The 53,842-nt window shown below is 71.7% G+C and carries 60 protein-coding genes, 1 tRNA gene and 1 pseudogene (2 of these 62 running past the window's edge); 20 read left to right on the top strand and 42 right to left on the bottom strand.

Features of this window, described 5'->3' with window-relative positions; genetic code table 11:
• From ACZ56V_RS13160 to ACZ56V_RS12965, 40 genes are all read right to left on the bottom strand, one after another.
• Positions 1-422 carry the start of an N-acetylmuramoyl-L-alanine amidase gene (locus ACZ56V_RS13160; protein WP_468941944.1) on the bottom strand. 463 nt of this gene lie to the left of the window's left edge, so only the first 422 of its 885 coding nucleotides appear in the window; the start codon lies at positions 420-422; its stop codon lies off the left edge, out of view.
• Positions 423-486: 64 nt separating this feature from the next.
• Positions 487-738, bottom strand: a complete 252-nt coding sequence (locus ACZ56V_RS13155; RefSeq protein ID WP_468941942.1) for a hypothetical protein — start codon at positions 736-738, stop codon at positions 487-489.
• Positions 739-749: 11 nt separating this feature from the next.
• Positions 750-1,262 (bottom strand): hypothetical protein, encoded by a 513-nt coding sequence (locus ACZ56V_RS13150; RefSeq protein ID WP_468941940.1) that lies wholly within the window; start codon positions 1,260-1,262, stop codon positions 750-752.
• A 7-nt stretch (positions 1,263-1,269) separates the two neighbouring features.
• Positions 1,270-4,512 carry a carbohydrate binding domain-containing protein gene (locus ACZ56V_RS13145; protein WP_468941937.1) on the bottom strand — a complete coding sequence of 1,081 codons (3,243 nt, stop codon included), beginning with the start codon at positions 4,510-4,512 and terminating at the stop codon, positions 1,270-1,272.
• A gap of 2 nt (positions 4,513-4,514) precedes the next feature.
• A complete protein-coding gene (locus ACZ56V_RS13140) occupies positions 4,515-6,791 on the bottom strand; it encodes a phage tail tape measure protein (protein ID WP_468941935.1) in 2,277 nt (758 codons plus the stop codon).
• A 24-nt stretch (positions 6,792-6,815) separates the two neighbouring features.
• Positions 6,816-6,962 carry a hypothetical protein gene (locus tag ACZ56V_RS13135; protein ID WP_468941932.1) on the bottom strand — a complete coding sequence of 49 codons (147 nt, stop codon included), beginning with the start codon at positions 6,960-6,962 and terminating at the stop codon, positions 6,816-6,818.
• The gene (locus ACZ56V_RS13130) at positions 6,959-7,348 is read right to left on the bottom strand and encodes a hypothetical protein (protein ID WP_468941929.1); all 390 of its coding nucleotides are present in this window, start codon (positions 7,346-7,348) and stop codon (positions 6,959-6,961) included. Before ACZ56V_RS13130 ends, ACZ56V_RS13135 begins: the two co-directional genes overlap by 4 nt.
• A gap of 20 nt (positions 7,349-7,368) precedes the next feature.
• Positions 7,369-7,875, bottom strand: a complete 507-nt coding sequence (locus ACZ56V_RS13125) for a hypothetical protein (protein ID WP_468941926.1) — start codon at positions 7,873-7,875, stop codon at positions 7,369-7,371.
• A gap of 10 nt (positions 7,876-7,885) precedes the next feature.
• On the bottom strand, positions 7,886-8,296 hold the full coding sequence (locus ACZ56V_RS13120; RefSeq protein ID WP_468941924.1) for a phage tail protein: 411 nt from the start codon (positions 8,294-8,296) through the stop codon (positions 7,886-7,888).
• A gap of 71 nt (positions 8,297-8,367) precedes the next feature.
• Positions 8,368-9,105, bottom strand: a complete 738-nt coding sequence (locus tag ACZ56V_RS13115; RefSeq protein ID WP_468941921.1) for a hypothetical protein — start codon at positions 9,103-9,105, stop codon at positions 8,368-8,370.
• A complete protein-coding gene (locus ACZ56V_RS13110; RefSeq protein WP_468941918.1) occupies positions 9,098-9,295 on the bottom strand; it encodes a hypothetical protein in 198 nt (65 codons plus the stop codon). Before ACZ56V_RS13110 ends, ACZ56V_RS13115 begins: the two co-directional genes overlap by 8 nt.
• Positions 9,295-9,744: a hypothetical protein gene (locus tag ACZ56V_RS13105; protein WP_468941915.1), complete on the bottom strand. Its 450-nt coding sequence runs from the start codon at positions 9,742-9,744 to the stop codon at positions 9,295-9,297. The genes ACZ56V_RS13110 and ACZ56V_RS13105 overlap by 1 nt, the downstream gene beginning before the upstream one ends.
• 11 nt (positions 9,745-9,755) lie before the next feature.
• Positions 9,756-10,352 carry a phage gp6-like head-tail connector protein gene (locus ACZ56V_RS13100; protein WP_468941912.1) on the bottom strand — a complete coding sequence of 199 codons (597 nt, stop codon included), beginning with the start codon at positions 10,350-10,352 and terminating at the stop codon, positions 9,756-9,758.
• A 1-nt stretch (position 10,353) separates the two neighbouring features.
• Positions 10,354-10,650: a hypothetical protein gene (locus tag ACZ56V_RS13095; RefSeq protein WP_468941910.1), complete on the bottom strand. Its 297-nt coding sequence runs from the start codon at positions 10,648-10,650 to the stop codon at positions 10,354-10,356.
• 62 nt (positions 10,651-10,712) lie between these two features.
• The gene (locus tag ACZ56V_RS13090; RefSeq protein ID WP_468941907.1) at positions 10,713-12,101 is read right to left on the bottom strand and encodes a phage major capsid protein; all 1,389 of its coding nucleotides are present in this window, start codon (positions 12,099-12,101) and stop codon (positions 10,713-10,715) included.
• Between the two features lie 137 nt (positions 12,102-12,238).
• Entirely contained in the window at positions 12,239-12,916 is a 678-nt protein-coding gene (locus ACZ56V_RS13085) for an HK97 family phage prohead protease (protein WP_468941904.1), read from the bottom strand.
• Entirely contained in the window at positions 12,913-14,133 is a 1,221-nt protein-coding gene (locus ACZ56V_RS13080) for a phage portal protein (RefSeq protein ID WP_468941901.1), read from the bottom strand. Before ACZ56V_RS13080 ends, ACZ56V_RS13085 begins: the two co-directional genes overlap by 4 nt.
• A gap of 9 nt (positions 14,134-14,142) precedes the next feature.
• Positions 14,143-15,561 (bottom strand): terminase large subunit domain-containing protein, encoded by a 1,419-nt coding sequence (locus ACZ56V_RS13075; RefSeq protein ID WP_468941898.1) that lies wholly within the window; start codon positions 15,559-15,561, stop codon positions 14,143-14,145.
• Between the two features lie 106 nt (positions 15,562-15,667).
• A complete protein-coding gene (locus ACZ56V_RS13070; protein WP_468941896.1) occupies positions 15,668-15,934 on the bottom strand; it encodes a hypothetical protein in 267 nt (88 codons plus the stop codon).
• 148 nt (positions 15,935-16,082) lie between these two features.
• Complete coding sequence (locus ACZ56V_RS13065) at positions 16,083-16,430, bottom strand: hypothetical protein (RefSeq protein ID WP_468941893.1); 348 nt, start codon at positions 16,428-16,430, stop codon at positions 16,083-16,085.
• A gap of 26 nt (positions 16,431-16,456) precedes the next feature.
• Entirely contained in the window at positions 16,457-16,750 is a 294-nt protein-coding gene (locus ACZ56V_RS13060; RefSeq protein WP_468941890.1) for an HNH endonuclease, read from the bottom strand.
• Positions 16,751-16,811: 61 nt separating this feature from the next.
• The gene (locus ACZ56V_RS13055; RefSeq protein WP_468941887.1) at positions 16,812-17,315 is read right to left on the bottom strand and encodes a hypothetical protein; all 504 of its coding nucleotides are present in this window, start codon (positions 17,313-17,315) and stop codon (positions 16,812-16,814) included.
• Between the two features lie 278 nt (positions 17,316-17,593).
• Positions 17,594-17,794, bottom strand: a complete 201-nt coding sequence (locus tag ACZ56V_RS13050) for a hypothetical protein (RefSeq protein ID WP_468941884.1) — start codon at positions 17,792-17,794, stop codon at positions 17,594-17,596.
• 125 nt (positions 17,795-17,919) lie between these two features.
• On the bottom strand, positions 17,920-18,297 hold the full coding sequence (locus tag ACZ56V_RS13045; protein ID WP_468941883.1) for a hypothetical protein: 378 nt from the start codon (positions 18,295-18,297) through the stop codon (positions 17,920-17,922).
• On the bottom strand, positions 18,297-18,809 hold the full coding sequence (locus tag ACZ56V_RS13040) for a hypothetical protein (RefSeq protein WP_468941880.1): 513 nt from the start codon (positions 18,807-18,809) through the stop codon (positions 18,297-18,299). The genes ACZ56V_RS13045 and ACZ56V_RS13040 overlap by 1 nt, the downstream gene beginning before the upstream one ends.
• Positions 18,810-18,816: 7 nt before the next feature.
• Positions 18,817-18,963 carry a hypothetical protein gene (locus tag ACZ56V_RS13035; RefSeq protein ID WP_468941878.1) on the bottom strand — a complete coding sequence of 49 codons (147 nt, stop codon included), beginning with the start codon at positions 18,961-18,963 and terminating at the stop codon, positions 18,817-18,819.
• On the bottom strand, positions 18,960-19,763 hold the full coding sequence (locus ACZ56V_RS13030) for a hypothetical protein (RefSeq protein ID WP_468941875.1): 804 nt from the start codon (positions 19,761-19,763) through the stop codon (positions 18,960-18,962). The genes ACZ56V_RS13035 and ACZ56V_RS13030 overlap by 4 nt, the downstream gene beginning before the upstream one ends.
• Entirely contained in the window at positions 19,760-20,146 is a 387-nt protein-coding gene (locus tag ACZ56V_RS13025; protein WP_468941873.1) for a DUF6907 domain-containing protein, read from the bottom strand. The genes ACZ56V_RS13030 and ACZ56V_RS13025 overlap by 4 nt, the downstream gene beginning before the upstream one ends.
• Positions 20,143-20,601 (bottom strand): hypothetical protein, encoded by a 459-nt coding sequence (locus ACZ56V_RS13020; protein WP_468941870.1) that lies wholly within the window; start codon positions 20,599-20,601, stop codon positions 20,143-20,145. Before ACZ56V_RS13020 ends, ACZ56V_RS13025 begins: the two co-directional genes overlap by 4 nt.
• Complete coding sequence (locus tag ACZ56V_RS13015; RefSeq protein ID WP_468941867.1) at positions 20,598-20,765, bottom strand: hypothetical protein; 168 nt, start codon at positions 20,763-20,765, stop codon at positions 20,598-20,600. Before ACZ56V_RS13015 ends, ACZ56V_RS13020 begins: the two co-directional genes overlap by 4 nt.
• 105 nt (positions 20,766-20,870) lie before the next feature.
• Complete coding sequence (locus ACZ56V_RS13010; protein ID WP_468941865.1) at positions 20,871-21,110, bottom strand: hypothetical protein; 240 nt, start codon at positions 21,108-21,110, stop codon at positions 20,871-20,873.
• Positions 21,111-21,151: 41 nt separating this feature from the next.
• A complete protein-coding gene (locus ACZ56V_RS13005; RefSeq protein ID WP_468941862.1) occupies positions 21,152-21,772 on the bottom strand; it encodes a hypothetical protein in 621 nt (206 codons plus the stop codon).
• Positions 21,769-22,062, bottom strand: a complete 294-nt coding sequence (locus tag ACZ56V_RS13000; RefSeq protein ID WP_468941859.1) for a hypothetical protein — start codon at positions 22,060-22,062, stop codon at positions 21,769-21,771. The genes ACZ56V_RS13005 and ACZ56V_RS13000 overlap by 4 nt, the downstream gene beginning before the upstream one ends.
• A gap of 241 nt (positions 22,063-22,303) precedes the next feature.
• Entirely contained in the window at positions 22,304-24,184 is a 1,881-nt protein-coding gene (locus ACZ56V_RS12995; RefSeq protein WP_468941856.1) for a hypothetical protein, read from the bottom strand.
• The gene (locus ACZ56V_RS12990; protein ID WP_468941853.1) at positions 24,181-24,807 is read right to left on the bottom strand and encodes a bifunctional DNA primase/polymerase; all 627 of its coding nucleotides are present in this window, start codon (positions 24,805-24,807) and stop codon (positions 24,181-24,183) included. Before ACZ56V_RS12990 ends, ACZ56V_RS12995 begins: the two co-directional genes overlap by 4 nt.
• Positions 24,804-25,106, bottom strand: coding sequence for a hypothetical protein (locus ACZ56V_RS12985; RefSeq protein ID WP_468941851.1), 303 nt, complete (start codon positions 25,104-25,106; stop codon positions 24,804-24,806). The genes ACZ56V_RS12990 and ACZ56V_RS12985 overlap by 4 nt, the downstream gene beginning before the upstream one ends.
• 98 nt (positions 25,107-25,204) lie before the next feature.
• Complete coding sequence (locus tag ACZ56V_RS12980) at positions 25,205-25,639, bottom strand: hypothetical protein (protein WP_468941848.1); 435 nt, start codon at positions 25,637-25,639, stop codon at positions 25,205-25,207.
• The gene (locus ACZ56V_RS12975) at positions 25,636-25,851 is read right to left on the bottom strand and encodes a hypothetical protein (RefSeq protein WP_468941846.1); all 216 of its coding nucleotides are present in this window, start codon (positions 25,849-25,851) and stop codon (positions 25,636-25,638) included. Before ACZ56V_RS12975 ends, ACZ56V_RS12980 begins: the two co-directional genes overlap by 4 nt.
• Positions 25,848-26,504, bottom strand: coding sequence for a hypothetical protein (locus ACZ56V_RS12970; RefSeq protein ID WP_468941843.1), 657 nt, complete (start codon positions 26,502-26,504; stop codon positions 25,848-25,850). Before ACZ56V_RS12970 ends, ACZ56V_RS12975 begins: the two co-directional genes overlap by 4 nt.
• A gap of 139 nt (positions 26,505-26,643) precedes the next feature.
• Complete coding sequence (locus ACZ56V_RS12965) at positions 26,644-26,835, bottom strand: helix-turn-helix domain-containing protein (RefSeq protein WP_468941840.1); 192 nt, start codon at positions 26,833-26,835, stop codon at positions 26,644-26,646.
• Between the two features lie 217 nt (positions 26,836-27,052).
• Here ACZ56V_RS12965 and ACZ56V_RS12960 point away from each other — a divergent pair, with 217 nt between their 5' ends.
• Positions 27,053-28,342, top strand: a complete 1,290-nt coding sequence (locus ACZ56V_RS12960) for a helix-turn-helix domain-containing protein (RefSeq protein WP_468941837.1) — start codon at positions 27,053-27,055, stop codon at positions 28,340-28,342.
• Here the strand turns inward: ACZ56V_RS12960 and ACZ56V_RS12955 are convergent.
• Complete coding sequence (locus ACZ56V_RS12955; protein WP_468941835.1) at positions 28,339-29,832, bottom strand: recombinase family protein; 1,494 nt, start codon at positions 29,830-29,832, stop codon at positions 28,339-28,341. The genes ACZ56V_RS12960 and ACZ56V_RS12955 overlap by 4 nt on opposite strands.
• A 42-nt stretch (positions 29,833-29,874) precedes the next feature.
• Here ACZ56V_RS12955 and ACZ56V_RS12950 point away from each other — a divergent pair.
• The 6 genes and pseudogenes from ACZ56V_RS12950 to ACZ56V_RS12925 form a co-directional block, all read left to right on the top strand.
• Positions 29,875-30,486 (top strand): annotated as a pseudogene (locus ACZ56V_RS12950) (ATPase, T2SS/T4P/T4SS family); the annotation flags it as partial.
• Between the two features lie 17 nt (positions 30,487-30,503).
• Positions 30,504-31,448 (top strand): type II secretion system F family protein, encoded by a 945-nt coding sequence (locus tag ACZ56V_RS12945; protein WP_468942661.1) that lies wholly within the window; start codon positions 30,504-30,506, stop codon positions 31,446-31,448.
• Complete coding sequence (locus ACZ56V_RS12940) at positions 31,445-32,242, top strand: type II secretion system F family protein (RefSeq protein ID WP_398911717.1); 798 nt, start codon at positions 31,445-31,447, stop codon at positions 32,240-32,242. The genes ACZ56V_RS12945 and ACZ56V_RS12940 overlap by 4 nt, the downstream gene beginning before the upstream one ends.
• A gap of 101 nt (positions 32,243-32,343) precedes the next feature.
• Positions 32,344-32,583 carry a DUF4244 domain-containing protein gene (locus ACZ56V_RS12935; protein ID WP_356363242.1) on the top strand — a complete coding sequence of 80 codons (240 nt, stop codon included), beginning with the start codon at positions 32,344-32,346 and terminating at the stop codon, positions 32,581-32,583.
• Positions 32,570-32,998, top strand: a complete 429-nt coding sequence (locus tag ACZ56V_RS12930; RefSeq protein WP_468941830.1) for a TadE family type IV pilus minor pilin — start codon at positions 32,570-32,572, stop codon at positions 32,996-32,998. Before ACZ56V_RS12935 ends, ACZ56V_RS12930 begins: the two co-directional genes overlap by 14 nt.
• 221 nt (positions 32,999-33,219) lie before the next feature.
• Positions 33,220-33,603: an Rv3654c family TadE-like protein gene (locus ACZ56V_RS12925; RefSeq protein WP_467379040.1), complete on the top strand. Its 384-nt coding sequence runs from the start codon at positions 33,220-33,222 to the stop codon at positions 33,601-33,603.
• Here ACZ56V_RS12925 and ACZ56V_RS12920 read toward each other — a convergent pair.
• Positions 33,566-36,022, bottom strand: a complete 2,457-nt coding sequence (locus tag ACZ56V_RS12920; protein WP_468941827.1) for a DEAD/DEAH box helicase — start codon at positions 36,020-36,022, stop codon at positions 33,566-33,568. The genes ACZ56V_RS12925 and ACZ56V_RS12920 overlap by 38 nt on opposite strands.
• 82 nt (positions 36,023-36,104) lie before the next feature.
• On the opposite strand from ACZ56V_RS12920, the gene bldG reads away from it, so the two are divergent.
• The 13 genes from bldG to ACZ56V_RS12855 all read left to right on the top strand — a co-directional run.
• On the top strand, positions 36,105-36,446 hold the full coding sequence (gene bldG / locus ACZ56V_RS12915) for an anti-sigma factor antagonist BldG (protein WP_003975386.1): 342 nt from the start codon (positions 36,105-36,107) through the stop codon (positions 36,444-36,446).
• 109 nt (positions 36,447-36,555) lie between these two features.
• A complete protein-coding gene (locus ACZ56V_RS12910) occupies positions 36,556-36,987 on the top strand; it encodes an ATP-binding protein (protein WP_467379014.1) in 432 nt (143 codons plus the stop codon).
• Positions 36,988-37,324: 337 nt separating this feature from the next.
• Positions 37,325-39,730 (top strand): sodium-translocating pyrophosphatase, encoded by a 2,406-nt coding sequence (locus ACZ56V_RS12905; RefSeq protein WP_468941822.1) that lies wholly within the window; start codon positions 37,325-37,327, stop codon positions 39,728-39,730.
• A gap of 218 nt (positions 39,731-39,948) precedes the next feature.
• Entirely contained in the window at positions 39,949-40,539 is a 591-nt protein-coding gene (locus ACZ56V_RS12900; protein WP_104632076.1) for a nucleoside/nucleotide kinase family protein, read from the top strand.
• A 62-nt stretch (positions 40,540-40,601) separates the two neighbouring features.
• Complete coding sequence (locus tag ACZ56V_RS12895; protein WP_398911723.1) at positions 40,602-42,119, top strand: DUF7059 domain-containing protein; 1,518 nt, start codon at positions 40,602-40,604, stop codon at positions 42,117-42,119.
• 220 nt (positions 42,120-42,339) lie between these two features.
• Positions 42,340-42,537, top strand: a complete 198-nt coding sequence (locus ACZ56V_RS12890; RefSeq protein WP_356363225.1) for a hypothetical protein — start codon at positions 42,340-42,342, stop codon at positions 42,535-42,537.
• A 268-nt stretch (positions 42,538-42,805) separates the two neighbouring features.
• A complete protein-coding gene (gene topA, locus ACZ56V_RS12885) occupies positions 42,806-45,646 on the top strand; it encodes a type I DNA topoisomerase (RefSeq protein WP_467379015.1) in 2,841 nt (946 codons plus the stop codon).
• Positions 45,647-45,802: 156 nt separating this feature from the next.
• A complete protein-coding gene (tmk, locus tag ACZ56V_RS12880; RefSeq protein WP_468941816.1) occupies positions 45,803-49,075 on the top strand; it encodes a dTMP kinase in 3,273 nt (1,090 codons plus the stop codon).
• A 141-nt stretch (positions 49,076-49,216) separates the two neighbouring features.
• On the top strand, positions 49,217-50,422 hold the full coding sequence (locus ACZ56V_RS12875) for a DNA polymerase III subunit delta' (RefSeq protein ID WP_356363217.1): 1,206 nt from the start codon (positions 49,217-49,219) through the stop codon (positions 50,420-50,422).
• Between the two features lie 114 nt (positions 50,423-50,536).
• Positions 50,537-52,156, top strand: coding sequence for an alpha/beta hydrolase (locus ACZ56V_RS12870; protein ID WP_468941812.1), 1,620 nt, complete (start codon positions 50,537-50,539; stop codon positions 52,154-52,156).
• 113 nt (positions 52,157-52,269) lie between these two features.
• Positions 52,270-52,346: transfer RNA gene (locus ACZ56V_RS12865), tRNA-Thr, on the top strand.
• A 198-nt stretch (positions 52,347-52,544) separates the two neighbouring features.
• On the top strand, positions 52,545-53,759 hold the full coding sequence (locus ACZ56V_RS12860) for a Clp protease N-terminal domain-containing protein (RefSeq protein ID WP_468941809.1): 1,215 nt from the start codon (positions 52,545-52,547) through the stop codon (positions 53,757-53,759).
• Positions 53,760-53,793: 34 nt separating this feature from the next.
• On the top strand, positions 53,794-53,842 hold the 5' portion of the coding sequence (locus ACZ56V_RS12855) for a sensor histidine kinase (protein ID WP_467379019.1). Its footprint extends 1,442 nt past the window's final position; only the first 49 of its 1,491 coding nucleotides appear in the window; its start codon is at positions 53,794-53,796; its stop codon lies off the right edge, out of view.

The following is a 53,842-nucleotide window of genomic DNA, read 5'->3' as shown; positions in this document are numbered from 1 at the left end:
TTGCCGTCGCCGAGGTTCTCGCACTCGAAGCCGTAGAAGTGCCGGTTGCCGTCGGTGTTCGCCTCGTTGTCTGCGGGCAGTGACTTCTCGTCGATGACGGCCTGGAGCACGTCGTCGTCGCCGAGCCCTGCATGGTTCGTGCGGCCGTAGCCGACGACGTGGACGTGCCCGGCCTTGCAGATCACGCCGTGGCACAGCGGCCCGGGCAGGCTGGCGTGGCCCTTGCGGCAGATCTCCACGGTGGTGTCGTGGCCGCGGGACACGGTGTGGTGGATCATCACCCCGTTGACCGGGCCCCACGCGCCCTTGTGGTTGCGGTTGTGGGAGGCCGGGGACTTGCCGCCGGTCTTCTCCTCGATGACGGTCAGGCCCTCGGCCCGCAGGGCACCGAGGAACTCGCCGTAGGTCATGGGGTCGGCCATGAGGCCTCCAGAGATGAGGAAAGCCCCGGGCCAGGACGGCGCGGGGCGGACGGTGGGGAACGGGCTACTGCATCTCCCGGGCCCCGACGAGGACCGTGGGGGTGATCTGGGCGTCGACGGTGGGGAACGACGTCCTCAGCGACTCCTGGACGGCGGCCACGCCCGCGAGGACGGCGGCCGCGGCCTCGGCCGGGTACTCGCCCGCATCGGCCTTGATGGCCACGTTGATCTGGAGGCGCGGTGAGAGGGACTCGTCGAAGACGTAGACACCGCCGGAGGCCTCCAGCGGCCGGTAGCCATCGGTGATCTCGGACATGCGTATCTCCCTTACGGAGGACCGGAGTAGGTGATCGAGATGTACGGCCGGTAGGAGCCGGTGGCCGTGTCCAGTGCTGAGCCGCTGTTCTGGGCCGCGACCAGCTCCACGTAGTCACCGACGGCCATCAGACGCGGGATGGAGCGGGCGTCCACGGTCAGCGCGCCGGACGCGATGCCGGACATGTTGATCGGGTGCGAGCGGCCCATGGAGATGAGGCCGCCGTTGACGTACCAGCAGCACTCCCGGACGGTGCCGGCGGTTGAGCTGTTGAAGCCGACGGCGCCCTGGAACGTCCACCAGCCCGCGCGGGGGCACGTCCAGCGGGTGGGCTGGCCCACCTTCCAGCCGCCGAGGACGTCCAGGTCCACCGCGTCCCACTGCATGGCGTTGGACCCGGTGTCGCCGCCGTTGCTGATGGTCTGGTTGGCGTTGCGGTTGGCGAGGAAGACGAGGCGGCCGATCAGGTCGGTCTCGTACAGGCGGGCCGCGGTCGTGCGCATGCCGCCGAGCCAGTTGGTCATGATCCTCCTACAGGGCCGCGTAGTTCGGGGTGGCCAGGCGGACGTCCGCGCCCGCGGCGTGGCCCTTGGTGACGCCGTTGACGGACCGCACGACGGTGAACTTCTGCGGGCTGGTGGCGCCGGCGGTCGTCGGGGTGATCCGGACCGCCCACGCGTACAGCACGTTTGTGGTGCTGGGGGTGTTGCCGTGCCGGATCCGGGCCCGGGCCTGCGAGGCGGACGCGGGGGCGGTCAGCGTCTCCTCCATGTACGTCCACACGCCTGCCGGGACTGCGGGATGCGCTGATCCGGCGGCCGACAGGAACGTCCCTGTGGAGCTGTACCAGTAGACGGCCGGGCGGACGTCCGAGGCGCCGCTCGGCGAGTACACCCACGCGGACACCTTGTAGGCCGTGCCCGCGGTGACGCTGCCTGCGCCGGACAGGGCGCCGACCGCGCCCGCGAACACGTCCGTCCCGGTCGGGGTGATGAGGAGCGAGCCGCGGGCGTGCGGATCCGGGTGCACCACCGCGTCCGACCAGGACAGGCCGGCGCTCTCGGCACTCCACCCGGCGATGTCCGTGTCGAAGAACGGATTCTGACCCGCGTTGACCAGCACGCCGGGGCTGGTCACGGTCATGACCTCGCCGCCCACCCGCAGATCGAACGGCATGTCGGCCGGGTCGCTGGTCCACAGCCGTTCGCCGGTGACGGCGAGGGACACGGTGGTGTCGTCGGCGTCGATGGCGGCCGCCAGCTGCGAGCCGTCGATGTCCGCGCGGCTGTCGGCGCCGTCCGCGATCCCTGTGGTCCACGGTTCGGCCGGGCGGCAGTTGAAGGTGATCAGCCAGGCGTCCGGCCCGGCTTCCTCCTCGTAGCCGTGCACGAGGACGTCCACGGCGTCCGGCCCGTGATCGGCCGGAAGGTTCGTCAACCGGATCTTGTCGCCGACGTCGATGCGCAGGATCTCGTCGATCATCGCGTGCACGCGCTCGTTGGCGAGGTTGAGGGTCAGCCGCGTGTAGCGGACGCCGTTGTAGGTGCCCAGGTGCAGCCGCATGGACGCGACGTGATCGGCCTGCGGGTCCGTCGCCAGGCTGTACGTGTAGGCGTTGTCGTAGCGGCCCACCCCGGCCGGCGGGTCCTGGACCGACAGCTCTCCCTCATCGAGGACGCGCTGTGCCGCGACGCTGCCGTAGGCCCGCCGCACGCTGACGTCGTTCTCGGTGAGCTTGTCGTCGTCGACCGGCTTGAAGGGCGCGCCGATCACGCCGGCCGAGTAGTCCAGGACCAGCGCGGGCGGCTGGTTCCACAGGGTGGAGCCGCCGCGGTGGATCACCTCAATCCGGTCCCGGGCGTCCAGCAGGTACCCGAAGTCCGTCGCCGACGCCTCGTTGAGCAGGGCCAGCAGCTTTGCCCGCTCCTGGATGCCCATCGGCTGCTCGAAGGCGGCTTGCCCGGACACCGACGCCGGGTATCCGGCCTCACTCGTCAGCCGCAGGATGCGGGCGCCGGCCCGCTCGCCCTGGAACCCCATGTAGGCGGTCCACATCTCGGCCGGTGTCGGTGCGGAGTCGTTCCAGTAGGTGAGGTAGCCGACCGACTGTTCGGTGAGGGCGGGGTTCGGGCCGCCCCAGCCGAGCCGGACCCGGCTGACGGGTTTCATGGGGACGTCCAGAGGCCCAGACGCCATGTACACGCCGTCCGCGTACAGGGTCCAGGTGGGGGTCTTGTTCACGGTCAGCCGCAGGTAGTGCGGCTGGTCGTCGAAGATGTCGACGTCGAAGAAGTAGTTGCCGAGGTGGGACTCGGAGCTGCTGTCCGAGCCCTCCGAGTGGCGGATCATGGTGGCCTGCTGGAGGCTGCCGTTGAGGAGCATGATGATGCTGACCTCGTTGTTGGCGTTCGTCCCGGCGCCCGTGTCGAACACGGTCCATGACCAGATGCCGGCGCTGCCGCCTCCGGTCAGGAACAGGTCCACGCTCCAGCTGTTGCCCGTGTTCGCCACGCGGGGCGTATAACCGAGCACGCTGGTGGCTTGTCCGGCCCTGCTCGCCGCAACGGGCTCGATCCAGTCGGCCAGCGTCCCAGCTGCCCACGAGGGCGCGACGTCCCCTTCCCGCAGCGAGAGCACCATGTCCCGGCCGCCCAGCAGGCTCTTGGCGGTCCTGGAGTCGACGCCGTCCGTGAGTGGCCAGCACTCCAGCGGGCCGCGCCCCAGGATGAACCTGCGCAGCGCGGAGTCCTGCGGCTTGTTTCCGGCGTCCATCCGCCGCGTGATCCCTGTCGGCGCGATGGAGACGATGTTGTCCTGGCCGGACAGGTCCCGGGTGGGCGGCCAGGCCGGGATCTCCCCGGCCATCCGCACGTGCCGGTTCGACAGCGAGGCGCCGGTGACGGCCGTCCAGACCAGACCGCCGGACGTGAAAACGGTGTCGCCGGGGGTGGCGTCGGCCGCGTCCATGGACGCCACCACCGTGCCGCCGATGCCGTTCAGCAGCCGGAAGGCGTACAGGCGTCCGCCCATGGGGGCGCCGCTGAGGGAGATGACCCTGCCCAGCTCGATATCGGCGATCCCGTCGAACACGGACGTGGCCGCGGGGCCTACGACCGGGTCTCCCAGCGGTTCCCAGTCGGTGTCGTCCACGGTCCGGCCCGTGTAGAAGCGGGCCTCGTAGCGGCCCGCGCCGTTGTCCACGTCGAGCGTCACCCGGATCGCGAGCCGCTGCCCGTGGTACGCCGGGACCGGGATGGTGGAGAACACGGTGATCCGGCTCTCCAGGATGCCGATCGGGGTCCAGTAGAGGGCCACCTGCCCGGTCTCCGCCACGGTCACGGCCCATGCCCGGTTGTCGCCGGTGGGCAGGTAGCGGCCGGCCAGGTCGCGGCTCGCCCAGACGTCCAGAGCGACGTCCAGGCGCAGGTCCAGGTCGCCCACCGCAAAGCTGGTGCTGCCCGGGGTGATGAGCCCGTTCTCGGCCGTGCCCGGCAGCTCCACCCACGGCGAGCCCGTGTTGTACCCCCAGCGGAAGGGGGTGTTGCGGCCGATCTTCCCCCACAACGGGCTCATCGGGTTGCGGGGCGCGTACCGGTCGTCCCGGGAGTCCAGGTCGCACGTGCACGACGTCGGGTCGGCGTCGGAGGACGACTCCGAGGACAGGCCCCGGGCCACGGTCACCGGAGCCGTCCTCACCCGCACGTCCTCGGTGATGTCGTTCCAGGCCCCGTCGTAGTACAGGTCGGCCCATACGGGCGGGGGCAGGTTCGGCATGATCATCCCTTCGCGTACTTGACGACATCCCCGCCCGCGACGACGCGGACGTCCTCCTGGAACCACTCGCGGAATCCTCGGTGGCCACCCACGAACTCGAACAGCACGTGCAGCTGCGCCTGGTTGGCGCCGAGCGTGGCCGCGGACGACGGGCCCGGCATGGAGCCGGGAGCGGGCCGGTAGGAGGCCGGGTCGACCACATCCCGCATCGCCTGGTCGACCACACCCGCGTTGTCCTCCACACCCATGGCGATACCGGCGGGAATCCAATGACCGATCTCGTCGGCGGCCAACCTGGAGGGCGAGCCGATGTGCAGGAAGTCCTTCACCGGGTCGACGATGTAGTCCGAGGCGAAGTTGCTGACCATCGACCACAGCCAGCCGCCGGCCGCGCTGATGCCGTTCCAGATGCCGTAGACGAAGTCCAAACCGGCGTTGTACATCCGGTAGCCCTGGCTGGACAGGGCGCCCGCCAGGTCCTCCGGCACCCCGCGCACCCACGAGATCAGGGACAGCGTCCGCTCCACGGCGGCGTTCTTCATGGACTGGAAGGCGTTCCAGGCACTCGTGGTGATCGTGACGCCCAGACCGGACAGGGCGTCACCTGCCTGGCCGGGGAGCGCCTTCACCGTGCCGACGAAGGCGGACCACTGGCGGCTGACCGGGTCGGCGATGTAGTCGGACCACAGGCCGGAGAACCACAGGCCGATGGCGAAGCCCACCAGGCTGAAGACGTCGCCGATCTGCCCTGGCAGGCCCCCCACCCAGCCCGTGAAGCTGGACCACCACTCGGGGAGCTTCTCCTGCGTCTTGTTGATCAGCTCGCCGACGAAGCCGCCGATGATGAGACCGGCCGTCAGGGCGAGCCCCACGGCCAGGAGGAGCGGCAGCTGCGTCAGGGCCAGCAGCAGCGCGCCCGCGATGAGCACGACTTTGAACAGCGCAGCCGGGTCCTGCATCGCGTACTCGGCGAGCCGCTGCCCGAAGTGCGCCAGGCCCTCGGCCGCCTTCGGCACCAGATCGGTGACGATCTTCTCGGCGATGCGCTGTCCGAGGAGGCCCACGAAGTTGAGGACGCGGTCGACGCCCTCGGCGCCGCCGTCCCCGGCCGCCGCCCAGGCCTCCCGGGCGGCCGCGGCGAACCGGTCCTTGAAGTCGACGACCGCGGGGAGGACCTGGCCGCCGAGGAAGTCGATGACGTTCTGCTGCACCGTGCGCTGGAATGCCTTCAGCTGTTGTGCTGGGGACTTCTCCATCGCCCTCACGACCTTGTCGTAAGAGCCGGCGACGTCGTCGAAGCCGCCCGCGGCCGCCGCGCTCGCCGGGTCCAGGGCGTACAGGGCGTCCGCCTGCGTGTTGGCGAGGTCCCCGAACAGGACCTGGGCGGCGGTCAGGCGGGTGGTGGCGTCGTCGGTGCCGCGCAGGGCGTCCATCGTGTCCTGAAGCGCTGAGGTGGCCTCGTCGCCGCCCGCCCGCATCCGCCGGCCAATGTCCTCGCCGGACAGACCGATCGACCCGAACGCGTCGTTGACCTGCTTACCCCCGGCCAGGGCCATCTCGCTGAAGATGCCGATCGCATCGGCGATGGCGTCGGAGTCCCGGGCGCCCGCCTGGAGACCCTGGCTGAGCAGACCCATGGCCGTCGCGCCGTCCAGGCCTACCCGACGGAACAGTGTCGAGTACTCGTTGAAGGTGTCGAGCAGGTCGTCGCTCTTGTTCGCAACGCTGCTCAGACCGGCGGCGATGAGGTCCATCGCCTCCTCGAAGGTGTCGGCCAGGCCGGTCTTCACCAGCTGTCCGGCGGCCGCCGTGGTCTTGTTGACCTCCTGGTCGAAGGCCTGGGACAGGGCCAGCGCGGCCTTGGTCATGTCCTCCAGGCGGCCCTGCTGCCCGGTGAACTCGTCCATGTTCAGCGTCACGGACTTGATCGCGTCGCCGACCTCGGTGGCGGACTCCCCCCACCCGTCCGTGAACACGGACGTCATAGCGTCCGTAGCCGCCGACACGTCCGCGGTGGTGTTCGCCAGCTGCGCCTCAAGTCGGGTGGTCGCCTGCGAGACGTCCATCGCCTGCCCCAGCGTCGACATGATCGCCGCCCCGGCCAGGGCCCCGGCCGCGGCGCCGGCCGCAGCCAGGGCGGGCCCCATCCGGGACCCGTTGGCGGCGACGTCGTCGGCCATCCCCTCCGTCTCGGAGTCGATCGACTCCCGAGCAGAGCGCAGGCCCTGGCCGGTGTCGTCCCGGGTGGACAGGGCGAAGACCAGACTGGTGTCCGACACGGCGAACCCCCTTCAGTACGGGTGTCATCGCCGCTTCTTGGCGGCCTTCTCCATCTGCGCGAGGTACTCGTCCAGCCAGGCCAGGAGGTGATCGGCCTCTTCGACCGTGAGCAGGTCCCAGTCGCGGGGAGTGAGGTGCAGCAGGTGGGCGGCGTTGCCCAGGTGCTTCACACGGCGATCGGCAGCCGGGCTTTTCCCTCGTCCTCCGGCGCGTCGTCGTACTGGCCGAGGAGGGCCTCGATCATGTCGTCGTTGCCCTTCTTCTCCCGCAGGCGCTCCACCATGAGCGTGGTCTCGCCCTTGGTCATCTCGACCTTGAGTTCGTCCCAGCAGAAATCGACGTCGTCGAACGCGATCGTGGGGTGCTGCCGCTTCAGCAGGACGTGCAGCAGCGCCCGGCGGCACAGCGCGTTGCCCCTGACGACGCCCAGGGAGAACTCCTGGAAGGACTTGCCCGTGCGCTTCTCCAGAGCCTCCCGCTCGGCGGACATGAGCTTGTTCGGGTTGTAGTCGAAGACCTGCTCGTCGCCGTCTTCAGGGCTGTACGTGACCTTCACGAGGCTCGCCTTTCGGGTGTTCAGTCGGATCGGGATGCGATGCGGTTGACCATGGCCGCCAGGGCGAACTGGACCTGTCGGCGGTAGTGGGCGTCCTGGCCCTCGAAGGCCCGGTCGAACCACTCGATCTTTCCGGTCTGCTGGACCCACACCTCGCGGTTGCCGTAGACCGGGTGCCGCCAGCCGGACGCACGGTTGGTGCGCTTCGGGGCGTTGGGGAAGTTCCGCAGGTTCTTCGTCTTGAAGGCCTTGATCTTCGCGCCGGGGAACTTGCCGGTGATGCGGACCTCGGGCCGGATCTTGCGGGCGATCGACGTCTTCAGTGCCGGGCCCGCGTGCGGTGTCGTGGACGCCATCGACATGATCGACGACTTGGCGCGTGCGGCCCCCGGCTTGAGGGCCTCACGCATGCCCTTCGTGAGTTCCTTCCGCAGCTCCTTGCCGTCCTCCTCGGCCCGCAGCGCCCGGCCGACCGCGCGCAGGTTCGAGGAGGTCAGCTCCAGCCCCAGGCCCGACGTGTCCGCCACGACGGCCGCCCTACGCGGTGGCCCGGGTCACGGCCCCGGAGGTGGTGAAGTCCTGGCCCACGGTGGCCTCGTCGCCGACGGAGCCGGTGACCGGGGACCAGCCGCTGATCAGGACGTTGCCCTTGTAGGCCGGATTGCTGGGGCCGACCGCGGCCTGGTCTGCGCGCACTTCGAAGGGCACGACCGTGCCCAGCAGGGGCCACATGATCGCGTCGAGCTTGGTGGCGGCGAAGTCCTGGAGGAACTCGCAGGCCAGCGTGCCGGACTTGAGGCCGCCGATGACTTCCTTCCAGCCCAGCGACTTGTAGTTCGTGACGTCCTTCTCCTCGACCTCCACGGTGACCTCGGCCTTGCGCGTGTACTCGCTGAGATCGTTGGAGTTGATGGACAGGTACTCGGCGGTCAGCACCATCTTCGGCATGGCCGGCCTCCCTTTCTGGCATGACGAGATGCCCGGGCCCGTGGGCGGGGACCGGGCTGGGGGTTGGGTGGTCAGCCGATGCCGAGGGCAGCGGCGAACAGGAACGACGGCGTGGTGCCGGTGATGGTCCAGGCGAGGCGCCACCAGGTGTCCGTGATGGCGGTGCCGTCGGTACGCACGGCCTGGCCGCCGGCCTCGGTGGCCGCGGCGAAGGTGGCGCGGGTGGTCGGAGCGGTGAACGCGCTGTCGGCGGCCGACTCCACGCGGGCGGTCAGGGACGGCGTGGTGCCCGCCACGGACAGCACATGCAGCGAGGCGTACACGCGCTTGCGAGCCGGGACGGCGCCGAGCTGAAGGGCGGTGCCGGTGCCGTTGGCGGTGCGGGCCGTGCCGGGCGGGTGGGCGAACTGGCCGCGCACCAGCGGCCAGCTGCTCTTCGCGGTAGACGTCCACGGGGCGACCTCGCCGACCTCACCCAGCAGCGTGTAGTCCGCCCGCATCGCCCGGGTGAGGTACGCCAGCGCGCCGACGGCGGCGCTGTTGTTGGCGCTGATCGACCAGGGGCCGACGCCGCCGAGCTGGGCCCAGGTGGCGTCGTCCACCAGGGTCTCGTCGCCCGCCTCCCACTGGCCCTCGCCCGCGATCTCCGTCGAGGCCAGGCCGCCGACGACCTCGGTGTATCCGTCGGAACCGTAGTTCGTGGTGGGCTTCTCCTCCACCTCGGTCGTCAGCTCGATCTTGTTGGAGACGCTGGTCAGGTCAAGACCGACCGCGAAGGCCCGCACGTTGAGCAGGACGGACTTACCCATCGTCGCCCTCCTTCCTGCTCTTGCGCCGCCGCGCGGGCGGGGCGTCGGTGACTTCCTCGGCCACCTCGGAGGCGACCAGGTGCGTGGCCACCGTGGTCGGCAGGTCCTCGACGACGTCGCCCACGGCAGGCCAGGGCCGGTCATACAGGACGGCCCCGGGCTGGCCGGCGGTCAGGATCCGGATCTTCATCACGTGCTCCCGTCTCCGATGACCTTGATCACCAGCTCGGCGCCGATGTACGTCGACCCCGCGTGCTCGAACCACCTGTAGCCCTGGACGCGCTGGAGGTGGAGGTCGTCGGCCAGGCCCCCGAGGGCCATCTCACCCGGGGCGCCGCGGGCCTTCTCGATCGCCTGCTTCAGCGAGGCCGGGCCGGACCCGGACAGCAGCGCGTCGACGATGCGCTGCGACGCGCGGTCGTCTTGGCGGCCGGCCAGCACGCGGCAGGTGAACAGCAGCTCGTCCAGGCGGCGGGCCATCGCCTTGTCGAAGGTGACCTCGACCTCGCCGACGAAGAAGCACGGTGCGATGATCGCGTCCGGGACGTAGCCGGTGCACTTCAGCTTCCCGACGCCGGTGGGCAGGATGACGACGGCGGCCGCGGCCGCGATCGCGTCACGGACGGCAGAGATCTGCACGACGGTTCCTCCTATCCGAAGCCGGGCGATACGAAGGGCTCGATCAGGTTCCACACGTCCGGGTCTCGGCGGGACAGGCGGACGACGCCCCACTCCGCTGAGCCCATGACGCCTTCCGGGGAGTCCTTCCGCTTGACCAGGCGGGAGGCTTGGATCAGGCAGGCTTCGGCAATGTCGTCGGGGACGGCCGGCCAGCCGAAGCGGGCGGTGACACGGACGCGGGTGGCGGACGTCCCCCAGGAACCGTTCACGCGTAGCAGCCCGGTGATCGGGGTGCCGTCCGCGAGGGCGTTGTCGGGGGTCGTCTCGTAGCCGGTGTAGGCCGTGAACGAGGAGCCCGATCCGGTCTCCACGACCAGGCCGTCATCGGTGCCGATGTCGTCGACCAGGAGCACGTCTCCGTCCGCCTCGCACGCGATGCGGCCGGGCAGCCGGTAGGTGCGGGTGGTGGCCGCCTCGTCCAGCCAGAAGCGGCGGCCGGTGGCCCGGTCGATGCCACGGGACGCGGCCTTGATGGCCCGGTCCAGCAGCGCGTCCCGGCTGGTGTCGTCCTCCGGGATATCGAACTGGGCCTTCAGCTCGTCGCGGGTGACGTACTCCGTGGCCACGTCAGGTCTCGCTCTTGGCCTGCTGCTGGCGGCCCTTGGGCTGCTCCGCCCGCTGCTCGGCCGAGGCCTTCTCGGCGGCTTCCTTCTCGGTGGCCGCCTTCTCCGCCGCTTCCTTCTCGGCGTCGCTCTTGCCTGCCGGCGGCTTCTGCGTGCCACGGCGCGGGGCCTTGTAGCCGCGCAGGCGCAGTTGCTCGTCGACCGCGGCCACACGCTGGTCCATTCCGCGTCGGCTGTATCCCTCGCGCTCGCGCAGCAGCGCGGCGATCATCGGGTCGTCGGTCTGCGGGGTGTCGCTCATTGCCTCACTCCTGGGTGGTGAAGAGGGCGCGGGGCCCGCGCCGGCGGGCCCCGCGGAGGGGATCAGGCGCCGGTGAAGGTCGGCGCGACCAGGCCGGTGCCGCTGATCTTCCGGGCCTGCGGGTAGCGGGCGTGCGTGTAGGCGAAGTAGCCGTACACGACCAGCAGCACGCCGAGGCTGGACGCCTTGGCCTGCTCCGCCCGGATGTACATCGGAGCGTCCGGGTCCTCCCACACGTGGCACTCCTGGCGGTCCACGAGGTAGATCTCGTCCTCGTTCGTGCCCGCGCCGAGGTTCGTCGCGATGTTGTTGTCCACCACGACCGGGGTCCCGTTGGGCAGGATGCCGCGGATGCCGCGCCCGTAGGCCGTGGCGTAGTTCGCGCCGAGCGTCTGCGCGATCACGCCGGGCTGGGTGATGAGCGGCCAGGTGGAGCCCATGGCGTTCTGCATCCAGTACCAGCGCCGCGAGTGCATCACCGCGAGGTTGTCGCCGGAGGCCATGTCGAGCATGGCGGCCTCCACGCCGGCCAGACCCTCGACGACCCGCGGGTACAGCTCGGCGGCGGTCGGATCGGTGTCCGTGTAGGTGATGGCGGTGGCCACGGCGGACAGGCCGGTGGTCGCCTGGTTCAGCAGCTTGTTGTCGAGGTTCGTGTTGTACCGGCGGAAGAGGTCGTCCAGGACGACGGCCTCCACGCCGGCGCCGCGCTCCACGGACTGGCGGGAGATGGTCTGCTGTCCAGCCGCGGTCTGCACGGGGATGGGCAGGTTGGTGTCGTCCATGTCCTGCTCGGCGACCTCGGTGTTCTCCGACGTCTGGTTGTCCACCTCGGAGCCGGTGGTGACGCGGGAGATGTTGACCTGCATGCCCTGCGCCGGGAGGTCGTGCCGGCGGATGGCGTCGGCGAACGGCCGGTTGGCCTGCGCCGCCGGGGCGTACATGTCGGTCAGGTACTGCGGCACGACCAGGCCGGCGAACGCGCCGGTGCCCGCCGCACGCAGCTGGTCGCCGCGCTCGACCCGCTCCTCCTGCATGTGCCGGGCGAGCCGGTCACGGGCCTCGTAGTCGCCGAGGAACGCGGCGGCCACGTCGCCCTCGAAGCGGGCGCCGCGCCGGTCCTCGTCGGGCCGGTAGGTGCGCTCCTCGGCGCCGACGCGGGCCACCTGGTCGTAGGCCGGGGCGCGGTTCGCTGCCGGGGTGGTGCGGGTCTGGAGCTGCGCCAGTTCGTCCTCGCGGGCCTGCTCCGCCTCCAGTTCGGCGAGCGCCTCCTGGCGGCGCGTGACCTCGGCGTCGGCCGCGTCGCGGGTGGCAACCCGGGCGGCGACGGCCTCTTCGGTCAGGTTCTCGTCGGAGCGCAGCGCCATAAGCGCGTCCTGCTCCTGCTGTCGTGCGGTGATCGCCGTGTCCAGCGCGGTGCGCGCCTGGGCGATCAGTTCGGCGAGCGTCATGGCTCGTCCCTTCTGGTCGTTGGTGACAGGCGCCCCGTGTCCAGGTCAGACGGCCACCCGAGGCCATGGCGCCGGGTGGGCTCGTGCGCGCAGAGCGCAGGGCAGAGATCCCGCCGGACGGCGGGAAGCGTGAGGGGTCAGCGGGCGAGCGCGATCTCCAGCAGTGCCCGGGCCCGGCTGTTCGGCGGCGCGGCCGCGGGCTGGCGCATGCTCGCCCCGGTGTAGGGGTTGGCGCCGTAGCCGACGATCGCGACGTCGCCGCGGTGGATGTCGTACCGGTTGATCCGGTACTCGGTGTAGTCCGGGGACCACTGGCCCGACTCGATCCGGAAGGCGAAGCTCATCTCGTCGATGAGGCCGGCCTTCAGCTTCGGCGCGATGTACGCCACGTCGTGGTCGGCGGGGTCCAGCGCGGGGGCGTGGACGTGCAGCCCGTTGGCGTCCTCGGTGAGGAACAGGCTGCCGGTGCTGGTGCGGGCCAGACGGCGCAGCTGGTCGTGGCCCAGGACCAGCGGCACGTCCAGGTCGGCGCGGGCCAGGGAGTCGGCGCCGGCGCCTTCGGACACGATCTCCGTGTACGGGCCGAACATGTCCCACATCTCGTAGGCCTGTTCGTACACGGAGGCGTGCCCGCGGAACTCCAGGGTCGCGGCTGCGTCGCCGCTCTCACGGACCTGGACGCCGGACAGGGCCGCGCGGACCGTGGCGCGGGCGCTGGTCTGCTCGGCGCACCGGCGCTGCGAGGGGCGGTCGGCGCGCTGGACGATGTGCTGGGCTCGTTCGGCCGCCGCAGCGGCGAGCGCGGGTGTGGTCATGACGGTGCTCCCGGTACAGCGGTCGTGGGCGGGGTCGGTGCGGTGCGCGAGCCGAACAGCCGGTCGAACTCGGCGAGCTGGTCCTCGGTGAACGGCGGCCGGTCCTCAAGAGCGCGGGCCTCCGACGGGGCGAGCGTGCGCGAGTCGATCTGCGTCTTCAGCGCGGCGGCACGGGCGGCCGGGTCCATACGCAGCAGCGCGTCTGTGTTCAGCTTCACGAAGCGCGGGCCGGATACCAGGCGCCGGCTGAACGCATCCTCGCGGCGGCCCACCGCGGGCCCCAGGTTCATGATGAGGAACTGCAGGTTGCGCTGGCTGATGTTGGCGTAGGTGATGCTCGACCCGGACACCGCGGCGTCGATGAGGTCGCCGGGGCAGCCGAAGAACCGGGCGATGTCGCTGTTGCCGTACTGCTGGGCCTCGATGAACTGGGCCTGCTGCGCCACTGCGGCGACCGGCTTGTACTCCCAGTCCTGGCCGTGGACGAAGACGTCACCGTTGGAGACGGCCGCGCGGAACGCTGCTCGCGCTTCCCCCGCCTGCCTCTTGTCGATCGTCTTCGCGTTGTTCTTCAGCGTGCCCGACGGGACGATGCCCGCGGCGAACCAGTCCCGGGCGAACTGCTGCGCGTTCAGGGACTGCTCGATGGACCAGGCCGCGAACGCGACCGGCGACAGACCGAGCGGCAGACCGGCGACCGTGTACTGCTTCTCGTGCCACACGTCCCACGGCTCGTACTGCTTGCCGTCGATGACGTACTTCGTGATCCGGGCGCCCTTGGCGCGGACGGTGACCGAGCCGAGTTCCACCAGCTCGATCCGGCCGGGCAGCCCCCGCCCGTCCGCACCGATCACCCCGGTCCGCTCGGTGATGATGCCGAAGCAGTTCCCGCCCCGGTCCAGGTCGAACGCGGTGGACCACATCCACTCCTTGATGCCGACCTCAATCCCGCCAGGGGCCACCAGCACGGGCGGCTTGGGCACCTCCACCTGCAGCCCCTGCACCCTCCGATACACGTCGATGGGGAACGACGACACCAGGTCGGCACGCAACCTCAGGCACGCCCACACGGCGGACTGCCGCAGCGCCGTCTCCCTGGTGACGTGCACCCCGCCCTGCCCGGTGCGCTGCTCACGCTGCGCGGCCAGCAGCTCCTCCGGCGTCGTCAGATTCGCGGCTCGCGTGAAGACGCGCCGCACCTTCGACCAGGTGCCCATCGTGCCTCCCTACGCGAACGAGTCGCTGACGTCGTAGTCCTCTTCGACCTGCGGCCCCCGGATGAGCAGCGCCCACCGGGCGAACGTGACCGCGCACAGCGGACTGATGTCGACGAGCGACGCCGTGCGGTCCAACTGCCAGGCATCGCCGTTGCGGCGCGTCCTGGCCCCGTTCACCGCGGCCGTGAGCGGCACTTGGTCCAGGTGCCGGACCGTGCCCTGGTTCATGGCGTCGGCCAGCTGGCCGCACGACTCCGTGATGTCCCCCGCCCGCATCACCGCCAGGTCGCCACGCTGCGGGCGGTCCTTGTCCTTCGGGGACTCGATGCCCGCGGCCGCCAGGTCGTCGATCAGCGAACCGGCCGGCGCACCCGACGAGGCCACCGCCACCGCCACCGGCTTCCACAGGGCGCGCAGCTTCACCAGCGCAGGCACCACCCAGTCCGTGCCCGGCCGTCGGGCCACGACCTCAAGGTGCACCTTGCCGTCCGAGCGCAGCGAGGCCGCCCCGATCGACGTATGCGAGCGGTCCTTGGAAACGTCGACCGCCAGCGCGACCGACATCGGCACAGGCTTGCTGTCGGCGTCGACCAGCCCCGGCCACTTCTCCTTGGGCACGTTCGGATCCGTCGGCGGGGTCGGCTTGCGGGTCCGGTTGAGGTAGGCCCGGTCGAACTCGGCCGGGTCCATCTTCTCCAGCTCGGCCGCGATGATCTCCTCGGTCACCGTGTAGCCGAGCGCGGGCAGCGTCGCCCGCCACGTCGCCGGGTCGTCACGCGGCATGTCCTCCGGTGCGAACCACTCGAAGTAGGCGGTCCGCGGACGTACCGCCCCTGGGTCCTCGGCGAGCGCCTCCCACAGCGCCTCGATCAGCGCACGCCCGTTCTCCCGCTTCTTGTTCAGCCACACGCTCTTGGTCGTGCCGCCCGCAGACGCCCACCACAACTGAGCCATGGCCCGCGTCAGCATCGCCGGGGAGAACGCCTGCTCCAGCCGGTCATCCTCGTGGGCGAACGCCTCGTCGATGAACCCGAGATCCAGCGGCGGGCCGTGGCCGGCCTTCTCCGTGTTCGCCGTGATGCCCATCCGCGAGCGCTTGCCCGGGAACATGATCGCTTCGTTGCCGTTGCTCTTGCGGATCCGGGCGTACTTGGCGAGGTCGGAGCTGGAGATCTTCTCCCAGAACTCATCCTCCCAGCGCTGCCGGGCCATGCCCCGGGTCTGCGCCGCGTAGACGATGTTCTGCCGCTTCCACGCCATCGCCCGGTGGACCTGCGCCCCCAGCGTCAGTTCGGTTTTGCCCTGCTGCCGGGAGACGGACAGCCCGACCTCGCGGTGGGCGAACAGCCCGGTGTCCGGGTCCAGCTCCAGGGCCACGTCGCTGACGTACTTCTGCCAGGGCATCGGCGGGGCGCCGAGCTTCGTCATGACCTTCCACAGCTTCGGCCCGAGCGAGGGCCGGTCCGGGTGCCGTGGCGTGCCCCAGCGTGGCGGACACTCCAGCCCGTACCGCTCGAGCAGATCCTCGGCGAAGCTACTCGGGGGAGCCCAAGTCTCCGAGGTCGTCGTCATCGTCAGCGGCCCGCCCCTCCAGCAACTGGGCGAGCGTCTGTCGCAGCTCGCGGTTCAACGAGGGGAGCTGCTTGCCGTCCTCCCCGCCGCCGGCGTCGATCTCCCGGGCCAGGGCGAAGGCCATCTCGGACAGGGACGGCTCCACGCCGACCAGGTCCCCGAGCTGCTCCACGTCGTCGCGGACGGTGCGCTCCACGGGGCCCGGGTCGCGCTTCGGCTGCCTCGCCATGACGCCCCCTTCCATGATCATCCGACGGTGATCACGCCGGGGGGAGAAAAATGGCAGGGGGGCGCGGGGTTGCGATATGTCCGATTTCAAAAACTCGGAACGATCTCAGATCAGATCGACTTCGATCACGCCTCTGGCCTGCGTGTTCTCACATGCCCGCGAGCCTGGCCACCTCGGCCATCGGGACCTCGACGTACTCGGGCGTGAGCGTGGGCTTAGGCGCTCTGCCGTGCCAGACCTCGGTGGCGTCCTGGCCGGCGACTGTGTCGACGCGGATGGGGTTGTGGCTGGTCTCGATGTCCACGACGGTGACGGCCTGATCGAGGACGGGCAGTAGGTAGCGGCGCACCAGGGCAGTGAGGGGGAAGTCCACGGCGTTGTAGTCGATGCCGTGGGCCTCGCAGTAGTCCAACCAGTCGTCGGGGTCGGCGCCGTCGTTGAAGCCCCACTTCGACAGCAGGTCGGCGCTGAACAGGGTGAGGGTCTCCCCCGGCATTCCCACCACCTCCCTCGTTGTCGAGCCTACGGTCCGGCGAACCAGTCGACGCTGGTGTGGAGCTGGACGACGGCAGCGAGGGGCTTGTCGCCCTTCTCGTTGTTGCACTTGCGGAGGCAGACGGGGCAGCCGTGGTTGCCGTGGATGGGCGCCAGGTTGTCGGGGTCCTTGCGGGCGCCGCCCTTGCTGACGGGCTGGATGTGGTCGACGGCGGTGGCGTGGCCGTGGCCGCAGACGATGCACACGTCTGACTCGGCGAGGACCTGGGCGCGGAGCTTGCGGAACTCGTAGCTGACCAGCTCGCTGCGGTCCGTGGCCACGCGCACCTCCTGACATGCCGGAGGCCCCGCCGGCGGGCAGGGCCTCGGGTGTTTGTGGCGGCTATTGCTGCACGGTGCCGTCCAGCGCCTTGGCGATCGTCGGGGCGATGCGCTTGCTGGAGTCGCGTGCGCCCTCGGCCTTGGTGGGGAGGCTGACTGCCCAGGAGTCGTTGGTGACGGCGACGCCACCGAACTGCTTGGACAGCGGGATCCACGCTGCCAGGGCCTCGGGGTTGGGGAAGAGGTTGATCAGTGTCTCGCCGCCGTCGTGGTTCTGGTCGGTGACGGTGAGCTTGTACGACTTGCCGCCGACCTCGGTGATGTACGAGGCGCCCTTGTCTTCCTCGGGCTGGGTGACGGTCAGGCCGGCGGCCTTGAGCGCGTCGGCGATGTCCTGTGCGGTCTCGTAGTGCCGGGCGCCTGCGGGCGCTGCGCTGGCGGTTGCGGCGGCCGGGTTGCTCGCCGCCGTGGTGGCCTCGGGCTCACTGTCGTCGCTGCTGCTGCACGCGGTGAGCGTGAGGGCGAGGGCGGCGAGTACGGCGGCGGTCGTGGTGCGGGCGTGCATGGTCCCCCCAGGGGTGGCTGGTGCTGGCGGGGCCATCATCAGGCATGTGGAGGTGCCGTGTTGCTCGCGTGGTCGTCCTGTGACGTTGGGGTCCGCGCGGGGCGCAGCGCCAGCAGCAAACCCGCTCGTGTGAGCGATGGGGTTACCCCGCGCGGACGTGTAGACACGGCGAAGCCCCGGGGGCCTGGCGGCCGTTCCGGGGCTTCGTCGTGTGTCTGTGGGTGCCGGTTGAGGGCACAGTTGTACACCCGGATCGTCACACAGTCTCTGACCAGCGGTCAAGCAACCCTGCGTGCACGGCGTTCAGCGACGAGCGCGGCGACGTCCTCGGCGCGGAACCAGGGCTGTCGTTCGGTGCCGCCGACGCGCTTCAACCGGCCGCGGTAGACGAGGTTGCGGACGGCGCCGGGGCTGGTGTCGAGGGCGCGGGCGACGTCGCGGGTGCCGTAGTAGCCGGGCGGGGTGTACGCGGTGTCCATGCGTCCATGATGCGGCGGGCCCCGCCGGGCATCGTGCCGGGCGGGGCTCGCGGGCGGTCAGCCCTTCGGGTGGCCGCACCCTTCGGTCCACCAGCCGCACGTCGGGCAGTACTCGTGCACGCGGATCAGGAAGCGTCGGAGCATCGGTCGCTCACCTCCCCGACGGCGTTCGGGTCGGTGGTGTGCACGATCTCGGGGAAGATCAAGTACCCCTCCCCCGGGGTACGGCGGACCTCCCGTGCACGGTCCCCTTCAACTGCGTAAACGTCGCCGAGGGGGGCCTCGGAGGGCGGTGGGGGAGTGGCGGACGAATCGGACACCGGGCGGGACACGGCCCACCAGGTGGCCACGAAGCATGCGGCGACGGTGACGAGGATCCCGGCCGTCTCGGAGACGGCGAAGACGACCGCGAGGACGGCTGCGCCGAGGGCCACCAGGACCACGGCGCCGGCGAGCACGCTGCGCTCCTCGGGCTGCTCGGCGGCCTGCTTGCGGCGCCCCATCACAGCCGCCCGTAGGTGTTGTCGCCGAGCCAGTTCGCGGCCGTCGCCAGCGGGACTGCGGCGAACCCGGCGACGCCGGCTGATGTGCCGAGGGTGATGCCGCACCAGGCGCCGCGCTTCATCACGCCCGAGTTGGCATCGCTCGCCTTCTTCACGGCGGCGACGAACACGGCGGTGAGGATCAGGACCAGGCAGGCCCCGGGCCCAGAGAGCGGGACGAAGGTCTCGCGGGCGGCGAGCTGGCCGGGCTGCTCGCCGACGCCCCAGACGAGGGCGGCGTCGCCGAGCCAGTTGGACAGGCCAAGGACGGCGCTGGACGCGGTGCCGATGAGCCCGGCGACACCGAGGGTGGTCAGGCAGCCGTAGCACCAGGAGAGCAGGAACGGCAGCAGCCGGGACGCGTATTTGATCGGGTCCTTCGTCAGCTGCTTGCGGCCGGGCCACCAGGTCACGACCTCATAGCCGAGGATGCACAGGCCGACGGTCACGCCGCCGTAGGTCACGTAGTTCATGGGGGCCTCAGTGGAGGATGGCCACGGCGAGCGCGGCGAAGGTGAGCACGAGGGCGCAGGTGCCGGTGACCGGCGGGACGGCGCGCGGGGCGACCGCGGCGAGCACGACCAGGGCCGCGAGGGCGGCGAGCGCGTAGAGGACGGCGAGGATCACGTGTCCTCCCGGGCGGCCCGCAGCAGGCGCCGGCCGTAGCCGTCGCTCACGTCCAGGCGCTGGCCGATCTCGGTTCCAGTGAGTTCCGGTTCGGTCTCCAGCCAGTGCCGGACGGTGGCGACGCGGGCGGCGAAGGTGGTGTTGCTGCTGTCGACGGTCTCGATGTCGTCGGCGCCGGTTCCGGTCGGCGGAACCACGGGCGGAACTGGTTCCGGCTTCGGTTCCGTCGACGGCTCGAAACCGTTGGGCAGGGTGGCGAACCACTGGGAGAGCGGCACGTCAGGGCTGGTTCCGTCCCCGGTTCCGCTGGTTCCGCCCGCGAGTTCCGCGACGGGTGTCCAGGGGCCGAGGACGGGCCCGACCGGTGCGGCGTCGACCGGTTCGGGCGCCCGCTCGACGGTGATCGGTTCCGCCGGTTCCGGCGCCGGTTCCGCGACGGCCGGAACTGGTTCCGCCTCGACGACCGGCGCCGGTTCCGCATGTTGCTCGGACAGCCGGTGCACGCGCCACAGCACGAGCGGGGCGACCGCTGAGACGGCGACGACGAGGGGCACGGAGACGGGCAGGAGGCCGACCTCGACGAGGTGCGACGCGGCGTTGACCGCGATCAGCGTCGCCACGACGGCGAGGACGTCCCGGCGGGCCCGGAGTGCGGCGAGCGCGTATACGTCCAGGGCCGCGGGCACGCCGGCCGCGACGTAGGTTCCGAAGCCGCATGCGACGGCCAGCTGGTACTCGGCGGAGGCGAGGACGACGAGGACCGCGGCGAGCGCGGCCCACAGCAGCGGGTCACGCTTCACCGGCCCTCCTCCGCGAGGACCTCGGCCAGCTCGTCGGCCAGGTCCCGCAGCCGGTCGGCGTGCGTCTCCAGCGCGGCGGCCAGCTCGTGCACCTCGGCGGGCGTGAGCGTGCGGGCGAGGCCGCTCTGCTCGACGTAGAGGCCGATACCGCGGTGCTGGGGGCGGGTGGAGTACGGGGCCTGGGTCAGCTGGGCCATCCACAGGGTCTCGCCGTGGAAGTTGAGGTGGTGCTCGGGGCCTGCGTGGGAGATGTCGACGTGCCAGTGGGCGGGTGCTTCGTCGGAGTCGATGGGCGGGTGGCCGGCGCACCAGTCGGGTTCGCTGATCTCCAGCGGCTGGACGGTGAGCAGGTTGACGGTGGCGGTGCGGGGCTCGGTGCTCACTGGCCACCGCCGAGCGTGCGGTAGTCGAAGCGGTCGCCGCAGCGGTGGTCTACCGGCGTGCCCGCGCAGGTGTATGCGGTGAAGCCCGACAGCCAGTCGGTTCGCGCGTCGGTGGCGTGGGCGTCGCAGGCGTAGACGGCGAGGTCGAGGTTGCCGTGGGCGAGGCCGTCGCGGGCGCTGTAGCCCTCGACGCAGACGGTGGCCGTGGCGCCGCAGCCGGGCCCGTTGGGGGCGGCGGTGACGGCGGGCGGCTCGTCGGCGGGCAGCGGGGCCGTCGGCTCGGCGCCGAGAGCGCGGAGCAGCAGGCGCAGGCTTTCGCGGAGCGACAGGACCTGGTCGCTGTCGAGGAGCCGCTGCGCGACGCTCACGGCGACCTCGAGGTCGGTGGGTTCGCGGAGCTGGTCGCGGACGGCGGCCGCGGCGGCACCGTAGAGGGGCTCGCGGATGTCGCTCATCGGGCACCGCCGTTCTTGGCGATGCTGCCGGTAACGCCGACCGCGGTGACGCGCACGGTGAGGGTGCGGCCCGGGCTGCGGCGGATGATGCCCGCGGCGACGAGGCGCCGGGCCGGGCAGAGGGGCGTAGGCCGAGGTTGGTCGGCCGACATAACATTCGGCATAGCCGATGCCTCCTGGTGCAGTCAGGAAGTGCTCGGTAGAGGGTCGGGCGGTGCGATCGCCCCGGGTGCGCCAACACCTGGGAGCTGCTGTCCGGCCCTCGCTGTCTATTCGGTTGTTGCGGTGCCCTCAGTCGGGCGCCTGTGCTGGTAGCGCTTGATCGCTTGGTCCACTGCTTGCCAGCTGCGGCCCAGCTCTCGGGCAACCTCTGCTCGGGAGCCGAGTTCTTCCACTCCTTCGAGCAGGGCCTCGGCTCGTCGTGCGGCGGCGTCGGATGCGGCTTGGTTGAGCTGCGCCAACAGCTCTTCCTCGTCGCGGACCCGGTCCCGCCAGGGCTTCGGTTCCATCGAGCCGACTCTATCCAACACGGGGGTTGGATTCAAGAGGGTCACGCCGCTTCCTTGGGCTGGAAGTGCAGCAGCGTCAGCCAGTCCTGCTCCGACTCGTACCGGTAGCCGCACCACCGGCACGCCACCCGGGACTGCCCGGGCAGCCGGGAGATCACGGCTCCGCACACCGCGCCCTCGCCGTCGACCGCCACGCAGGTACCCAGCCGCTGCGGGCGAGGCGCCGGGTCGCCGACGATTGACCGCGCGGCCAGCTCCAGCTCCCGCACCTCCCGCGCCAGCTCACCGGCCGCCGGGTAGTGCTCGACGATCCACTCCATCTCCATGGCCAGCCACCGGCAGTCCGCGGCGAGACCGGCCGGGGCGGGCGCCCCGTGGTGCGGCCAGCGGACGCGCTGCACGTCCACCCGCCAGAGGTGGGTCACCTCGGCGGCCCGGGCGGTGTTCACCTCGTCGAGGACGGACTCGTCGAGCGGCGACCGCGGGCCGGCGGTGCCCGCCGTGACGAACTCGGCGGGCCCGGACCGGCGCGGTACGAGGCACTCGGCGACCTCGTCGTACACCTTGGGCAGTTCGGCCAGCCGCGCGGCGAGCTGCTCGGCGTGGCGGCCGCACAGGTACCGGCCGCCCGTCGCCTCCCCGCATACCTCGCACTCGGTCACAGCAGGCCGTCCCGGCGGGCGGCGTCCTCGACGCGGTCGGTGGCGTCCCACAGCTTCAGCTCGAAGTCCCGCACGGACGCTTCGAGCAGCTCGGCCGGGTGCGGCTGGTCGAGGCGGTACTGGCGGAAGCTGCTCAGGAAGCGGTCGCCGGCCAGCCGCTTCAGCGTGGCCTCGGCCCGGGCAGCGCCGCGGTGGGCGTCCTGAGCGCCCCAGTAGGCGTGCAGGAGGTTCATGGACTGGGCGCCGAACGCCAGGCCAACGACCAGCATCACGGTCTCGGTGAGTGTCACGACCTTCTCCTAGGAAGTGGTGTGGGACCAGGGGGACAAGGGGGGACAGGGGGGACGGGTTTTGTCCCCCCTCCCTCGCGCGCTATGCGAGTCCTCTAGTTTTTGATCTTGATCTCTTATTGGTGCAGGTCAGACGCTTGCTTGCGTGTGCAATAGTTTTGATACCGAACTAAATTCGACGCTCCGAGAGGGAGAGAGGGGGACAAAACCTGTCCCCTGTCCCCCCCTTGTCCCCCCCCGCTCACGACGGGGGGACAGGCCCCGGAGCGAACTTCCCGTCCGCCTCCACGAGCCACTCCCGCAGCAGCGCGTAGGCGTAGGCATCGGCCAGGAGACGCTTCTCCCGGCCAGCCACCCGCTTTCTCAGCTCCGACCGCGGCAACGGTCCCTTCGCGTGCACGTGCGCCGAGATCCGGAGCGCCACCTTCTCGGTCGCCCGATCCGTCCGCCGCTCCTCGGCGAGCTGCTTCGCGTGGTCGACGCGCACCTCTTCCTCGATGCGTGCCGTGGTCCGCTTCTCCTGCTCGGCCCGTCGCTGCGCCGCGCTGTGCGCCAGCACAGCGTCCCGGGTGGCGCACGACGCCTCCCACAGCAGCAGCGCCAGCCTCCAGTCCTCCGGGGTCACGTGCCGCCGCCCGGCGAGGATGGCCAGCAGGGAGGCGAGCTTGACCCGCATGACCGGGGCCTGCGAGTCGAGAGGGTTCTGGTCGGAGACATCGACCTCGCCCCGGACCTTGGCGAGGTCGGCGGCGCGCAGTTCGGCCTTGATGGACTCGTCGAAGGAGACGAGGACGAACCGGCTCGCTTCGTCGCCGGGCGCCACGGTGGCCGCGTTCCGCCAGGCGTGTAGCTCGCCGGGCCACGGCGGCTGGTGGTCCGGGATCGACGGGTCGATGACCTGCGCCCACACGAACCGCTGTGGTGTGCCCTCGGCGACCTCCTCGAAGAGCGGGGCCGCGGTCTCGGGCTGGAAGCCAACGAGCAGCCCCATGCTGTACGAGCCGCTGGGGATGTACCGGCTGGTGTCCTTGCTGGCGTTGGTCTGCCCGAGGGTCTGACCGACGGCCGCGCTGCGGAGAGTCTCGCCGAGAGTGGAGCCGGAGCGCTCGCGCATCAGGCGGGTGATCGTGGCGCCCTCGTCGACGTAGAAGAAGGCGTTGTGCCGGACCTGCTTCCGCACGGTCACGGTGACGGGCGTGTCGGTCCCGCCGCGCCCTTTCCGGGTCTCTCCGGTCTCCTCCTCGACAATGCCCATGAACACCTCGGCCAGGCCCTCGCCGGAGCCGATCGGCAGGCCGTCGCGGAAGTCGAGTTCGGGCGGCGCGGGCAGGAGCCGGTCGGCGACCTCGACACCGGTGGACTTGCCGATGCCGGACGGGCCGACGACAGCTCCGAACAGGTTCAGGGAGGCGTACCCGGCGATGCCGGTGTCGGCACGAATCCGGTGCGACACCAGGGAGGACAGCCGGACCAGGGTGGACAGCAGAGCGACGTCGCCGGAGCGGCTACGGGAGTGTCCAGCCTGCCGGATGTGCTGCAGCTCGGCGCGCGCTGCGTAGACCTCCTCCGGTACCAGGCCCGGCGTGGAGCCCGGCTCGTCTTCGGCCGGCGGTTCGGCGCCGAGCCCTTCGAGGGGCTCTTCGTCCGGCTTGGCGAGGTCGCTCTCCAGGTCGTGCCAGTCGATGCCCTCGGCGTCGGCGACCAGGTCCCGGAAGCTGTCGGCGTCGCTGCGCCGGGAGACCGGCGGCCACGGATGCCGAGGGCTGGCGGCACCGGCGCGCAGGCCGGAGTCGATGCTGGGCCGGGCCCGGCCCTCGGGGTGGTTCCCGGCGAGGGCCGCGGACAGCAGCATCTCGCGCGCCTCGTCCTCGCCGATCGCTCCGGCGCCAACCAGGGTGCCCACGTTGAACGCGGCCCGGTTGATCGTGTTGTTCTGGTCGCCGTCCGGGGCGCCGACGATGCTGTCGCACTCGTCCTGGAGCGCCTTCTGCGTGTAGGAGTCGATGCGGTCGGAGAACACGCGGTACGAGCCGCGCGCGGCCGTGCGGGACGCAGGCGCCTGCGCCCCGAGCTTGGCGAGGGCCGCGTCGACGCCCTGCTTGATCTCCTCCGAGGTCGTCACGCTGCCCTCCGAACCTGCGGGGTCAACGGGACGGGCCAGCCGACGTCGGGCTGGAGAAAGCGGCCATCACCGGACCACCGGTACCGGCCGCCGCTGGCGTGCACGGACGGCGCCAGCAGGATGTAGCCGTTGTGCTTGACGTCGAGGCCGGGCCCGAGCGTGCCGGGCAGCGCGACGCCGGGGGTGCGGTAGACGATGTGGAGTCCGCCGCCGCCCGTGATCTGCATGACGGTGCCCGGCAGGACCCCGACGCGCTGTTCGAGGACTGCGAAGGACTTGTCGCCGCCGTGACGCGGGTCGATGTCGAGGACGGCCCAGCCGTTCAGCGCGCACGGGGCGCCGACGTTGGCGTCGGGCTGCTCGGCCCACCACTGCTTGATCAGCGTCGGGTCGGTGGTCGCCGCGTGAAAGCCGTGGCAGGTCCGCGCAGTGCACCGGCAGTCTTCGGGCCGGTGCGTGATGTAGAGGGGGTTCGGCCGCGTGGCCGTGGGTGGCCTGCACCGCGCGCAGTTGGCGAACGGCGCCTTGTCGGGGCGGACCCGGAAGACGCGGATGCCAGCGGCGGCGTAGGCCAGGGCGGCGGACGGAAGGTCCGTCGGGACGTCCACCAGGAGGTTGGTCACCGGGTCACCGCCGGGAAGTAGTAGACGCCGGTCGGGCGGCCGACGCAGCGCGACGGGCGGGGGCAGAAGCGCGGCGCCGCGGCGAGCCCGGCGGCGTGGACGTGCTGGTGGTCGCAGAACGGGCAGTCGACGACGAGGAGCGCGCGCGGCTCGCCGTCCTCGAACTGCGTGTCGCAGTACGCGACGAGGCGGGCCGCGGCGGCGGCCATGCCCAGAGCGACCGGGGGCGGCTGGATCTTCGCCTCGGTCTGCTCGATGTCCTCCCCGAACAGCGGGAGGACGCTGGTGGTGCTGTTCACGAACTGCTCTCTTCTACGAGCGGGGCCGGTGGGGTTCGTGAGTGCGCGTGCGGCCCCGGGCCAGGGGGAGTGGCCCGGGGCCGCAGTGCGCTCCCCGGTCAGCCGGTTCGTGTCCGGTTGAGCAGCTGCGCGTGGTCGGCGGCGTAGTACCGCATGTACTGCTGTGCCTCGGTGGCGACGTAGGCCCACCGGGTCCCGGCCGGGACGTGGATCTCGACCTCGCGGGCGGCAAGGAAGAAGGCGGAGGCGATCAGGCTGCCGAGGCCCGTGCCGACGCGGAGGGCGTCCTTGCCGAGGCGCACGATCGCGGTGTGGCAGTCGGTGGAGTACCGGGTCTGCTCGTACAGGTCGCGGGAGACCTGGGCGTGGGTGTCGTATCGGCCGGTGAGGTCGACGGTGACGACGAGGCGGACCTCGGCGACCGGGACCTCGACGGGCGGCCCCTGCGGGGGCTGCGGGGTGTCGTCCGGAACTGCGGCGACGGGGGCGGGGCTGAGGCCGGCGGGCCACTCGCCGGGGCGCCGTTCGGTCATGCTGCCCTCCGTGCCTCGGGCTGGGTGAAGGCGGTGCGGATGATGGCACGCTGCTCGTCAGAGAGCGGCGGCGCGGCCGACACGATGCGGTCGATGCGCGCCCAGTAGGCGGCGTTCCGCTCGGGGTCCTCGAAGCGGACTGGGCGGTCGGCGCGGGCCGGGCGGCCGGAGGAGCTCCCCCCGGCCGCCAGCACCTTGGTCGCGGCGGTCACGCGCGTGCCTCGTCGATCGCCTTGATCCGGCGGTTCAGCGCCTTGCGCTTGCGCTCCGATTCCTCGGCGTCCAACTCGAAGTCGTCGGCGGCGATCTCGTCCGCGCGGTCACACAGGGCTTCCAGCCGGTCGGCGAAGCCCCGCATCACCGGGACGATCTCCCGCGCCTTGGCCGGGCTCATCTCACCGGTGCTCGTGCCGTGGGAGACCCACATCTCGGTGAACCGTCCGTCGGCCTGGCCGCCGGGGACGAGCTTGCCGTCGGCCTTCACCGGCGGCCGGGTCCGCCAGTCCATGACGACGATCTCGGCGGCGAACAGGGGGGTCTGCGCGTTCTCGGCCTCGCTGAAGACGCTATTGACGTTGCGCATCTGCGTCTCGACGGGCGCGGTGCGGTAGGCGCCGAAGCTGTTGTCGTAGGTGAGGGTCGTCTCTGCCCCGGTGAGCAAGGCTCGGCGGCGCAGGGCGGCGATGGCGTCCTGCGCGATCTGCGTGGCCAGCTCAGGCGTGTAGTGCCCGGGGAGCACCGCCTGCATGGCGACGGTGACCGCATCGGGAAGGGCTTCGATGACGCGCGCCAGGTCGACGCGGGCGCCCTTGCGCTGGTCAGGTTGGGTCGACGTCGCCGTTGACGTCGGTACGATGTGCAGCATGAGCGTCTCGTTTCTTACTTAGCGGTAGGTGCGGATTGCTCGACAGAGGCGGCCGGCTGGACCCCGGCCGCTTCGTCGTTCCTGCGGCAGCCGTCCCGACTGGACCTCGGGGCGGCTACCAGGCTGGTGGTCACGTTCGTCACGCCTGGTGCTCACGCTCGGTGAGCCATGCATCGACGGTTGAGCGGCGGTAGACGATGTCCCGCCCAAGGCGGAAACCAGCGGGACCGACCTTGCGGTACCGCCAGCCGCGCACAGTGGCGACGGGCTTCCGAAGGTAAGTGGCCAGCTCCTTGGTTGTGAGCAGGTCGGCCTCTTGCTGAACAGGCATTTCTCCTCCTTGGCCACCTCCTTGGCACCATCAACCAAGGAAGGTAAGACACAACGTTATGAGTAACGTTGGGTCCTGTCAACAACGAGAGTCACAACGCTGCGCCCCCGGGTCAACGGTACTCGCAACGTTGTCCCTCCTCCGTCTTGCGCGATGGCCACAACGGCGACGATGCTTGTGAGTAACGTTGGGCAGCGTTGCGAGAGGATGAGGAGTCATGGATACGGATGCATGGCCGGAAGAGAACTGGGGTGTCCTTGGTGAGCGCATCGCCGAGGCGCGCCGTGCGATGGGGATGGACCAGGCAGAGCTGGCTGAGCGCACGGCAAACTCGCCGAACACGATCAGTAACTACGAGCGCGGACGCGCTACCAAGAGTCGACGGATTCCTGCCGGCCTACTTCGAGTCGCTCGCGTCCTTGGGTGGCCGCCAGACGCTGTGAGGGAAATCCTTGCGGGGGCTGAGCCGGATGTTGTTCTAGGTCAGGACGCTCTTTTTCGTGTGCCGCGAGAGCAGGGTCAAGAGGAAGTGGAGGCAGGGCCCCCCACTCTTGACTTGGCGTCGCCCGGCCTGGATCTGGAGCTCACGGAATCTGGCTGGATGGCGCAAGATTCGTTCGTGAGGCAGATGAAGCGATACCGGAAGTTGCATGATGTGCCACTGGAGGAATTGGCTAATAGGGTCTCTGTGGCAGATGTAGAACTCGATGCCGGGGATCTCGCGAGACTGGAAGATGGCACGCGCCTTCTGCGAATGCGGGAGGCTAAAGCAATTGCGGCCGCTCTGGGAACCACTGTGGGATGGATCCTAGGGTCTGCCTTCGATGACGAAGCGCCCGAGGAGCTATCGAAGCTGCCCACTGCGGAGGAGTTGCAGGCCGAAGCGAAGGCTGTGGAGCGCCGGATCTTTGAGGCGGGGACGCAGACGAACCAGGCCACTCTTGAGCACCTGCAAGCCAGGAGAAGAGCGGAGGACGCCCGACTGGCTGCTGAGACTGCTTTCATGCGGCTTCAGCAAGTCACGAACGTTAAGGCTGAGCTGGAGCGGCAATATCATTACCTCCTCGGCCGCATCGATTCTCTCCGCACGGCGATGGGTGAAGACCCGATTATGCAAACGCAGTATGTGCATGAATCCAACGGTGGTGGTGAGTGGCAGATTTTGACCATCGGAGCACAATTGGCAGATGCGCGGAAGCGGCTCGATATGACGCTTGACGACGTGCATATGTTGACGCGCATTCAACCGGAAGTAATTGATGCCATCGAACGCAACGACTTTGATTCATGGGTCAGTGATCACGAGAATCAGGCCGTTTATGTGCGTGGATATATTCGCGTTCTTGCACGGGCGTATGGGATTGACCCCACGGCTCTAATTGAGCAGTACGCCTTGGAGCTCAACGGCGCGTCCGGTGGCGTTTCGCGTGGCTCGGCGTCCAAGCAAGTGGCTGAGGGTAAACCGCGACGGCGGGTTGTCCGACGCAAGAAGCCCAAGAACGGCTAGGCAGGGCCCCGCCTCCAGCGAAAAGCCACAGCGTCGTAGTCGAAGTACCCGCCGTCCGGCATCCGGCCCGGCCGTGGCGTCTTCAGCGTCACCTCGACTAGGGCCCGCAGCACCGACCGTTGCCGGTCCAGCTCCAGCGCCTTCCACGCCGCCCGCACGTCCGGCGCCCCCACCAAGCCGGCCAGCGGATCTGCGGTCGCCGCGCGCGCCAGCTGCCGCGTCACGCCGTCCAGCTGAGCGCGAGCCGTCTCCATCCCTTCCGTGAACGGCCCCAGCTCGAGCTGGCCCGCACCGAACAGGCCGCCGAGGTCCCGCATCCGCGCGCGGATCTGCTCGCCCTCCGCCTGCAGTGCAGCCACGTTCACGCCCTCTGGAGCGGGCTCCAGCAGCTCGTGAGCGTCCGGCCGGGACAGCCGCTCCACGACCGTGTCCTCCACGTACTGGTCGACGACCTCGGCGCGCCGGCCGCCGCCGTGCCCGGTCTGGCACCGGTATGACGGGAACCGGCGACCGCCGGACTGGGTGACGAACACGTACTGGGTGCAGTCGCCGCGGCCGCACCGGTACAGCAGCGAGCCCAGCCACTTCGGCGTCGCGCCCGGCGTCGTCGTCCGCGCGGGGTCCTTCAGGATAGCCACGACGGCCCTGTACTTCGCCTCGTCGACGATCGGCTCCCACTTCCCCCGGCCGACCTCCTCGCCCCTGTAGACGGCGATTCCGGCGTTCCTCGGGCGTAGCAGCATGTCCCGCATGTCGGTGTGGGAGACAGCGTTCCCTCGCGTGGTCAGGACGCCCTTGTGCGCGCACCACTGAACCAGGGACCGGATCGAGGCGCCGGAGAGGATCTCGTCCGTCCAGAAGCGCAGCGCCTCGGCCTCTTCGGGCACGGCCTTCATCATGTCCAGCGCGGGCACCTCGGTCTCCTCGCCCGTCTTCCGGTCGACCTTGGTGCGCATCTCCCCCGTGGGGAGACCCCATCCGAACGGGCGAATCCCGCCCATCCACTCGCCGGCGAGCGCCTTCTGCTGCCGGGCACGGGAGACGCGTTCCGCCTTGTGCTCCGATTCGTGCCTGGCGACGTTGCCCAGCATCCGGGCCACGAAGCGCCCAGAAGACGTGGCCAGGTCCAGCTCCCCGGCCTGCACGGTGTGCGTGGTCACGCCGCGCTGCTCGCACAGGTTGATGTACCCCTCCAGCTCGAGGGGAGACCGGTGGAGTCGGTCGGTGTGCCAGACGATGACGACGGTGGCCTTGCCGTCGTCGAGGTCGGCGAGCATGCGCTGGTAGCCCTTGCGCTTGGCGCCCTTGCGGTAGGCGGACACGTCGTTGTCGACGTACACCTCGACGACCTCCCAGCCGTTCCGCTCGGCGAGGGCCTCGCAGTCCTCGCGCTGCCGGTCGACGCCGAGGCCGGCGCCGGTGCGGTCCTGGCTGATGCGGACGTAGATGACCGCGCGCGTCCGGGCGTCCCCCGTCTGGGTGCTCTTCATGTCCTGAGTCTGCCTCAGTAGAGGTGTCATTGTCTCAGGTTCGGGAAGACGACGCTGCTCAGCGCTTTGCTCGGGCTCGTCGGACCGGACGAGCGCATCGTGCTGGCCGAGGACTCGGCGGAGCTGCGACCCGACCATCCACACGTCGTCCGTCTGGAGACCAGACCGGCGAACCAGGAGGCCGCGGGTCTGGTCACCTTGGAGGACCTGGTGCGCCAGGCGCTGCGGATGCGACCGGACCGGCTGGTCGTGGGCGAGGTGCGCGGTCCCGAAGTGGTCCATCTGCTCGCCGCGTTGAACACGGGGCACGAAGGCGGGTGCGGGACGGTGCACGCCAATGCGGCCATGGACGTACCGGCCCGCCTCGAGGCGCTCGGCACGGTCGCGGGCCTGGACCGTGCGGCTCTGCACAGTCAGCTCGCGGCGGCCCTCTCGGTGGTCCTCCACCTGGTCCGTGACCGCGCGGGTCGGCGCCGGATCGCCGAGGTGCACGTCCTGGAGCGGGACCCGTCGGGGCTGGTGCGGACCGTGCCCGCGCTGCGATGGGGAGCGGAGGCCTTCGTGGCCGAACGCGGCTGGCAGCGGCTGCGGGAGCTGTTGCGCGGTGCGGAGTTCGAGGAGCGGGCTGTCGGACGGGAGGTGCAGGGGTGCTGAGCGCGACGGGGACGGGCGTGCCGGGGGCGGGCGAGCTGTCGACGGGCGTGGCCCTGGTGTGCCTGGGAGCGGCCGCCTGGCTGGCCGGTGGGTGGCACTCGGGCCTACGGCGGGCTCGGACGGTGCTCGCCGAAGGCCGAACGGGCCGAACGGACGGAACGGGCAGAACGGGCAGGACGAGCGGGACTGACGGGACCGACGGGTCGGGTGGAGCGGGTAGTGCCGGGCCACCCCCGGCGCGCCGGATGACGGACGGGTTGCGGCGGGTCCGTGGCCGGCTGAGGCCCGAGTGGTGGTCACCGGCGGCCGGGCTGGTGCTGGCGCTCCTGGGCCATTCGCTGCTGCCGGTCGTCGCGGGGGCGGCCGGCGTGCCGGTGCTGCGGCGGGCGCGGCTGGCCGGCCGGGAGCGGCGGGCCCGGGAGCGTCGGCAGGACGCGGTGATCGCCCTGTGCGGGTCGCTCGCCGGGGAGGTGCGGGCGGGACGACAACCGGGCGAGGCGCTCCTGTGCGCCGCGCACGACTCCGGCGGGCTGGGTGACGCGCAGGCGGCGGTGCTGGCGGCGGCCCGGTTCGGCGGGGACGTCCCCGGGTCGCTGGCGGCGGCGGCCGGACAGCCCGGCGCCGAAGGGCTGCGCGGACTCGCGGCGTGCTGGCGGGTCGCGGTCGACCAGGGTGCGGGACTCGCGGCCGGTCTCGACCGGCTGGAGGGCGCATTGCGTGCCGAGCGGGACCAGCGCTCCGATCTGCGCGCCCAGTTGGCGGGCGCCCGGGCCACGGCCGTGATGCTCGCCGGCCTGCCGGTCCTCGGGCTCCTGCTCGGCGTGGCCCTTGGGTCCGATCCGCTGCACGTGCTGTTGCACACCGGAGCCGGGCTGGGCTGTCTGCTGGCCGGTGGGGTTCTGGAGAGCCTGGGCGTGTGGTGGGTGGCGCGGATCGTGCGCGGGGCGGAGGCGGCGTCGTGAACGGCGACCTTGTCCACAGGCTGGGGGCAGTGGTGGGGACGGTGCTGGTCGCCGGCTGGCTGACGCGCGGTCTCGTGGCCGCCCGGCGGGAGCGCGGGGTGCGCAAGCGGCTCACCGGCCTGCTGGCACCGGAACCGGCTCGTCCCGCCGCGCGCCGTGCCGAGGTGCTGAGCACCGTTCGCCCATGGCTGCCGTTGGTCGGCACGGTGGGCGCCGGTTGGGCCGTGGTCGGCGGTGCGGTCGGGGTCCTGGTGGGCCTGGTCGGCGCGGCCGCGCTGTGGCGTTGGAGTGCCCGGCGTTCGGCGGCCGGTACGTCGGCGGCGGAGGCCGCTGCCGCGGAGGCCGCCCGCCAACTTCCGTTGGCGGCCGACCTGCTGGCGGCCTGCGTCGCGGCGGGCGCGAGCCCGGCCGCCGCGGCGCGGGCGGTCGGCGACGCCCTGGGCGGACCGGTCGGGGACGCACTGGGACGCGGCGCCGCGGAGGTGCGCCTCGGCGGCGAACCGGACGGCGCCTGGCGCGGGTTGGCCGCCCTCGCGGGGGCCGTCCCCCTGGCGCGGTTGCTGGAGCGGGCCGAGGTGTCCGGCCTGCCCGCGGCGGGTCCGGCCGCCCGGCTCGCCGCCCAGGCCCGTGCCGACTGGGCCCGCACCACGGCGGCCCGGGCCCGTCGGGCGGCCGTCATGGTCACCGTGCCGGTGGGGCTGTGCTTTCTGCCCGCGTTCATCGCGGTGGGCGTGCTGCCGGTGGTCATCGGGCTGGCCGGCGGGGTGCTGGGGCGTGGGGGAGGCGGTGGCTGAGGGATGGGGCCGGGCCGACGGCAGGGCCGGCGAGTGAGTGTCCGGCGCACGAGCGACGGGCGGGCGAGTGAACAACAGGATCAAGCCTTACGGGGGTTGCGATGTATCAGGTGGTACGGGCACGGCTGTGTGCCCTGGTGTGCGGAGTGGGTACGGCGCTGCGGAGGCGGGCCGTGCGGCAGGCCCTTCGGCGGGACGCGGGAATGGTCACTTCCGAGTACGCGATGGGGATCGTCGCCGCGGTGGCCTTCGCCGTCGTCCTCTACAAGGTCGTGACCAGCGGCACGGTCAGCGCGGAGTTGCAGGGCATCGTGAAGGGGGCACTCAATGCGCGGATGTGAGCGGGCGGCGAGGGCGAAGGCACGGGCCCCTGGCAGCGGACAGGACAGCGGCTTCGTGACGGCGGAGGCGGCCGTGGTAGTGCCCGTGCTGGTGGTGTTCGCGATGGCGCTGGTGTGGGGGCTGCTCGTGGTGGCCGCCCAGATCCAGTGCGTGGACGCGGCCCGGACGGGCGCCCGCGCGGCGGCACGACAGGACCCGGACGACGCCGTCGTGGAGGTGGCCCGCGAGGCGGCTCCGCGCGGGGCGCGGGTCACGGTCAGCCGGGAGGCGGGGCTGGTCCGCGTGGTCGTGGTGGCCGACCCACCGGCCCTGCACGGGCTGCCCTTCGAGGTACGGGAAGAGGCCGTGGCCTCGGCGGAGCAGCCGCCGGGGACGGAGCCGGCGGCCGCGGAACCGGTGAGGGCGGAGCCGTGAGGGGCGGAGCCCCGCCCCGGTCGGCAACCGGCCGGGGCAGCACCGGAGCCAGGGTCGGGACCGGGACCGGCCCCGACCCTGCGGGCGACCACAACCAGGCCGACGTCTCCACGCCTGCCTCGATCCTCGTGCCTGCTGCCGCGCCCGCACCCGCCGCCCCGGCACCTGCCTCGGCCCCCGCGGCTCTCCTCCGCAGCGCCTCCGACCGGGGCTCGGCGACCGTGTGGAGCGTTGCCGCCATCGCCGTTCTGTGCGTGGTGTTCGGCGTGGTGCTGGCCCTGGGGCAGGCCGTCGTGGCCCGCCATCGCGCGGCCGGCGGCGCCGATCTGGCGGCCCTCGCGGCGGCGGACCACTGGGCACAGGGCGGCACGACGGCGTGCGAGAGGGCGAGCGGCGTCGCGCGGGCGCAGGGGGTGAGGTTGGTGAGGTGCGTGATCACCGAGCAGGTCTCGGACGTGACGGCGGCCTCGGGCAGGGGCCCGTTCACGGCGGAGGTCCGGGCGAGGGCGGGCCCCGCCCCGCTCACGTCACCCGCACCAGCCCCGCCGCCTCTGCCCTCCGCACCGCCTACTCCGCCTCCGCCGCCCCCCGCAGCAGCACCGTGAGGAGCCGTACGGCCCCCCGTTTGTGCAGCGGATCGTTGCCGTTGCCGCACTTGGGGGACTGGATGCACGACGGACAGCCCGCGTCGCACTCGCAGGAGGCGATGGCCTCCCGGGTGGCCGTGAGCCAGTCGCGGGCGGTGTGGAAGGCGCGCTCGGCGAAGCCCGCGCCTCCGGGGTGGCCGTCGTACACGAAGACCGTCGGCAGCAGGGTGTCCGGGTGCAGGGGGACCGACACGCCGCCGATGTCCCAGCGGTCGCAGGTCGCGAACAGGGGCAGCATGCCGATCGAGGCGTGCTCCGCGGCGTGCAGGGCCCCGCCGAGGATCTCCGGGTTGATCCGGGCCGCGTCCAGTTGGTCCTCGGTGACCGTCCACCACACCGCGCGCGTGCGCAGCGTCCGGGGAGGGAGGTCGAGCTTCGTCTCGCCCAGGACCTCACCGGTGATCAGGCGCCGCCGCAGGAAGGAGACCACTTGGTTGGTGACCTCGACGGAGCCGTAGCAGAGGCGCCCGTCGCCCCAGGGGACCTCGACGTCGGTCTCCAGGACCGAGATCGCCGTCGTGTCGCGGGCCACCGTCGAGTAGGCGGGGGTGGCCTGCTCGACCAGTGCGACGGAGTCCTCCAGGTCGAGGGAGCGGACGAGGTACGTGCGCCCCTGGTGGAGGTGCACGGCGCCCTCGTGGACGGTCGTGTGGGCGGCACCGGCGTCCACGGTGCCCAGCAGCCGTCCCGTGCCCTCCTCGACGACCTGGACCGGGCGTCCGCCCTCGCCGCGGATGTCCGTCAGGTCGGCGGCCCGCTCACGGCGTGTCCAGTGCCAGGCCCGGGTCCGCCGGCGCAGCAGCTTCGCCGCCTCCAGCTGGGGCAGCAGCTCCTCGCAGGCGGGACCGAAGAGCTTCAGGTCCTCCTCGGTCAGGGGCAGTTCCGCCGCCGCCGCGCACAGGTGGGGGGCGAGGACGTACGGGTTGTCGGGGTCCAGGACGGTGGATTCCACCGGTTGGTCGAACAGGGCCTCCGGGTGGTGGACGAGGAAGGTGTCCAGCGGGTCGTCACGGGCGACCAGCACGGCCAGCGCCCCCTGTCCGGCTCGGCCCGCCCGGCCCGCCTGCTGCCACAGCGAGGCCCGCGTGCCCGGGTACCCGGCGATCACCACGGCGTCCAGGCCGGAGATGTCGAGGCCGAGTTCCAGGGCGTTCGTCGCCGCGAGGCCGAGGAGGTCGCCGGAGTGCAGGGCGCGTTCCAGGGCGCGGCGCTCCTCGGGGAGGTAGCCGCCGCGGTACGCCGCCACCCGCCGGACCAGGGAGCGGTCGACCTCGGCCAGACGTTCCTGGGCGATCACGGAGATCAGCTCCGCGCCGCGCCGGGACCGTACGAAGGTGATCGAGCGCATGCCCTGGACGGTGAGGTCGGTGAGCAGGTCGGCGGCCTCCGCGGTGGCCGTACGGCGGACCGGTGCGCCCTTCTCGCCCTCCAGTTCGGTCAGCGGCGGTTCCCAGAGGGCGAACACCAGTTCACCGCGCGGTGACGCGTCGTCGGCGACCTCGATCACCGGGAGCCCGGTGAGCCGGCGGGCCGCCACCGCGGGCTGGGCGGCGGTGGCGGAGGCGAGCAGGAACACGGGCGACGCGCCGTAGCGGGCACACAGTCTTCGCAGTCTGCGCAGCACCTGGGCGACGTGGGAGCCGAAGACGCCGCGGTAGGTGTGGCACTCGTCGATGACGACGTACTTGAGCGCCTTCAGGAACGACGACCAGCGGGAGTGGGAGGGCAGGATGCCGCGGTGCAGCATGTCCGGGTTGGTCAGGACGTACGTTCCGTACTGGCGGATCCACTCGCGTTCCTCGAACGGGGTGTCGCCGTCGTAGACAGCGGCCCGGACGGACGTGCCGAGAGGTTGTGAAAGTTCCTTCACCGACCGGCACTGGTCGGCCGCCAGCGCCTTGGTGGGGGCGAGGTAGAGGGTGGTGGCGCCGCGCCCGTTCGGCGCCTCGGAGCCATCCACCAGGGCCGACAGGACCGGCACCAGATAGGCCAGGGACTTGCCGGACGCGGTGCCCGTGGCGACGACCACCGAGTCGCCGTCGAGGGCGTGCTCGGCCACGCGTGCCTGGTGGGCCCAGGGGTGTTCGATGCCCGCGGCCAGCACCGCGGCCAGCACCTCCGGTCTAATCCGGTCCGGCCAGAGGGCATGACGGCCCGCACGTGGGGGCAAGTGCTCCGTATGAGTGATGCGCGCAGCCCGGCTCGGTCCCGCGGCGAGCCGGTCCAGGAGCATGCCCGGTTCCGGCCGGGAGCCGGGCTCCGCCGGGGATCGATCGGGTCGGTGATTCTTGGCCATCGGCACCGAGTCTGTCACTGGCGTGACGGACAATGGGACCAAGGCGTCGTGCACGCCTGCCGGTAAGTGATTGAATGCCATCGCGGCTGGCGAACCGTCCTGGGGGCTTCAAGCCGAGGTGTCCCGAGGGACGACCGCTCGATAGCAAGGTGCTGGAGGATCCGTGGACCTGTCCCTGTCGACCCGTACCGTCGGCGATCGTACGGTCGTCGAGGTCGGTGGCGAAATTGATGTATACACCGCGCCCAAGCTGCGTGAGCAGCTGGTCGAGCTCGTGAACGACGGGAGTTTCCACCTCGTCGTCGACATGGAGGGCGTGGACTTCCTCGACTCCACAGGGCTCGGCGTGCTGGTGGGTGGACTGAAGCGGGTGCGTGCCCATGAGGGCTCGCTGCGGCTGGTCTGCAACCAGGAGCGCATTCTCAAGATCTTCCGTATCACCGGCCTCACCAAGGTGTTCCCCATTCACACCTCGGTCGAGGAAGCGGTGGCGGCCACCGACTGACGACCGGCCCCGGGTCCTGTGCGGCCCGGGGCAGCAAGAGAACGAGGGGGGTCCGGGCTGTCGGCGGCCCGGACCCCCGAAAGCACGCCCGTAGTTCCGAGGGGGATGCATGGCCACCGTCGAACTCCGCTTCAGCGCGCTGCCCGAGCACGTCCGCACCGCCCGTCTGGTGGCGGCTGCGGTGGCGCGCAGGGCCGGAGTGGACGAGGCCGTCCTCGACGAGGTCAGGCTCGCCGTCGGCGAGGCCTGCACCCGGGCCGTGGGCCTGCATCAGCACGTCGGCATCACGGCGCCGGTCAAGGTGGCGCTGATCGAGGAGGAGAAGCAGTTCTCCATCGAGGTCGGCGACGAGGCGCCGCACGCGGTCCCCGGGATCAAGACCTCGGGGGGCGCCGCCGACGAGCTGGAGGCCGAGGAGGACCAGATGGGCCTCGCGGTCATCAGCGGGCTCGTGGACGACGTGGAGGTCACGGCGGGCGAGGGCGGCGGGCTGATCCGCATGACCTGGCCGACCACGCCGGCGGTGCTGCCGCCGGTCTGATCGCTGCGTCGACCCCCGTATCACCCAAAGGGCCCCACCTGGTGGGGCCCTTTGTCATGTGCGGACATACATTGGGATCGTGCGTGCGCCAAGTGAATTCCTTCACGATCAATCGCACAGAAATTGATCAGCAAACGGGTCACCGATCGGATCAGCGATCGGACCCCCGAGCTGATCACCGAATGGATCACGGCATTAATGCCGGAGGGGCATTACTACTTCCGGGCCCCTTGCGGTTGACAGCTCAATTCCATTTGTCGTGCACTGTTTTGATCAGGTTCCGGTACCTACAATCCCGTCCACATCTTGAGCTCAGCCCAAGCGTCAAGGAGGACGAATGGCGGAGCTTTCCACCCCTCATCAGTTGGGCGATCCCTCCCACCTCGCAGCCGCCGTGCTGACCGACTCGAACCGCGTGCTGGTCGCGGTCATCGCGGTCGTCGCCCTGGCCGCGCTGGTGCTCGCCGGTGTCCTGGTGCGCCAGGTGCTCGCGGCGGGCGAGGGAACCGACAGCATGAAGAAGATCGCAGCGGCCGTACAGGAAGGCGCGAACGCCTACCTGGCCCGGCAGTTGCGCACGCTCGGCGTATTCGCCGTCGTCGTGTTCTTCCTGCTCATGCTGCTGCCCGCGGACGACTGGAATCAACGTGCCGGACGTTCGATCTTCTTCCTGATCGGCGCGGCGTTCTCGGCGGCCACCGGCTATATCGGTATGTGGCTCGCCGTGCGCAGCAATGTGCGCGTCGCCGCGGCGGCGCGGGAAGCGACACCGGCCCCCGGCGAACCGGAAAAGGATCTCACTCTCGTCTCGCACAAAGCGACGAAGATCGCGTTTCGTACGGGCGGCGTCGTCGGCATGTTCACGGTGGGGCTCGGCCTGCTGGGCGCCTGCTGCGTGGTGCTGGTGTACGCGGCCGACGCGCCGAAGGTGCTGGAGGGCTTCGGCCTCGGTGCCGCGCTGATCGCGATGTTCATGCGCGTCGGCGGCGGCATCTTCACCAAGGCCGCCGACGTCGGCGCCGACCTGGTCGGAAAGGTCGAGCAGGGCATTCCGGAGGACGATCCGCGCAATGCCGCGACCATCGCCGACAACGTGGGCGACAACGTCGGCGACTGCGCGGGCATGGCGGCCGACCTCTTCGAGTCCTACGCGGTCACCCTGGTGGCCGCGCTGATCCTCGGCAAGGTGGCCTTCGGCGACGCCGGGCTGGCGTTCCCGCTGCTGGTCCCGGCGATCGGCGTGATCACGGCGATGATCGGCATCTTCGCGGTGGCGCCACGGCGGTCCGACCGCAGCGGCATGAGCGCGATCAACCGGGGCTTCTTCCTCTCCGCGGTGATCTCGCTGGTCCTTGTGGCGGTCGCCGTCTTCGTCTATCTGCCCGGTTCGTACGCCGACCTGGACGGCGTCACCGACGCGGCGATCGCGGGCAGGAGCGGCGACCCGCGGATCCTCGCGCTGGTCGCGGTCGCGATCGGCATCGTGCTCGCCGCCCTGATCCAGCAGCTCACCGGCTACTTCACCGAGACCACCCGGCGCCCCGTCAAGGACATCGGCAAGACCTCGCTCACCGGTCCCGCCACCGTCGTCCTCGCCGGGATCTCGCTCGGCCTCGAATCCGCCGTCTACACGGCCCTGTTGATCGGGCTCGGCGTCTACGGGGCCTTCCTGCTCGGCGGTACGTCGATCATGCTGGCGCTGTTCGCGGTGGCGCTGGCCGGCACCGGCCTGCTCACCACGGTCGGCGTCATCGTCGCCATGGACACCTTCGGGCCGGTCTCCGACAACGCGCAGGGCATCGCGGAGATGTCCGGCGACGTCGAGGGCGCCGGTGCTCAGGTGCTCACCGACCTGGACGCCGTCGGCAACACCACCAAGGCCATCACCAAGGGCATCGCCATCGCCACCGCCGTCCTCGCGGCGGCGGCGCTGTTCGGGTCGTACCGCGACGCCATCACCACCGGCGCGGCGGACGTGGGCGAGAAACTCAGCGGCGAGGGCGCGCCGATGAACCTGATGATGGACATCTCGCAGCCCAACAACCTCGTCGGGCTCATCGCGGGAGCGGCGGTCGTCTTCCTCTTCTCGGGGCTGGCGATCAACGCGGTGTCGCGGTCGGCGGGCGCGGTGGTCTTCGAGGTGCGCCGGCAGTTCCGGGAACGGCCCGGGATCATGGACTACAGCGAGAAACCCGAGTACGGCAAGGTCGTCGACATCTGTACCAGGGACGCCCTGCGGGAACTCGCCACGCCCGGTCTGCTCGCCGTGATGGCACCCATCTTCATCGGGTTCACGCTCGGCGTGGGCGCGCTCGGCGCGTTCCTGGCGGGCGCGATCGGCGCCGGCACGCTGATGGCGGTGTTCCTCGCCAACTCCGGTGGCGCCTGGGACAACGCCAAGAAACTCGTCGAGGACGGTCACCACGGCGGCAAGGGCAGTGAGGCCCACGCCGCCACCGTGATCGGCGACACGGTCGGCGACCCGTTCAAGGACACCGCGGGTCCGGCGATCAACCCGCTGCTCAAGGTCATGAACCTGGTGGCGCTGCTCATCGCCCCCGCGGTCATCAAGTTCTCCTACGGAACCGACAAGAGCACCGGCGTACGGGTGATGATCGCCGTGGTCGCGTTCGTCGTGATCGCGGCGGCGGTCTACGTGTCCAAGCGGCGCGGGATCGCCATGGGTGACGAGGACAACTCCGACCCGGAACCCAAGTCGGCAGATCCGGCGGTGGTTTCGTAGATCCCGCCGCCGGGGCCGCCGTACGGCCTCTGGCGGGGTGCTGCCCAATGGACGGGCGGAGGGCGCGTGTTGACGCGTCGTCCGCCCGTTCCGCGCGTGCGCGCACCCGTCACCGTGAGCCTTCTCTCTCTTGGTGCAAATGGCTTCAATACGGTCTTAACGGATGTTCGTCCGGTCGATGTCCTCCATCCGGCGTGTATGTTCCGGGGCCGAGAGCCATGGAAGGGACCAATCCGGTGAACAAGAAGCTCGCGGCCGCACTGTCCGGCGGTGCGGTACTGGTACTGGCGCTGACGGGATGCAGCAGCAGCGACGACAACGAGAAGCTGGACTCCTGGGCCAAGGACGTCTGCCAGGGCGTGCAGCCGCAGGCCAAGAAGATCGAGGCGGCCAACGCGGCGATCCAGAAGGAGACCTCGGACAACAGCACCCCCGCCGAGGTCCAGAAGACCGACGCGAAGGCGTTCCAGGACATGTCCGACGCCTACAAGGCGATGGGCGCCACCGTGCAGAAGGCCGGTCCCCCGGACGTCGACGACGGCGAGAAGAAGCAGAAGGACGCGGTCACCGAGCTGAACGGCCTCTCCTCGTCCTACGCCTCCCTGCGCAAGCAGGTGGAGGAGCTCGACACCAAGGACCAGGCCAAGTTCGCCGACGGCCTCAAGGACATCGCCACCGAGCTGAACAAGCTCAGCAAGAGCGGCAGCAACGCGCTGAAGACCCTGGAGGAGGGCGACGTCGGCAAGGCGATGGCCAAGCAGGCCAGCTGCAAGTCGGCCTCGGTGACGCCGTCGGCCGCCGAGGGCTGACGGGACGGGCGTCCCCACGCGGACGCGGGGCGGGGCGGTGACCGCCGGGCCACAATGGGGGTGTGAGTAACGCCAGCCTGTCCCCCCTGCCCTCCGCCGACCGCCCCGACGTCACCGCCCGGCTGCGGGACGCCCTGCTCGGGGCGTCCTTCACCGCCGACGGACTGCTGGAGCTGCTCGGCGCCCCCGCGTACGCGGCGCTGTCGCGCAGCGAGACCGTGCCCGCGCTCCGGGCGACCCGCGGCGACACGCCGCTGGAACTGCTCGTCCGGCTGTTCCTGCTCCAGCAACCCGTCCCCCGCGCGCGCGTGGCGGACGTCCTGCCCGTCGACGCCTGCCTGGAGAGCGGATGGCTCGACCGCGCGGGCGACGACGAGGTCGCGGCCACCGTGGACGTACGGCCGTACGGCGGGGCCGACGGCGAGGACTGGTTCATCGTCTCCGACCTCGGCTGCGCGGTCGGCGGCGCCGGTGGCATCGGCCGACACGCCCGGGGCGTCGTCCTCGGCGTCGGCGGCGCCTCGACGACCCTGGCGGGCCTCACCGTGCGTACGCCCGTCTCCGCCGCCCTCGACCTCGGTACCGGCTCCGGCATCCAGGCGCTGCACGCCGCCGCGCACGCCACGCGCGTGACGGCCACCGACGTCAACCCGCGCGCGCTGCACATCGCCGCGCTCACCCTCGCCCTGTCCGGAGCCCCGGCCGCCGACCTGCGCGAAGGCTCCCTGTACGAGCCGGTCGCCGACGACGAGACGTACGACCTCATCGTCTCCAACCCGCCGTTCGTGATCTCGCCCGGTGCCCGGCTCACCTACCGCGACGGCGGGATGAGCGGGGACGATCTGTGCCGCTCGCTCGTTCAGCAGACGGGGGAGCGCCTGAACGAGGGCGGGTTCGCGCACTTCCTCGCCAACTGGCAGCACGTGGAGGGGGAGGACTGGACGGACCGGCTGCGCTCCTGGGTGCCGCGCGGCTGCGACGCCTGGATCGTGCAGCGCGAGGTGCAGGACGTCACCCAGTACGCCGAGCTGTGGCTGCGGGACGCGGGCGACCACCGCGGTGACCCGGCCGACTACCAGGCGCGGTACGACGCGTGGCTGGACGAGTTCGAGGCGCGCAAGGTCAAGGCCGTCGGCTTCGGCTGGATCACGCTGCGCCGGACCGGGGCCGCCGAGCCCTCGGTCGTCGCCGAGGAGTGGCCGCACCCGATCGAGCAGCCGCTCGGCGAGACCGTGCGCGCCCACTTCGACCGCGTCGACTACCTTCGCTCCCACGACGACGCGGCCCTGCTGGAGGCGCACTTCACGCTGGCGGGCGAGGTCGTCCAGGAGCAGGTCGGGCTGCCCGGCGCCGAGGACCCGGAGCACGTCGTCCTGCGCCAGAACCGCGGCATGCGCCGGGCCACCCGGGTCGACACGGTCGGCGCCGGTTTCGCGGGCGTCTGCGACGGCACCATGAGCGCGGGACGCATCCTGGACGCCATCGCCCAGCTGGTGGGCGAGGACCCGGTGGCCCTGCGCGACCGTACGCCCGCGCAGATCCGGCTGCTGGTGGAGCAGGGCTTCCTCGAACCGGCGTAGTCGGCCCGGCCGCCGGGCGTGGGTGCGCTCACCCATTTCTTTTTCCGCGGCCGTTCGCGCCGCCCGCCCCACCCGGCGCACGGGGAACCGGGAGGCCCGACCACACCCGGCGGACCCGTCGGCTCCCCGTTCACCTCGGGTTCGCCTGCCCGCCGCCCGCGCGTGACAGCCTCCCCGGGGCTGGACACGCGCGGGCTGGAGAAAAGGGGCACGGGGGATCATGGAGAGCGGGCCGGCGATCTTCACGGGATTGGTGTTCGCCCTGTTCGGGGCCGGTCTGCTGGTGTGGACCGCGACGCGGGTGCGGCACGGCCGACCCGTCGCGCACGGTGTGAGCCCCGTCGCATCGGTGACCGTCGCGAGCGTCGCCGCCGTGGTCGCGCTGGGCCTCGGGGCCTGGTGCCTGACGCAGGTGTGAACGGCCGGTTCCGGACCCCGGACGGGTCGCCGCCCGGGTAATCGGGGGATCGCACTCCGGATACGTGCGTCGGGGCAGGTGGGCACTCCGGGCGGCAGGAACAGGGTTCGTCGGGTTACCGTTCGAGTGGCCGTTGCGGGCTTTTCCCGTTTGACACGGGGGCGGGAGGTACCGTCACACTCCGCAGCGTCACGATCGAAACACAGAACGACCCGACCCGGGACCACGCCCTGGGAAGGCCCAGCGTCGACCGGAGAGAAGAGCGAAGTTGTCCCCGACCAGCGAGACCGCGAAGGGCGGCCGACGACTCGTCATCGTCGAGTCGCCCGCCAAGGCGAAGACGATCAAGGGCTATCTCGGCCCTGGCTACGTCGTCGAGGCGAGCGTCGGGCACATCCGCGACCTTCCCAGCGGCGCGGCGGAGGTACCGGAGAAGTACACCGGCGAGGTCCGCCGCCTCGGCGTGGACGTCGAACACGACTTCCAGCCCATCTATGTGGTCAACGCCGACAAGAAGTCCCAGGTCAAGAAGCTCAAGGACCTGCTGAAGGACTCCGACGAACTCTTCCTCGCCACCGATGAGGACCGCGAGGGCGAGGCCATCGCCTGGCACCTCCAGGAAGTCCTCAAGCCGAAGATCCCGGTCAAGCGCATGGTGTTCCACGAGATCACCAAGGACGCGATCCGCGCCGCCGTCGCCAACCCGCGCGAGCTGAACCAGAAGCTCGTCGACGCCCAGGAGACCCGCCGCATCCTCGACCGCCTCTACGGCTACGAGGTCTCGCCGGTCCTGTGGAAGAAGGTCATGCCGCGCCTGTCGGCCGGCCGTGTCCAGTCCGTCGCCACCCGGCTCGTCGTCGAGCGGGAACGCGAGCGCATGGCGTTCCGCTCCGCCGAGTACTGGGACCTCACCGGCACCTTCGCCACCGGCCGCGCGGGAGACGCCTCCGACCCGTCGTCGCTGGTCGCCCGCCTCCAGACGGTCGACGGACGGCGTGTCGCGCAGGGCCGCGACTTCGACTCCCTGGGGCAGATCAAGAGCGCGAACACCCTCCACCTCGACGAGGCGAACGCCCGCGCGCTCGCCGCCGCGCTGGAGAACACCCGGTTCGCGGTCCGCTCCGTCGAGTCCAAGCCGTACCGCCGCTCGCCGTACGCCCCGTTCCGTACGACGACGCTCCAGCAGGAGGCCTCGCGCAAGCTCGGCTTCGGGGCGAAGTCGACCATGCAGGTGGCCCAGAAACTGTACGAGAACGGCTACATCACCTACATGCGTACGGACTCCACGACCCTGAGCGACACGGCGGTCTCCGCCGCCCGCGCCCAGGTGACGCAGCTGTACGGCGCCGACTACCTGCCGCCCCAGCCGCGCACGTACGCCGGCAAGGTCAAGAACGCGCAGGAGGCGCACGAGGCGATCCGCCCCTCAGGCGACCGCTTCCGCACGCCCGCCGAGACCGGTCTGACCGGCGACCAGTTCAAGCTGTACGAGCTGATCTGGAAGCGGACCGTCGCCTCCCAGATGAAGGACGCGACCGGAAACAGCGTCACGGTGAAGATCGGCGGCGCCGCCTCCGACGGCCGGGACGTCGAGTTCAGCGCCTCCGGCAAGACCATCACCTTCCACGGCTTCCTCAAGGCGTACGTCGAGGGCGCCGACGACCCGAACGCCGAGCTGGACGACCGCGAGCGCCGCCTGCCCCAGGTCGCCGAGGGCGACGCGCTGACGGCCGAGGAGATCACGGTCGACGGCCACGCCACCAAGCCCCCGGCCCGCTACACCGAGGCGTCGCTGGTCAAGGAGCTGGAAGAGCGCGAGATCGGCCGCCCGTCGACGTACGCGTCGATCATCGGCACCATCCTGGACCGCGGCTACGTCTTCAAGAAGGGCACGGCCCTCGTCCCGTCCTTCCTCTCCTTCGCCGTGGTCAACCTCCTGGAGAAGCACTTCGGGCGGCTCGTCGACTACGACTTCACCGCCAGGATGGAGGACGACCTCGACCGCATCGCGCGCGGCGAGGCCCAGGCCGTGCCGTGGCTGCGGCGCTTCTACTTCGGCGCGGGCGACGGCGCGGGCGGCGGCGCGGCCGACGCGGGCAACGGCGACGGGGACCACCTCGGCGGCCTCAAGGAACTGGTCACCGACCTCGGCGCGATCGACGCCCGCGAGGTGTCCTCCTTCCCCGTCGGCAACGACATCGTGCTGCGCGTCGGGCGCTACGGCCCCTACGTCGAGCGCGGCGAGAAGGACTCCGAGAACCACCAGCGTGCCGACGTGCCCGAGGACCTGGCCCCCGACGAGCTGTCCGTGGAGCTGGCGGAGGAGCTGCTGGCCAAGCCGAGCGGCGACTTCGAGCTGGGCACCGACCCGGCCACCGGCCACGCCATCGTCGCCAAGGACGGCCGCTACGGCCCGTACGTCACCGAGGTGCTCCCCGAGGGCACTCCGAAGACCGGCAAGAACGCCGTGAAGCCGCGCACCGCCTCACTGTTCAAGTCGATGTCGCTGGACACGGTGACCCTCGACGACGCCCTGAGGCTCATGTCGCTGCCGCGGGTCGTCGGCACCGACGCGGAGGGCGTGGAGATCACCGCGCAGAACGGCCGCTACGGCCCGTACCTGAAGAAGGGCACGGACTCGCGGTCCCTCCAGACCGAGGAGCAGCTCTTCGACATCACGCTGGAGGAGGCGCTGGCGATCTACGCCCAGCCCAAGCAGCGTGGCAGGGCCGCGGCCAAGCCGCCGCTGAAGGAGCTGGGCACCGACCCGGTCAGCGAGAAGCCCGTCGTCGTCAAGGACGGCCGCTTCGGTCCGTACGTCACCGACGGCGAGACCAACGCGACGCTGCGCTCCGGCGACAGCGTCGAGGAGATCACGCCCGAGCGCGGCTACGAGCTGCTGGCCGAGAAGCGCGCCAAGGGGCCCGCCAAGAAGACGGCGAAGAAGGCCGTGAAGAAGACGGCCGCCAAGAAGGCCCCGGCCAAGAAGGCGGCGACGACCAAGAAGACGGCCGCCGCGAAGACCACGGCGGCCAAGAAGACCGCCGCCAAGAGCACGGCGAAGACGGCGGCCAAGAAGACGGCCGCGTCGAAGGCGTCCGAGGGCTGAGTCCGGCTCAGAAATCCGCGAACCGCCGTGCGGCGCCCCTTCCGCGCCGCGCACGCTCTTCGCAAAACGAACGCCCCGGCATCATTTCGGTGTCGGGGCGTGCGTACGTCCGGCCGCGCCCACCGGACTGTCGGCGGCGACCGATAGGCTGAACGCATGACGCGAGCCGAGCAGCCAACGGCCCCTCACTCCGCCCCGGACGACGCCCTGGTCGCGGACTCCCGCGAGCGCGCCGTCCGCGCCTTGCTGCGCCGTCCGCAGCTGAGGCGTTTGTGGAGCGCACAGCTCGTGGGGGGTGTCGGCGACATCCTCGCCCTGCTGGTGCTGGTCCTCCTCGCCGTCCAGGCCGCGATCGGCGCGGGCTCGTTCGGCGGGGGTTACCGGGGCGTGGCGTTCGCAGTGGCGACCGTCTTCGGCGTCCGCATCCTGGCGACGCTGCTCTTCGGCGCGGTGCTGCTCGGGCCCCTGACCTCACTCACCTCGCAGGACGGGCCGCTCGACCGGCGCTGGACCATGGTCGGCGCCGACGGGCTGCGGGCCGCGCTGCTGATCGTCGCGCCGCTGTGGATCGACTGGACGCCCGACGACGCGCTCGCCGTCCTCCTGGTGACCGTCTTCGTCACCGGCGTCGCCGAGCGCTTCTGGACGGTGTGCCGGGAGAGCGCGGCCCCGGCGCTGCTGCCCGCCCCGCCCCTGGAGGGCGCCACGGTACGGCCGCTGCCGGACCACATGGACGCGCTGCGCCGCCTGTCGCTGCGCACGAGCTTCGTGGCGATCCCCCTCGCGGCCGTCGTACTGGTCGTCGCGGGGCTCCTGAACAACCTCCTGGGCGCCGGCGTCGACTGGTTCGCCGAGCACCAGGCGGCGCTCGGCTCGTACGTCGCGGCCGGGCTGTTCGCCGCGTCCCTGTCCGTGCTGAGCTTCCTGGAGCTGCCCGCGGTGCGCACCCCGCGCGCGCGGTCGCCGCTGGAGGGCCTGCGCCGCCCCAAGAGCGGCAGCGTCGTCGACAAGGGCCGCACCGGAGTGCTCCCGCTGCTGGTGTCCGCCTGCGCCGCGGTCGCCTCGGTGGTGGCCGCCACGGTCGCCGTGGCGGTGCTGCACGCCAAGGATCTGGGCGGCGGCCCCGTGCTGTACGGCCTGACGGTGGGCGCGCTGACCGGCGGCGTCGTCGTCGGCATCCGCACCGCCCCCGCCCTGCTGCCCTCCCTGTCCCGCCGGCGGCTGCTCGCCCTGGCCATCGCCTTCGCCGGCGTCACCCTGCTGGCCTCCGGGCTCGTCCCGGACGACACCACCGTGCTGCTGCTCCTCGTGCTGGCCGGGGTCGGCGCGGGCGTGGCCGCGAACACCGGGCACGCGCTGCTCGACCAGGAGACCGAGGACCACCGCAGGGCACGGACCACCGAGCACCTGCACGCGGTCGTCCGGGTCGGCGTGGCGCTCGGCGCGGTCGTCGGGCCGGTCGTGGCCGCGGCGATCGGACCGCACCGGCTGGAGAACGGCAAGTTCGTCTTCGCCCACGGCGGCGCCGCGTTCGTCCTGATGCTGCTCGGCGCCCTGCTGCTGCCGCTGGCCGCGCTGGTCCTGGCCAAGGTCGACGACCGCTCCGGCGTGCCGCTGCGGCACGACCTGCGGGACGCGCTGCTCGGCGGCGACGACCCGGTGCCGACGCCCGCCGCGACCGGTTTCTTCATCGCCCTGGAGGGCGGCGACGGCGCCGGCAAGTCCACCCAGGCCGAGGCCCTCGCCGAGTGGATCCGCGGCAAGGGGCACGAGGTCGTGCTCACCCGCGAGCCCGGGGCCACCCCGGTCGGCAAGCGCCTGCGCTCCATCCTGCTGGACGTCTCCAGCGCCGGACTCTCGCACCGCGCGGAGGCGCTGCTGTACGCCGCCGACCGCGCGGAGCACGTCGACACCGTGGTCCGGCCCGCCCTGGAGCGCGGTGCCGTGGTCATCTCCGACCGCTACATCGACTCCTCGGTCGCCTACCAGGGCGCCGGACGCGACCTGTCGCCGACCGAGATCGCCCGTATCAACCGCTGGGCCACCAACGGGCTCGTGCCGCACCTGACCGTCCTGCTGGACGTGTCGCCGGAGGCCGCGCGCGAGCGGTTCACCGAGGCGCCGGACCGGCTGGAGTCGGAGCCCGCCGAGTTCCACGCGCGCGTGCGCTCCGGTTTCCTCACCCTGGCCGCCGCCGACCCCGGGCGCTACCTCGTCGTGGACGCCGGCCAGGAGCCGGAGGCCGTCGGCACCGCCGTACGCCACCGGCTCGACCAGGTGCTGCCGCTGTCCGAGGCCGAGATCAAGGCCCAGGAGGAGGCGCGTCGCAAGGCCGAGGAGGAAGCCCGCCGCAAGGCCGAGGAGGAGGCCGCCCGCAAGGCCGAGGAGGAGCGCCTGGAGCGCGAGCGCCTCGCGGAGGAGGCGCGGGTGCGCGCCGAGGAGGAGGAGCGCAAGCGGCGCGAGCTGGAGGAGGCACAGCGGCGCGAGGCCGAGCGGCAGGCCGAGGAGGCCCGGCGGCGGGCCGAGGAAGCACGCCGCAAGGCCGAGGAGGAGCGGGCCCGGCTCCTCGCGGAGGAGAAGGCGCGCGCCGAGGAGGAGGCACGGCTGCGGGCCGAGGAGGAGCGGCGCCGCAAGCAGGCCGAGGAGGAGGAGCGGCTGCGCGCCGAGGCCGAGGCCAGGCGCCTGGAGAAGCAGCGCAAGGCCGAGGAGGCCCTGCTGCGGGCCGAGGAGGCGCGCCGGGCGGCGGAGCAGGCGGCGGCCGCGGCCGCGGCCGGCCCCAAGTCCGCCGCCCCCGAGGCGGCGGACGCACCCCACCGGAAGCCGGCCGCCTCCACCCCCACCGACGCGGTGACGGTGCCGACCCCGATCGTGACCCCGACCAACGCCTCCGGCGGACCGGTGGAGGACACGGCGGTACTGCGTCCGGTGCGGGACACGCCCGACGACGCGGCCGACGAGGCGAAGGGCGGCGGCCGGGCGTCCGGCGAGTCCGAGTCCGAGGTGACGACCGAGCTGCCCATGCCGCCGGTGCCGTCCCGCGCGGTGGACGAGACGGCGGTGCTTCCGGCGGTGGAGCCGCGGGACGCCGAGGAGACGGCGGTCCTGCCGCCCGTGCCGCCGCCGGGAGCCGCCGACGAGACGGCCGTCCTGCCGCCCGTACGCGGGGACGACCCCGCCGACCGGGTCCCGCCGGGCTACTTCCGCGAGGAGGACCCGGCCGAGGACGCCCAGGACCGTACGCGCGAGCTGCCCCAGATCGACCCCGACCAGGCACCGCCGTCCCGCAGGCGCCGCTCCGACTGGGCCGAGGAGACCCCGCTGGACGACCTGCCGACGCTGGCGGACGAGCTGCTGGGACCGCACGACGAGGGCGAGGACGGCCGCGACGACGACGGCCGCGGCCCGGGCAGGGGACGGGGACGACGCTGAGCACCGGGACCGCCCGGGGCGGTGTGTGCCCCGGCGGTCCCGCCTCGTTGTCAGTGCCGCCCCGCACAATGGAGGTCGCGACGGGATCAGCGCGGCCGCTCGGTGCGGTCGGCCCGGTGTGACGGAAGGACGGCGTGACCCATGACCGTATGGGACGACCTCGTCGGGCAGGAGAAGGTGTGCGAGCCGCTCGCCGCCGCTGCCCGGGACGCCGACGCCTTCGTCACCGCCGCCGCGGCCGCGGGCCCGCTGCCGCAGGCGACGAGCATGACGCACGCCTGGCTGTTCACGGGCCCGCCCGGCTCCGGCGTGGCACAGACGGCCCGGGCGTTCGCCGCCGCGCTGCAGTGCGTGAGCCCCGACCGCGCCCTCGGCGGCGTCCCCGGCTGCGGCTTCTGCGACGGATGCCACACGGCGCTGGTCGGCACCCACGCGGACGTCAGCACCGTGGTCGCCATGGGCGCCGAGATCCGCGCCCAGGACATGCGGGACACCGTCCGCAAGTCGTTCACCTCACCCGCGAACGGCCGCTGGCAGATCATCCTCGTCGAGGAGGCCGAGCGGCTGAACGAGAAGTCGGCCAACGCCGTCCTGAAGGCCGTGGAGGAACCGGCGCCGCGGACGGTCTGGCTGCTGTGCGCCCCCTCCGTCGAGGACGTCCTGCCCACGATCCGCTCCCGCTGCCGCCACCTGAACCTGCGCACGCCGTCGGTCGAGGCCGTCGCCGACATGCTCGTACGGCGCGAGGGCATCGAACCGGACGTCGCCGCCGCGGCGGCCCGCGCCACCCAGGGACACATCGACCGAGCCCGCCGCCTGGCCACCGACAAGGCGGCACGGGACCGCCGGGCCGCCGTGCTGAAGCTGCCGCTGCGGGTCGAGGACGTCGGCGGCGCCCTCAAGGCGGCCCAGGAGCTGGTCGACGCCGCGGCGGAGGACGCCAAGCAGCTCGCCGAGGAGATGGACGCCAAGGAGACCGAGGAGCTGAAGGCGGCGCTGGGCGCGGCCCAGGGCGGCCGGCTCCCGCGCGGCACGGCCGGCGTGATCAAGGACCTGGAGGCCGACCAGAAACGCCGCAAGGCGCGCACCCAGCGCAACAGCCTCGATCTCGCCCTGAGCGAGCTGACCGGCTTCTACCGCGACGTCCTGGCGCTCCAGCTCGGCTCCCGCGTGGCGATCGCCAACGCCGACGCGGAGGACGCCCTGGAGCGGCTTGCCCGCGGCAGCACACCCGAGTCCACCCTGCGCCGCATCGAGGCGGTCGCCGCCTGCGGGGAGGCCCTCGACCGCAACGTGCCCCCGCTGCTGGCCGTGGAGGCGATGACGATGGCGCTCCGATCGGGCTGAGCGCGCGCCCCTCCAAGACCGTGCCGGGGCCGCACCCGGTTGACGCGGTAACACGTACGGGGCACGCAAACCACGTACCGCAATGATGTCGTCGCGGAGAGTTACGCTCGCTGGATGCACACAAGGCGCACTCATCGCAGGACCCGCACCGGCAGCACCCGTTTCCGAACGGCGCTGCTCGCCGCCGCGCTGCTCGCCACCGCCTGCTCGGCCGGGGGCGCGTCGACGTCCGCCGGCTCCCCCGCGGCACGGGCGGTGGGCGCGACGGAGGCGGCCACGGCGACCCTGGCCCCCCTGCCGAAGACCACGCCCGCCGAGCTGTCGCCGTACTACGAGCAGAAGCTCGGCTGGCGCGACTGCGGTGTCCCCGGCTTCCAGTGCGCCACCATGAAGGCCCCGCTCGACTACGCCGAGCCGGCCGAGGGCGACGTCCGGCTCGCGGTGGCCCGCAAGAAGGCCACGGGGCCGGGCAAGCGGCTCGGCTCGCTGCTGGTGAACCCGGGCGGACCGGGCGGCTCGGCGATCGGCTACCTCCAGCAGTACGCGGGCATCGGCTACCCGGCGAAGGTCCGCGCCCAGTACGACATGGTGGCCGTCGACCCGCGGGGCGTGGCCCGCAGTGAGCCCGTCGAGTGCCTCGACGGCCGCGAGATGGACGCGTACACGCAGACCGACGTCACCCCGGACGACGCGGGCGAGACGGACGAGCTGGTCGACGCCTACAAGGGGTTCGCCGAGGGCTGCGGAGCCGACGCGCCGAAGTTGCTGCGCCACGTCTCGACGGTCGAGGCGGCGCGCGACATGGACGTCCTGCGTGCGGTGCTGGGCGACGAGAAGCTGACCTACGTCGGAGCGTCGTACGGCACGTTCCTGGGCGCGACCTATGCCGGCCTGTACCCGGACCGGGCGGGCCGCCTGGTCCTGGACGGCGCGATGGACCCCTCCCTGCCCGCCCGCCGCCTGAACCTGGAGCAGACGGAGGGCTTCGAGACCGCGTTCCGGTCCTTCGCGAAGGACTGCGTGCGGCAGCCGGACTGCCCCCTCGGCGGCAAGGACCCCACCCCCGGCCAGGTCGGCAAGAACCTGAAGTCCTTCTTCGACGACCTGGACGCGAAACCTCTCCCCGCCGGAGACGCCGACGGCCGCAGGCTCACCGAGTCCCTCGCCACCACCGGCGTGATCGCGGCGATGTACGACGAGGGCGCCTGGCAGCAGCTGCGCGAGTCGCTGACCTCGGCGATGAAGGAGAAGGACGGCGCCGGCCTGCTGGTCCTGTCCGACAGCTACTACGAGCGCGAGGCCGACGGCGGCTACAGCAACCTGATGTTCGCCAACGCCGCCGTGAACTGCCTCGACCTCCCGGCCGCCTTCTCCTCCCCGGACGAGGTGCGCGACGCGCTCCCCGAGTTCGAGAAGGCTTCCCCGGTCTTCGGCGAGGGCCTCGCCTGGTCCTCCCTGAACTGCGCGTACTGGCCCGTGAAGCCCACGGGGGAGCCGCACCGCATCGTGGCGGCCGGCGCCACCCCGATCGTGGTCGTCGGCACCACCCGCGACCCGGCCACCCCGTACCGCTGGGCCGAGGCCCTGTCCGACCAGCTCTCCTCCGGCCACCTCCTCACCTACGAGGGCGACGGCCACACCGCCTACGGCCGCGGCAGCACCTGCATCGACTCGGCGATCAACACCTACCTGCTGCGCGGCACCGCCCCGGAGGACGGCAAGCGCTGCTCGTAGGCCCCACTCGCCCCGCCTGCCCCGGAGCCCACGCCTCCGGGGCGGGTTCGGAGCACCCCGGGAAACTGTGTAGACTTACCGTCGTTGCTGATCGCACCATGGGTGCACGGCGCGCCGCCTTAGCTCAGATGGCCAGAGCAACGCACTCGTAATGCGTAGGTCTCGGGTTCGAATCCCGAAGGCGGCTCCAGTATCGAGACCCGTAGGTCGGACATCCGGCCTGCGGGTCTTCTGCGTTCTCCTCCGCGCCTCGCGGTGCTCCTCGTGCTGTCCGGGCGGGCCGATCGGACCGGGAGTCTGGCCGGTCGGCAGGCGCGGGTGCCGGGCGGGAGTGCCTAGCGTCGTCCGGGCAGGCGGGGCGGACCGCCGCGTAGTGAGGAGGCGTTCGATGGGGCAGCGAGGGACGACGGTGGACCTGGCCGGGCTCGGGGTGACCACGGAGTTCGAGCCGGACGTCATGGAGGTGCTCGTCGCGACGGTGCGCCGGGCGGTTCGGAGCGAGCTGGCGTGCGTGGGGACGGACACCCTGCTGGAACAGCTGGTGATGGAGGACTCGGAGGCGGGGGCGGCGATCGCCCCGGGGATGCGGCAGTCCGGCGGGCTCAGTGGCTTCATACAGGCCCGGGCGGGCCGGGGCTGGGTCAGCGAGGACGAGGCGCACGGCGGACCGGGGGCGGAGGCCGACGAGGCCGAGGTCGATGCCGCCTGGCGCGAGGCGTGGTGGCGGTTCGGGCTGGGATCGCGCGAGACGGCGCGGGAGGGGATCCCGGCCGGGCCGCCCGCGATGAGCGGGGGGATGCGGAGCTGTCTGCTGCACGCGCTGGCGTCCGCGCGTGCCGAGGGGACGGTCTCCGTGCGCGGCCGGCACGTGGCCAGGGCGCTGCTCGAGCTGCCGGACAGCAGGGCGCGGGAGGCGCTGCTGCTCCGGCGGCTGGACACGGCCGAGGCGGTGACCCGGCTGGACCGGCTGGACGCCGAGGCCGCGGGGTCGGACGACGCGAGCGAGCGGCCGGAGTCGTACGGCGTGCTGCTGCTGCGCCGGGCGGGGACGGTGGGCCGGAGCGGCAACCGGCTGTCCCGCGCGTTCACTTCGTGGACCGCGCAGTCCGGGCTGAACGGTTCACCGGTGCTGTTCGCCGTGAACGTCGAGGCCGGGCGCCAGGCGGTGCGGTGCGGGCGGGACGTGGCGGAACCGGTGGATCTGCTGCTGGGGGTGCTGGCCCTGGACCGGGCGTTGGCCGTGGCGGGGCGTTCGCTTCCGGAGGGTCTGGCGGAGGCCAATGCCGCCCCGGCGGTCCTGCGCCGGCACGGAGTGCGGCAGGTCTCCCTCGTCGCTTCGGCCGTCGCTTCGGCCGTCGCTCCGGTTGCGGCGGTGTCGGCCGGCGGTGCCGGGGAGGGGGAGCGGGCGCGGCTGTCCGCCGCTGCCGAACGCGCCGTCGCTGTCGCCCGGCTGCGGGCGGCCGAGCGGGAGTCGCCCACCGTCGGCACCGTCCATCTGCTGTCCGCGCTGCTCGACGACGCCCACGTGGCGGAGCTGCTGGCCGCCGAGCAGGCCGACCTCGCCGCGTTGCGGGCGGAGCTGGACGGTCTGCCGGGTGCGTGAGAGCCGGGACGGCCGGGCGGATAGCGTTCCGGGGGTGCGGGTGCGTAGCGGTGGTCAGGAGTACGGCGGCACGGGCGCGCCCC

It is taken from the genome of Streptomyces sp. NPDC034099 (genome assembly GCF_055575415.1).
Note: the sequence above shows the minus strand (reverse complement) of the source record. Positions and strands in the feature narration are given on the sequence as shown.

What these genes read in the sequence shown, in the direction of transcription:
- ACZ56V_RS13155 (WP_468941942.1), bottom strand. Translation starts at nt 738, where the DNA reads ATGTCCGAGATCACCGATGGCTACCGGCCGCTGGAGGCCTCCGGCGGT.
- ACZ56V_RS13150 (WP_468941940.1), bottom strand. Translation starts at nt 1,262, where the DNA reads ATGACCAACTGGCTCGGCGGCATGCGCACGACCGCGGCCCGCCTGTAC.
- ACZ56V_RS13145 (WP_468941937.1), bottom strand. Translation starts at nt 4,512, where the DNA reads ATGCCGAACCTGCCCCCGCCCGTATGGGCCGACCTGTACTACGACGGG.
- ACZ56V_RS13120 (WP_468941924.1), bottom strand. Translation starts at nt 8,296, where the DNA reads ATGCCGAAGATGGTGCTGACCGCCGAGTACCTGTCCATCAACTCCAAC.
- ACZ56V_RS13115 (WP_468941921.1), bottom strand. Translation starts at nt 9,105, where the DNA reads ATGGGTAAGTCCGTCCTGCTCAACGTGCGGGCCTTCGCGGTCGGTCTT.
- ACZ56V_RS13110 (WP_468941918.1), bottom strand. Translation starts at nt 9,295, where the DNA reads ATGAAGATCCGGATCCTGACCGCCGGCCAGCCCGGGGCCGTCCTGTAT.
- ACZ56V_RS13095 (WP_468941910.1), bottom strand. Translation starts at nt 10,650, where the DNA reads ATGAGCGACACCCCGCAGACCGACGACCCGATGATCGCCGCGCTGCTG.
- ACZ56V_RS13090 (WP_468941907.1), bottom strand. Translation starts at nt 12,101, where the DNA reads ATGACGCTCGCCGAACTGATCGCCCAGGCGCGCACCGCGCTGGACACG.
- ACZ56V_RS13085 (WP_468941904.1), bottom strand. Translation starts at nt 12,916, where the DNA reads ATGACCACACCCGCGCTCGCCGCTGCGGCGGCCGAACGAGCCCAGCAC.
- ACZ56V_RS13080 (WP_468941901.1), bottom strand. Translation starts at nt 14,133, where the DNA reads ATGGGCACCTGGTCGAAGGTGCGGCGCGTCTTCACGCGAGCCGCGAAT.
- ACZ56V_RS13075 (WP_468941898.1), bottom strand. Translation starts at nt 15,561, where the DNA reads ATGACGAAGCTCGGCGCCCCGCCGATGCCCTGGCAGAAGTACGTCAGC.
- ACZ56V_RS13070 (WP_468941896.1), bottom strand. Translation starts at nt 15,934, where the DNA reads ATGGCGAGGCAGCCGAAGCGCGACCCGGGCCCCGTGGAGCGCACCGTC.
- ACZ56V_RS13065 (WP_468941893.1), bottom strand. Translation starts at nt 16,430, where the DNA reads ATGCCGGGGGAGACCCTCACCCTGTTCAGCGCCGACCTGCTGTCGAAG.
- ACZ56V_RS13055 (WP_468941887.1), bottom strand. Translation starts at nt 17,315, where the DNA reads ATGCACGCCCGCACCACGACCGCCGCCGTACTCGCCGCCCTCGCCCTC.
- ACZ56V_RS13050 (WP_468941884.1), bottom strand. Translation starts at nt 17,794, where the DNA reads ATGGACACCGCGTACACCCCGCCCGGCTACTACGGCACCCGCGACGTC.
- ACZ56V_RS13045 (WP_468941883.1), bottom strand. Translation starts at nt 18,297, where the DNA reads ATGGGGCGCCGCAAGCAGGCCGCCGAGCAGCCCGAGGAGCGCAGCGTG.
- ACZ56V_RS13040 (WP_468941880.1), bottom strand. Translation starts at nt 18,809, where the DNA reads ATGAACTACGTGACCTACGGCGGCGTGACCGTCGGCCTGTGCATCCTC.
- ACZ56V_RS13020 (WP_468941870.1), bottom strand. Translation starts at nt 20,601, where the DNA reads ATGAGCGACATCCGCGAGCCCCTCTACGGTGCCGCCGCGGCCGCCGTC.
- ACZ56V_RS13015 (WP_468941867.1), bottom strand. Translation starts at nt 20,765, where the DNA reads ATGCCGAATGTTATGTCGGCCGACCAACCTCGGCCTACGCCCCTCTGC.
- ACZ56V_RS13010 (WP_468941865.1), bottom strand. Translation starts at nt 21,110, where the DNA reads ATGGAACCGAAGCCCTGGCGGGACCGGGTCCGCGACGAGGAAGAGCTG.
- ACZ56V_RS12980 (WP_468941848.1), bottom strand. Translation starts at nt 25,639, where the DNA reads ATGACCGAACGGCGCCCCGGCGAGTGGCCCGCCGGCCTCAGCCCCGCC.
- ACZ56V_RS12970 (WP_468941843.1), bottom strand. Translation starts at nt 26,504, where the DNA reads ATGCTGCACATCGTACCGACGTCAACGGCGACGTCGACCCAACCTGAC.
- ACZ56V_RS12965 (WP_468941840.1), bottom strand. Translation starts at nt 26,835, where the DNA reads ATGCCTGTTCAGCAAGAGGCCGACCTGCTCACAACCAAGGAGCTGGCC.
- ACZ56V_RS12960 (WP_468941837.1), top strand. Translation starts at nt 27,053, where the DNA reads ATGGATACGGATGCATGGCCGGAAGAGAACTGGGGTGTCCTTGGTGAG.
- ACZ56V_RS12955 (WP_468941835.1), bottom strand. Translation starts at nt 29,832, where the DNA reads ATGAAGAGCACCCAGACGGGGGACGCCCGGACGCGCGCGGTCATCTAC.
- ACZ56V_RS12935 (WP_356363242.1), top strand. Translation starts at nt 32,344, where the DNA reads ATGTATCAGGTGGTACGGGCACGGCTGTGTGCCCTGGTGTGCGGAGTG.
- ACZ56V_RS12930 (WP_468941830.1), top strand. Translation starts at nt 32,570, where the DNA reads ATGCGCGGATGTGAGCGGGCGGCGAGGGCGAAGGCACGGGCCCCTGGC.
- ACZ56V_RS12920 (WP_468941827.1), bottom strand. Translation starts at nt 36,022, where the DNA reads ATGGCATTCAATCACTTACCGGCAGGCGTGCACGACGCCTTGGTCCCA.
- ACZ56V_RS12910 (WP_467379014.1), top strand. Translation starts at nt 36,556, where the DNA reads ATGGCCACCGTCGAACTCCGCTTCAGCGCGCTGCCCGAGCACGTCCGC.
- ACZ56V_RS12905 (WP_468941822.1), top strand. Translation starts at nt 37,325, where the DNA reads ATGGCGGAGCTTTCCACCCCTCATCAGTTGGGCGATCCCTCCCACCTC.
- ACZ56V_RS12900 (WP_104632076.1), top strand. Translation starts at nt 39,949, where the DNA reads ATGGAAGGGACCAATCCGGTGAACAAGAAGCTCGCGGCCGCACTGTCC.
- ACZ56V_RS12890 (WP_356363225.1), top strand. Translation starts at nt 42,340, where the DNA reads ATGGAGAGCGGGCCGGCGATCTTCACGGGATTGGTGTTCGCCCTGTTC.
- tmk (WP_468941816.1), top strand. Translation starts at nt 45,803, where the DNA reads ATGACGCGAGCCGAGCAGCCAACGGCCCCTCACTCCGCCCCGGACGAC.
- ACZ56V_RS12875 (WP_356363217.1), top strand. Translation starts at nt 49,217, where the DNA reads ATGACCGTATGGGACGACCTCGTCGGGCAGGAGAAGGTGTGCGAGCCG.
- ACZ56V_RS12870 (WP_468941812.1), top strand. Translation starts at nt 50,537, where the DNA reads ATGCACACAAGGCGCACTCATCGCAGGACCCGCACCGGCAGCACCCGT.
- ACZ56V_RS12860 (WP_468941809.1), top strand. Translation starts at nt 52,545, where the DNA reads ATGGGGCAGCGAGGGACGACGGTGGACCTGGCCGGGCTCGGGGTGACC.